The organism is Nocardiopsis halophila DSM 44494, assembly GCF_000341245.1.
Lineage (GTDB): Bacteria > Actinomycetota > Actinomycetes > Streptosporangiales > Streptosporangiaceae > Nocardiopsis_A > Nocardiopsis_A halophila.
The window spans coordinates 1-44,641 of sequence record NZ_ANAD01000182.1; the positions used below are offsets into that span (position 1 = coordinate 1).

The following is a 44,641-nucleotide window of genomic DNA, read 5'->3' on the forward strand; positions in this document are numbered from 1 at the left end:
GGATCCGCCGGGCCGACGCCCTCCACGGGCCCCTCCTACGACGCCGGGCCGCCCGCGCGCCCCGCGCCCGGCTCGCCCTACGACACCGGGGCCTACAGCCGCGCCGCGGCCCCCGGCGGCGGGTACGACTCCCCGTCGTCGCCCTACGACACCGGCAGCCACTCCCGCCCCGCCGCCTACGGCGACCCGCTCGCCGACCAGGGTCCCGGCCGCCGGGGCCTGGCGGCCGAGCCCGCCGCGCCGCTGTGGTCGGGCATGGACGCCGGAGCGCCGCAGCGCCCCGAGGCTCCGGCGTCCCCGCAGTCCGGCTACGGCACCGACTTCGGCTCCGGCTACGGTCCGGGCGCACCCGCGGCGCCCGCCCCGCCCGCGCAACCCGCCCCGCCCGCGCCGATGGGCGGCGCCGACGGCGCCGGATACGGCGCACCGGCCCCGCGCCAGGCCTACGGAGCCCCGCCCGAGCAGGCCACCGGCGGCCAGCCGTCGATGGCTCCGCAGACCGGCTTCGAGCCGGGCTACACGGGCCCCTCCTACGGGCAGGCGGCCTCCTACGGCACAGGCGGCTACGACGCCTCGTCGTTCGGCTCCCCCTACGGCGCCGCGGGCCAAGGCGGCGCCACCGGCGGCACCGGCGGCCCTGCGCCCTACGGCGGACCGGGCGCCCCCGCGGCACCGACCGGCGGGCAGGCCCCCTACGGCGGGGCCGCGGGCTACGGCGACGCACTGGGCGACTACGGGTACCCGGCCGAGGCCACGGGCGGCTACCCGGCCTACGGCGGCCCCTACCCGGGCCAGGGCGAGGCTCCCGACCCCGAGGGGCGCCAGTGGCGGCCGGGCGACTACGGCGGCTACGGCGACGCGCTCCGCTGACAGCCCACTGACACATCGACAGGGCGGGTGCCCCCACAGGGGCGCCCGCCCTCTGCCATCGGAGGGGTTCCACCGGGGGGCGCCTGCCGACCGCCCGGTGGCCCCCTCGCGGCGCAGAACCGCAGCGGTCCCGGGACCGCCCGCGAGCGCGTAGAATTCGGTCACGGGAGAGTCGGCCAGACGGTCGCGGCGCCCATTGCCGGCGTCGAGGAAAGTCCGGACTCCACAGGGCAGGGTGGTCGGTAACACCGACCCGGGGCGACCCGCGGGACAGTGCCACAGAGAACAGACCGCCACCGCTCGCGGTGGTAAGGGTGAAACGGTGGTGTAAGAGACCACCAGCGGCCGGAGTGATCCGGTCGGCTAGGTAAACCCCACCCGGAGCAAGGTCGAGAAGGGGGCGCAGGCCCCCGCGCGGACGTTCGAGGGCTGCCCGCCCGAGGTCCGCGGGTAGACCGCACCGAGGCCGTCGGCAACGGCGGCCCCAGATGGATGGCCGTCCGCCCCCGGGCGACCGGGGGCCGACAGAATCCGGCTTATCGGCCGACTCTCCCCTCCTCCGCCCCCTTGGCCGACAGAGGTCAGGCCACGCCCTCATGCAGGCGTCCTCTGCTAGGAAACGCCCATGCGCAAGGTGATCAGGCGGCCGCGTTTCGACTGGACCCGAGACTCGCCACGTCCGCTGCTGCGCCCATGGCTCGTGTTAGCAGCCGCCATCGCGTCTGTGCTCGCCATCCTGTGGGGAGTTCTCTTCCCGATCACCGAGTGGGCGGCCGACGACAGCCTCACCGGGCTGTCCGGCAAGGACCGTGCCGACGTCATCGATGCCACCCGCCGCACCCTGCTCCAGGCGGCAGGCGGTGCGGCGGCCCTGACAGCGCTGGTGTTCACCGCCCGGTCATACCTCCTGAACCGAAGGGGGCAGCAGACCCAGCGGTTCAAGGACGCGGTCGAACAGCTCGGCTCCGAGCAGATCGCAGTGCGCATCGGTGGTATCTACTCTCTTGAGCATGTCATGCGCGAATCCTCAGAGGACCACCGAACCGTGGTGGAGGTGCTGTCGGCCTTCGTCCGGGAATCGAGCGTCTCGGACCCGCCGATGAAGGAGACAGCGCCGGTACGACCCGCGACCGACGTACAAGCAGCGTTGACGGTCCTGGCGAGACGCCCGAAAAGGGAAGAGACGGCCCCGCTCGACCTTCACGCCACGGATCTGCGTGGGGCGGAGCTGACGAGCGCCGACTTTCGTCATGCGAACCTGAAATCCGTTCTCCTCGACGGGGCGAATCTGTCGGGCGCCCGCCTCCAAGCCGCGAGACTGCGGAAGGCTTCTCTGGAAGCCGCACGACTGCGGCATGCCCGACTCGAAGGTGCTGATCTGGCGAACGCCCAGATGAAGGGCGCAGACCTGCTCAACGCCCGTTTGACGTACGCCAGGCTGTGGGACGCCTGCCTCAAGGATGCAGACCTGGGCAGCGCCCATCTCGAGGGGGCGTATTTGAAGAACGCCTGCCTCGAAGGCGCGAACCTGTACGCCGCGAATCTGAGACTCGCGACCCTGACGGGCGCCGGACTCGAACTCGCCGATCTGAGGCGGGCCGACCTGGAAGCGGTCGAAGGCCTCACTGAGGAACAGGTGGCCCCAACGGTCACGGATGATTGAACGGCAAGTCGTGACCTGCCCGCCCGTCCCGGCCGCACGGGTCAGGGGGCTTCGCCCTCGACGATCTCCTGGATCTCGTCGGTGAAGCCGACATGGTCGGGGCCCGTGTAGACCTCGCTGATGTCGTCGATCGGCGAGTTGCCCATGATGGCGAACGGGCACTTTTCCAGCCCCGCCGCGATGTCGCCCGAGGCGGCCTCCTCGCCGCTGTGCAGCGAGTAGACCGTGTACTCGTAGGTCTGCTCGTACAGCGGATAATCGCTGATCTCCCCTCCGCCCTCGAACTCGCAGTCGTCGAGCTTCTCCTCCCCCTGAGAGGCCGGACGCAGGCACACCACGAGCTCCACCTCCTCAGGGGTGGAAGGCAGCCAGAAGTCGAAGCTCGGCCCCTCCTTGAGCCGGTACTTCGAACGTTCGGCGTTGTTCGTGGGGACGTCGGTGAACACGGCGGCGTGGTGGAGCCCTTCCCCCTCGTACTCGGGGGCCGCCGGGTACCCGGCGACGGCTTGGCCCTCGTCGGTGACGGCGAAGCCGTTATCGGAGGGGTCGGCCCTGCAGTAGATGTCCAGGTCCTCCATCTCCTCCGCGTTCGGCGTGAGGGGCGGAGGGGACGACGGGGACGGGGACGGCGCGGCGGCCTGCCCGGCCTGACCGGCGGCCGAGCAGCCGCCCAGGGCAACGGCGGCGATCAGTGCGGCGGGGACGGCGGTCCGCGCCGTTCGGGGGTGCCGCGGCTGGGGGATGGGCACGGGACGCTCCTCTCCTGAGAGATCGGGGCCACTCTGGCACACCCGCTCCGGGCACCCCCCGCAGGGGCTCTCCGGCCCGTCCGGGCCTCACTTCAGCGCCACATCCGTGATCGCGACGGGCTGGGAGGGCCGTGTCCCGTTAGATTGGTGCGGTGGGCCGTTCGGCGTCGGCGGACCGGCCCCGCCGAATCGTGACCTCTCCGGGAGATCGGGTACAGCGCACATGGACATGACCGTGGTCTGGGTGGTGCTCTTCGGACTGCCCGTTCTGGCGATCATCGTGATCGTCGGGTTCGCCCGCTATCAGGCCTCCGAAGTGCAGGAGGACGGCCGGGACGACCGGCCCGAGGCCGAGGCGGAATAGGGCGGGGAACGCGAAGGCCGCCCGGCCCGACGGCGCCCGCGCCCGTCGGTGGGCGGCCGCGGGCGGCGCCGGAGCCGAGGGCGGGGCAGGGCCACGGCGCCGGCCCCTTAGGGAACGCGAGGGGCAGCGGCCCCTGTCCCGTCCCCGAAGGCACCCGGCTGCTCCCGTCGTCCGCCCTCACCCGTCAAGCGCCCGCGCCCGGCGGCGCGTCGAGCACCGTGGGCACGTATTCGAGCAGCTGGAGCCGACCGTCGAACGTGCGGCTCTCCACCAGCTCGAGGGTGATGTCGGGGTAGGAGTCGAAGATGCGGTCCCTACCGGTGGCGCCGGTGATGACCGGGAAGACGACCACGCGGAAGCGGTCCACCACGCCGGCGCGCAGGAGCGAGCGGCACAGGCTGACACTGCCGATGGTGCGCAGCGGCCGCGGGTCGCTCCGCTTCATCTCCTTCACCGCCTCGACCGCGTCGCCGGAGACCAGCTCGGAGTTGTTCCACGACAGCGGTGCCTCAAGGGTCGAGGAGAACACGACCTTGGGCAGCGCGGTCAACGGGGCGAGGCCGGGGTCGTCCGGCATCTCGGCGGCGAACCCGGACATCAGCCGGTAGGTCGTCGCCCCCATGAGGGCGACGTGCTCGTGCTCGGATTCCTTCCCGATCTGGGCGAGGTACTCCGGCCCCTCCATGCCCCAGAAACCGGGCCAGCCCTCCGCGGCGCCGTAGCCGTCGAGGGAGATGATGAAGTCCACCATCAGGGTCGCCATGGGATTCTTCCTTCCGTCGGGCCGGAGGAGCGTTCCAACGCCCCTTTAAGGCCGCATCGGTCGATGGTCTCGACACTCAGACCGGCCGGAGTAGAAAAACTCATCGCCGTGTCCCTGAGCGGCTGTTCGACCGCCGCCGACGCGACGCCGGGCGGGACGCGGGCCGCCGTCCGGAGGAATCAGGGGGCGATCGAGAGTAGTGATTCCACCACTCTCGATTCACGGAGGGACGTCGGGCGCCTCGAGAGTGGAGCGTCCTTCACGGGCCCGACCGCCCTGGACCTCACGACGGGTGCGCCCCAGACACCCGCTCGCGGTGAGCGGCGGGCCCGGGACACGGCACGAGGGCCTCCCGGTGACCGGTACCGGACTCGTGGTCCGCACCGGGACCGGAAAGCCCTCGTGTTCATGCGGCCCCTGTTTCAGGCCCGCCTGGTCTCCGGCGTTTCAGTTCCATCGGCCGCCACCGACACGCTGGGCCGCCGGGGCGCCGCCCCTAAGCGTGCTCCCGCTCCGGGTGCGGCTCCTGTGGCTCCTCCGGCCCCTGCCCTGCGGAAGGGCCTCGGCCTCCGGTCGGGTCATCAGGTCCGCCCACCGTGCCGATGGGTCCGCGCGGGCCGGGGATCCTTCCCCCGGTCCCGTCCGCGACCGGGACGAACTCGCCCTGGGCCGGATCCAGCACCCGCACCTCGGCGGCGTCCAGATCGTAGAAGAGCCCGGTCAGCTCCAGCAGCCCCTGCTCGTGCCGCCGCCGCACCGCGGGGTAGGTGAGCAGGTTCTCCAGCTGCTGCTCCACGTTGGCCTGGGCCAGGGCCCGCAGCGCCTCCGCCCCGGGGGCCGACTCCAGCGCCTGCGGGGGCGTGCGCTCCAGCGCTGCACGCCCGTTGCCCAGCCACTGCCGCAGCCGCTCGGTGCGCACCGCCGCCGGGGCGGTGTGCACGCCGTCCATCAGCGCCTTCATCGCCCCGCAGTGCGAATGCCCGCACACCACGACCGAGGGGACCTCCAGCACCTCCACGGCGTACTCCACGGCCGCCCCCACCGAGGCGTCGCCCCGCTGGTCGTGCGCGGGCACCAGGTTGCCCAGGTTGCGCACGGTGAACAGGTCGCCCGGCCCGCTGGCGGTGATCAGGTTGGGCACCACCCGGGAGTCGGCGCAGGTGATGAAGAGCGCCGTGGGGTGCTGGCGGTGCGCCAGGCGGCCCATCATCGCGCGCATCCGCCCGGCGGTGCTGGAGTGGTACTCCTGGGCGCCGGCCACCAGCAGCCCGGTGGCCGGGGCCGAGCTGTCGTAGCCGCCGCGCATCCGCCACGGCGCCCACCAGCGGGCCAGCCCGCCCGGGGCGGTCTTGCCGACCGGCGGGGCGTGCCTGGTGCTGCGCTCGTACCAGTTCTCGTGCACCTCGTCGATGTCGACGCTGCCGCCGGTGCGCTCGTGGTCCACCCGCCAGGCGTGGATGGACTCGAAGGCGGCGTGGTCCATGAAGTCCACGTGCAGGTCCAGGTCGACGTGGCAGCCGGTGGGCAGGGTGCGCAGCATCCGGGCCACCCGAGGCACGCCCAGGAAGGTCAGCGACCCCTGCACCACCACGTGCCAGCGGCCGTCGCGCTCCTCGGTGAGCACGGTCAGCCGGGTCAGCCGGCGCAGCGAGACCGCCAGCGCCAGGGCGAAGCCGATGATCACCCCTTCCAGCAGCCCCAGCAGCACCACCGCGGCCAGGGTGACCAGGTAGACGCTGGCCTCGTGGTGGCGGCGCAGGTCCGACAGGTGCCGGGGGTCGACCATCTGCGCCCCGATCATCACCAGCAGGCCGGCCAGGGCCGCCATCGGGATGAGCTCCACCAGCGGGGCGAACAGCAGCACGAAGACGACCACCCAGACCCCGTGCAGGGCGGCGGCCGCCGGGGTGCGGGCGCCGGCGCGCGCGTTGGCGGTGCTGCGCACGATCGCCCCGGAGACCGGGAGCCCGCCCAGGGCCCCGCTGGCCGCGTTCGCGGCGCCCTGGCCCACCAGCTCGCGGTCGAGCCGGATGCGGGGGCCGTCGTGCAGCCGGTCGGTGGCCAGCCCGGACAGCAGCGACTCCACGCTGGCCACCAGGCACACGGTGACCACCCCGATGGCGACCCCGTGCACGTCGGGGCGGTCGGGCAGGACCGGGCCGGTCCACCCGCCGCCCATGGACGCCAGCAGCGAGACCCGTTCGACGTCGAGCCCGGCCGCGACCGCCGCCGCGGTGGCGGCGGTGACCGCCACCAGCGCGGCGGGGACGGCGCGCAGCCGGCGCAGTCCCGGCAGCCGCGGCCAGAGCAGGAGCAGGGCGATGGTGAGGACGCCCACGGCCACCGCCGGCGGGTGCGCGTCGGCCAGGCGGCCGGGCAGTTCCCGGATGGCGTCCACCGCGGAGCTGGGCGGGTCCCCGCCGAGGACGACGTGCACCTGGGCCAGGGCGATGGTGACGCCCACCCCGGCCAGCATGCCGTGGATGACGGCGGGCGAGACGGCCAGGGCGGCGCGCGCGATGCGCACGGCGCCCAGCAGGGCCTGCAGCACCCCGGCCAGCAGGGTGATCAGGCACATCACCTCCCAGCCGTAGCGCATCACCAGGTCGGCGATGATCACGGTCTGGGCGGCCGAGGGGCCGGTGACCTGGATCCGGGAGCCGCCGAGGAGGCCGGCGACGATGCCCCCGACGGCGGCGGCGATGATCCCGGCCATCAGCGGCGCGCCGGAGGCGGCGGCGATGCCCAGGGAGAGCGGGACGGCGACGAGGAAGACCACCAGCGAGGCGCTGACGTCGCCGACGGGGTTGGAGAGTAAGGGAAGCGAGCGGAGGCGGGCGGCGAGGCCCTGGTGTCCTGGATGGCCGGCGTGTGCTCCCGGGGCGTCGTGACGCATGTGTCCCCCGATCGGGTGTGACGAAATGGCGCTCTGGGGACAGCGGCCCACCGGTGGACGAGGACGCGGGGTGCACGGCGCGCGTGCGGGCACGGCACGCCGGGCGGCCACTCACCGGACGCTGTCAATCACTAAATGTAATCAAGCAGCGGTGGGAAAGTGCGGTCGCCAGCGTGATCTTGATAACCATTTTTCACGCCCAGGGGACATCAGGCGGATGATTCGTCCGGAATCATCCGCCCTTGCCACCGTTTCGTCGGGCCGGGGGGTGCCCCCGTCCGACCGCCGGGACAGGCATCGCTTATGGAACCGGGCCGCCCCGCCCGCGTCCTGCCCCGTCGGCGGGGAGGCGGGCGGGCGCCGCGGTCAGCCCCCGGCCCGGGCGGTGCGCGAACGCGCGGTCAGGAACGCCAGGGTGCCCATGACCAGCAGCACGGGAACCGTCAGCGCCGTCACCGGCAGCCGGTCGTACCAGGCCAGCCCGACGGCGCCGATGACGAGGAGCACGGCGGCGGCGACCAGCCGGGACCGGGCGACCCTGCTGAAGCGCGACCGCAGGAACATCAGGTTGCCCGCCAGGTAGACCAGTGGGCCTCCGACCGCCACCAGCACGATCGCCGGACTCAGCTCGTGGTGGGTGATCCGCAGCTCGATGGAGACGGCGACGAGGATCGCCCCGAAGACCATCAGCGCGTGCGCGTAGGCGAAGGCGAAGCGCAGCGCCCCCGTACCGCCCTGGCCGCCGGTGACGTCGTGCCCGGCCAGGGCGAAGTAGTTCCACCACAGCACCGTCAGCCCGATGAACCCCAGCACCAGGCTGAACAGGACGCTCGCGCCGGCGACCCCCTCGTCGGACAGGGCGCCGCCCATCAGCAGGATCGACTCGCCCAGGGCGATGATGAACACCAGCCGGTTGCGCTCGGCGAGGTGCTCGGGGTCGGTCTGCCAGCGCTCCATGGGGGCGCTCACCAGGCCGGGGATCGTGAAGTTCACCAGCGGCGCCGCGTAGTCGATGGCCACCGCCAGCAGCCACACCCACAGCCGCTCCTCGGGAGGCAGCAGCGCGCCCACGATCCACACGACCCCGGCCAGCGCGGACCAGGTCACCAGGGCCCGGTAGTTCGCGGCCAGCTGTTCGCCCTTGAACCCGAAGATCATGAAGAGCGGGCGCACGATCCCCATGAACACGAAGCAGCCGGCGAACAGCAGGCCCGAGTCGGAGAAGGCGTAGGGGATGGCCACGGCCATCCCCAGGGAGGCGAGCATGAGCACGGCGTTGAGCAGCTGGACCCGGGTGTTGTTGGGGTTCAGCCAGTTCATCGCCCAGGCGGTGTAGTTCCACCCCCACCAGATGGCGGCGAAGACGATGGCGGTCTCGGCGAAGCCCCTCCAGGTGAGGTGCTCGATGAGCAGGTGCGAGATCTGGATGATGGCGAAGACGTAGACCAGGTCGAAGTAGAGCTCGACGGGTCCGACCTCGGAACGGCGGTCCGCGCGGCGCCCGATGCCGCGCCACGGCGGCGGGGTGGTGTCAGTGGCCATGGACTCATGGTGGAACGCGTGGGAAGAGAAAGCACTGTCCAGGAGGCGTGTCGAGCGACCTCGGGCGGGACCGGGCCCCGGCGCGCGTCCTAACGGCCGCGCCTGCCGCGCAGGTCCTCGACGAGGCGGAAGCGCTGGGCGACCACGAGCGTTCCGTCGTCCACGGTGAACCCGGGCTTCCCGATCGCCTCCCGGTATTCCGCTCCGTGCCAGAACTCCTCGTGCCCCCGGCGCCACCCCTCGGCGTCCTCGTACCCTTCGCCCTCGTCCAGCGCGTGCTGCCGATCCACCCCGGCGAGCGGCAGCACCCGGACCCCGGTCGTCTCGACCACCGCGACGGGCCGGCCGTCGGAGTCGACCACCACCTCCCGGTCGCCGGCCTCCGGCGGCTCCTCCCCGGCCTGCTCGAACTCGACGTACAGGCAGCTCGTCGTGGTCTTGTGCCCGGCCAGCACCGCCGCGACCAGCCGGTCCCTCAGCTCACCGGGGAACGCGAACTCGGCGATGGGCAGTGCGGCATATTCGTCGGGCGCTTCATACCGGTCAGGATCGTCCGTCACGCCGACACCGTATCGGCCCCGCCCCGACAGGAACCGGGAGCGGGGACCCGGAGTGGTGGAACCGCCGCTCCCCACGAACACCGGGGAGCCGACCTCCGTGCGGGGCATCCCTTCACTCCCCCAGGGCTCTCACTGGTCCTTTCGGAAGTCGCGCGGGGGACGATCGCGCGGCCGTGGGCTCGCCGGCACGCATCGATAGTGGTGGAATCACCACTATCGGCGGCCTGGAGTGGTGATTCCACCACTATCGATCCCCGCAGGACGGCCCTCGCGGTTTCCGAAAACCTCGCTGAATGGCGCCTCAACGGGGGTGGGCAGTGCCGTGTCCAGGGGCCAGAAGAGAACATCTCTACTCGACCGGGTACCGGAGAATGCGATGCCGACCGCGCCTGACGCGCGGTCGGCAGGAATGCAGTCGCCCTCTACACCGTCTCCGCCAGATGGTGGGTGTCGTTGAACGACCGCAGCAGCATCGGGCCGTCGCTGAAGACGTCCACGTCCGTCAGGCTCGACACGTCCAAGTGCATCCGGTACAGCGCCTCCACCGGCGCCCCCAGGGCCTGGGCCACCAGCGCCTTGATCGGGGTCACGTGCGTGACCACCAGGACCGTCCGCCCCCGGTGGCGCGCCACCACCTTGTCCCGGGCCTCCCCCGCGCGGCGGACCGCCGCGGCCAGGCTCTCCCCGCCCGGCGGCGCCTGCTCGGGGTCGGCCAGCCAGCGGTCGAGCTCCTCCGGGCGCCGCTCGCGCACCTCGGCGAAGGTCAGGCCCTCCCACGCACCGAAGTCGGTCTCGCGCAGGCCCTCCTCGGTCTCGGGCTCCAGGCCCAGCTCCCGGGCGACGATGCGCGCGGTGTCCACGGTGCGCCGCAGCGGGGAGGACACCACCGCCTCGATGCCGGCCCCGGCCAGGCGCCGGGCGGCCAGGCGCGCCTGCTCCCGGCCGGCCCCGGTCAGTTCGATGTCGCTCGTCCCGGCGAAGCGCCGCTCCACCGACATCGGGGTCTCGCCGTGCCGCAGCAGCACCAGCCGCGTCGGCGCGGTGTCCGGCGCCGCCGACCAGCCGGCCGAGGACGCCGCCGACGGAGCGGCCCCGGCGGCCGCCCGNTCCCGCCCGGCGGGCTCGGCCGGCGGCTCCGGGGAGGGCTCCGCGTCCGCCCCCTCGCCCAGGTCCACCGCACGGCCCTCGGCCGCCGCGTCCATCGCCTCGTTGGCCAGGGCGTCCGCGTCGGCGTTCTCCGCGCGCGGCACCCACTCGTAGACCACCGAGCCCAGCTCCGCGGCCGCCTGGCGCGCCTGCTCGGCCAGCGGGCGCATCGCCGGGTGCTTGACCTTCCAGCGCCCCGACATCTGCTCCACCACGAGCTTGGAGTCCATCCGCGCCACCACCGACGCACCCGCGTCGATCCGCGCCGCCTCCTCCAGGCCCGCGATCAGCCCCCGGTACTCGGCCACGTTGTTGGTGGCCGTGCCCAGCGCCTGTGCCGCCCGGGCCAGGACCCGTCCCGACGCGGCGTCGCGCACCAGCGCCCCGTACCCGGCCGGGCCCGGGTTGCCGCGCGACCCGCCGTCGGCCTCGACGATGAGCGCGCGGCCCATCACAGCCCCGACTCGGTGGTGCGCACCAGGATCCGCCGGCACTCATCGCACCGCAGCACCTCATCGGCCGGGGCCTGGCGCAGCCGGCCCAGCTCGGCCGTGCTCAGCGCCAGCTTGCAGCCCTCGCACCGGCCGTAGCGCAGCGCCGCCGCCCCCACCCCGTACTGGTCGCGGAGCTTGGTGTAGAGCCCCAGCAGGTCCTCGGGCACCTCCGCGGCCACCCGCGCGCGCCGGTCGCCCTGGGAGGCCTTCTCGCCCTCGATGTCGATCATCGCCGCCGCCCGGCGGTCCTCGGCGGCCTCGCGCTCGCCCCGCGCGTCCTCCAGGTCCTTGCGCAGGCGCGACAGCTCGGCCTCGGCCGCCTCGCGGCGCTCCATCACGCCCAGCACGATCTCCTCCAGCTCCCCCTGGCGGCGCTGCAGCGAGGCGATCTCCGACTGCAGCGACTCCAGCTCCTTGGGGGAGGAGACCTGCCCGGCGTCCAGGCGCTTCTGGTCGCGCTCGCCGCGCGTGCGCACCTGGTCCACGTCCGACTCGGCCTTGCGCTGCTCCCGGTCCAGGTCCGACAGCGCCGTCTCGGCTGCCAGCACCCGGTCCCCGAGCTCGGCGATGCGCCCGTCGAGCGCCTTCACCTCCTCGGTCTCGGGCAGGGTGCGGGCCCGGTGCGCCAGCTGCGCCAGCGCGCTGTCGATCTCCTGCAGGTCCAGCAGGCGCATCTGGTGTTCGGGTTCGGCTTTCACGTGTGCTCAGGACTCCTCAGTACGCCTGCGACCAGGCGTCGGTGACGGTGGCGGATACGCGGGTCTCCACGGTAGCCCCCCGGGCGCCCAGTACGCCCCGCAAGCGCTCGGCGCCGTCGGCCAGCCAGGGCCACTCCCCGGCCCAGTGCGCGACGTCGACCAGGGCCGGGCCTTCGTGCTGGGCGAACTCCGAGGCCGGGTGGTGGCGCAGGTCCGAGGTGAGGTAGGCGTCCACCCCGGCGGCGCGGGCCGCGTCCAGCAGCGAGTCGCCCGACCCGCCGGAGACGGCGACCTCGTGCACGGTCCGGTCCGGGTCGCCGGCCACCCGCACCCCGCCCGCGGTGCGCGGCAGCCGCGCGGCCGCCCGCTCGGCGAACGCGCGCAGCGACACGGGCGCCTCCAGGCGGCCGATCCGGCCGATGCCGCGCCGCCCCTCCGGGTCCGTGGGGTCGGGGTCCAGCGGGCGCAGCTCCCCGGTCAGCCCGACCGCGGCCGCCAGCGCGTCCGAGACCCCCGGCCGCGCCGTGTCGGCGTTGGTGTGCGCGGTGAACAGCCCGATCCCCGACTCGATCAGCCGGTGCACCAGCCGCCCCTTGGGGGTGGTCGCGGCCACGCTCGTCACCCCGCGCAGCATCAGCGGGTGGTGGGTGACCACCAGCTGCGCGCCCCACGCGACCGCCTCGTCCACGACCTCGGCCACCGGGTCCACCGCGAACAGCACCCGCTCCACCGGCCGCGCCGGGTCGCCGGCCACCAGGCCCACCGCGTCCCAGGAGGCGGCCCACGAGGGCGGGTACAGCCCGTCCAGGGCACAGGTCACATCGTGCAGCGTCACAGGGGTGCTCGGAGTACTCACGGACCGCACATTAGCGCCTCCGCGCACCGGTCGGGCGGCGCCGGATCGGCGCACGGCCGGTGACCGGGAGCCCTCTCCCCCTGCGAGGGGCTCAGTAGGCTCAGGGCATGAAATTCCTCGTCCGCGAACGCATCTTCGACATCGGCGACGACTTCTGGGTGACCGACGAGAACGGCGAACGCGCCTTCTGGGTCGACGGCAAGGCGCTGCGCCTGCGCACCACCTTCGAGCTCAAGGACCCCGAGGGCGGGCTCCTGCTGACCATCCGGGAGAAGAAGCTCGCCATCCGCGACACCATGCGGATCGAACGCGACGGCGAGACCATCGCCACCGTCCGCAGCCACCTGTTCACCCCCTTCCGGGACCGGCTGACCGTCGAGTTCGAGAACGGCGCCGAGTGGGAGGTGAGGGGCGACCTCCTGGACAAGGAGTACACCATCGGCGACGACAACGGTCCGGTGGCCGCCATCTCCCGCAAGTGGTTCTCGCTGCGCGATACCTACGCCGTGGACGTCGACACCTACCGCATCGACGCCGGAGGCGACCCGGCGCTGGTGATCGCCGTCGCCGTGGCCGTCGACGCCATCGGCGAGGACCGGGAGGGGAAAGAGGAGGAGGACTGAGGCCCCCACCCGCCCGCACCGCCGCCGGCGCCCCGGTCCGGTCCGCGGCCCGCGGGGCAGGCCGCGCGGCCTCCCGCGGCGCCGCATGGCTGGTGCGCTTCGGCCTGGTGCAGGCCTCCTCCTGCGCCTTCGCCGGACTGCTGCTGACCGGGCTCGCCCTGTCCACGCTGCTGCCCGAGGCCGTTCCCCGCTACGACGCCCTGCTCGTCTACGGCATCGCCCTGACCGCCGCCTTCTGGGCGCTGCGGCTGGAGACCGGCCGCGAGGTCCTGGCCATCCTCGGCTTCCACGTCGTCGGCCTGGTCTTCGAGCTGTTCAAGGTGCGCATGGGCTCCTGGTCCTACCCCGAGCCCGCCCTGACCAAGATCGGCGGGGTCCCGCTGTACAGCGGGTTCATGTACGCCGCCGTGGGCAGCTACGTCGTGCGCGCCTGGCGGCTGTTCGACCTGCGCCTGACCGGCTACCGCCCGCTCGCCACCTCCGCGGTCGCCGCCCTGGTCTACGTCAACTTCCTCACCCACCACTGGCTGCCCGACGTCCGCCTGCCCCTGGCCGCCGCCATGATCGCCGCCACCTGGGGCGTATGGGTGCACTACACCGTCGGCGCCACCCGCCACCGCATGCCCCTGGCCCTGTCCTTCGTGCTCATCGGGTTCTTCCTGTGGGTCGCCGAGAACGCCTCCACCCTCATGGGCGCCTGGCAGTACCCCCACCAGGCCGACGCCTGGGCCATGGTGCACCCCGCCAAGTTCGGCGCCTGGGCGCTGCTGGTGACCGTCGCCTTCGCCCTGGTCGCCGCGTGGAAGGTCCGTTCGCCGCCCGCCCCCGGCACACCGTAGGCTGGTGACCAGCCATGACGAACACAAAGCACTCGCCCATCGGGGCGCACGTACCCGTGTCCGGAGGCCTGGCCACCAAGGGGCTGGCCTACGCGGCCCAGATCGAGGCCGAGACCGTGCAGGTCTTCGTCGGCAACCCCCGGGGCTGGGCGGTCACCGACGGCGACCCCGCCGAGGACGCCGCGCTGCGCGAACGCACGGACCTGCCGAACTTCATCCACGCGCCCTACCTGATCAACCTGGGCACGCCCGACGACGCCGTCGGCGACAAGTCGCTGTCGGCCCTGGAGCACGCCCTGCGGCGCGGCGCCGAGATCGGCGCCGGCGGCGTGGTCGTGCACACCGGCTCGGCCGTGCGCGGCGGACGCGACGAGGGCCTGGCCCGCGTGCGCGCACGGCTGCTGCCGCTGCTGGAGCGCCTCGGCGAGAGCGTGCCCCCGGTCCTGCTGGAGCCCATGGCCGGACAGGGGCAGGTGCTCTGCGCCACCGTCGACGACCTGGTCGACTACCTCAAGGCGCTGGACGACCACCCGCGCGCGCAGGTGTGCCTGGACACCGCGCACGCCTTCGCCGCCGGGCACGACATCTCCACGCGCGCGGGCATGCGCGCGATGCTCGACCGGTTCGGCGAGGTGGTCGGCGCCGAGCGGCTGCGCCTGATCCATGCCAACGACTCCAAGGCCGCGTGCGGCAGCAACAAGGACCGCCACGAGAACATTGGCGCGGGCCGGATCGGGGCCGAGGCGTTCGCCGAGCTTTTCGTCCACCCGGTCAGCGCGGGGGTTCCGCTCACCCTGGAGACCCCGGGCCCGGCCGAACCGCACGCCAAGGACGTCCAGACCCTCAAGCGGCTCCGCGCCGAGGTGACGGAGGGGTAGCCGCTCAGGCCACGGACACTCCCGGCCCGGTCGCGCCTTCGACGAACGCGACGAACCCGTCGAAGGCGCGGCCGGGCCGGACCCTTTCAACGCGCCCGCCACGGACCGCCGACCGGAACACCCGCAGGCCCAAAGCGGCGCACACTCTCCTCGATCGCCTCGTGCCGGAAGGGGGAGTCCTTCGTCCGGACCACCAGGAGCGACGCCGGGTCAACGACGCCCATCGCGCGGGCGAACAGGCGGCGCAACGGTGACAGGGCGGGCATCCGGAGGGACGGCGCCGTGCGCACCACCAGGAAGGCCGTCGGTCGCAGCCCCAGGAGATCAACCGCCGCGATCCGCGACCAGCCGGGGGAACGGGCCGAACAGAAACCGTGAACCGAGATGCCCTTGCAGGCCACGATGCTCCGCGGCCTCAGGAATTCACGTCCCCGTCCCTCGGAGTCGCGCATCCCGGAACGCTAACGCCCCGCCGGAGGCCTCCCCAGGTTCGCGAGCGACCAGAAGTGGCCGTATACCGACAAGCCGTTCCGGTGGGACCGTTCGGGACGCAAAAGCGCCGCCCCGGCCCCGAATCCCCGGTCGGAAACGGGGCCGGGGCGACGCGCTCTCCCCGGCGTGCCCGGTGGGCGGGCCGCCTACGCTCACGCGTGGCCCAGGGCCGCCTCCTCAGACTCCGAGGTGTCGGCGTCGTCACGCGGCTCGCCCACCCGCGCCTCGGCAGAGCCGCCCCGGCGCACCGTGACCGCCAGACCCGTGTCCCCGGCGTCCACCACCACCGTGTCGCCCTCGGCGGCCTCGCCGTCCAGCAGCATCCGCGACAGGCGGTTTCCCAGCTCGCGCTGGACCGTACGGCGCAGCGGGCGGGCACCGAACTCGGGCTTGTAGCCCATCTCCCCCAGCCGGTCCTTGGCCGCGTCGCTCACCTCCAGGGCGATGCCCTGCCCGCGCAGCCGCTCCCGCGTCTTCTCCAAAAGCAGGTCTACGATGCTGCGCAGCTGCTCCCGCGCCAGCCGGTGGAAGACGATCGTCTCATCGATCCGGTTCACCAGCTCCGGGCGCATCGACTGCAGGAGCAGGTCCATGACCTTGTCCCGAAGCTCCTCCTCGTCGCCCGACCAGTCCAGGATCATCTCCGCGCCCACGTTGCTGGTCATGATGACCACCGTGTTGCCGAAGTCGACCGTGTGCCCCTGCCCGTCGGTCAGCCGCCCGTCGTCCAACAGCTGCAGCAGGATGTTGACGACGTCCGAATGCGCCTTCTCCACCTCGTCCAAGAGCACCACCGAATGCGGGCGTCGGCGCACCGGCTCGGTCAGCTGCCCCGCCTCCTCATAGCCCACATAGCCGGGAGGGGCCCCGATCAGACGGCTGACCGTGTGCTTCTCGCCGTACTCGCTCATGTCGATGCGGACCATGTGGTCCTCACCGCCGAACAGCACCTCCGCCAGCGCGCGCGCCAACTCGGTCTTGCCCACGCCCGTAGGGCCCAGGAACAGGAAGCTGCCCTCGGGCCGGTCCGGGTCGGACAGCCCGGCCCGCGCGCGCCGTACCGCCTCCGCCACCGCCGAGACGGCCTCGTCCTGGCCGACCACCCGCTCGTGCATGTGCTCTTCCAGCCGCACCAGCCGGTGGCGCTCCTCCTCGGTCAGCTGCGCGACCGGGATCCCGGTCCGGCGCGAGACCACTTCGGCCACGTCGGTCGCCGTCACCAGCGGGACATCGTCCCGGTTCTGGCGCGCCGCCTCCAGCTCCGGGCGCAGCCGCTCGATCTCCTCGCGCAGCTCCTTGGCGCGGTCGAAGTCCTCGGCCGCCACCGCCTGGTCCTTGTCGCGGTGCAGCGCCTCCAGGCGCTCCTCCATCTCCTTGGTGTCCTCGGCCGGGGTCAGCGACCGCAGCCGCACCCGGGCCGCCGCCTGGTCCATCGCATCGATCGCCTTGTCCGGGAGGAACCGGTCGGAGATGTAGCGGTCCGACAGCCGCGCCGCCGCGTCCAAGGCGTCGTCGCCCAGGCGCACCTGGTGGTGGGCCTCGTAGGTGTCCCGCAGGCCCGACAGGATCGACACGGTGTCGTCCACGCTCGGCTCGGCCACGAACACCGGCTGGAAGCGCCGCTCCAGGGCGGCGTCCTTCTCGATGTTCTTGCGGTACTCATCGATGGTCGTCGCCGAGACCACATGCAGCTCGCCGCGGGCCAGCGCCGGCTTCAGGATGTTCGCCGCGTCCATTCCGCCCTCGGAGGACCCGGCGCCGATGAGGGTGTGCACCTCGTCGATGAAGACGATGATCTCCTCAGAGTGCGCACGGATCTCGTCGATGACCTTCTTGATGCGCTCCTCGAACTCGCCCCGGTACTTGGAGCCGGCGACCATGCCCGTCAGGTCCAGGGCCACCACCCGGCGGCCCTTGAGGGTCTCGGGGACGCTTCCGTTGACGATCCGCTGGGCGATTCCCTCCACGATCGCGGTCTTACCGACGCCCGGCTCACCGATCAGGCACGGGTTGTTCTTGGTCCTCCGCGACAGGACCTCGATCGCCTGCTCGATCTCCTCCTCACGGCCGACCACCGGGTCCAGGGAGCCTTCGGAGGCCTCGTCGGTCAGGTCGCGGCCGTACTCGTCGAGCGTGGGCGTCGAAGAGGACCCCCGTGCCTGCCCGCCGCCGCCCGATCCCGAGCCCGAACCCGCGCGCCCCGTGCGCGCGCCGGTCATCGCGTCCTGGAGCGCGCTCTGCAGGACGTTGGCGTCCACGCCCTGTTCCTGGAGGAGCCGGGCGGCCGACGACTGCGGGTTGGCGGCCAGAGCCAGCAGCAGGTGCTCGACGCCGATGTAGCTGGACTCCAGCGCGCGCGAGATGCGCAGCGCGTCCTGGAGTGTGCGCTTGGCGGCCGGCGACAGCGTCTCGGGGGTCTCCCCGGGCGTCCCGTCGCCCGTCAGGTCGGCGATGCGCAGCCCAAGGGCCGAGGTGTCGGCACCGGCGGCGGCCAGGATCTGCTTGGCCGGGTCGGTCTCGGCGGCGGCCNGTCGGGGGCGCCGCGGCGGCCCGCCCGCTCCAGGGCCTCGCCGACCAGCTCGCGGGCCGGCTCGCTGAGCAGCCGCCCGATGTCGACGCGCTGCACCCCGCCCGCGCGCGGCGGCCACACGTCGGACCCGGGGCCGCCCAGCATCCGCCCGCTCAGGTAGTCGAATCGGCGGAACGCGTCGTCGAACATGGAGCCGAAGGGCGATTCGCTCACGGCATTCTCCCCTGTCTGTCGGATTCACTCAGCCCGGTGACGCCTTGGACGAGGGAGGGCGGCGCCGCTGCCAACTGTTGCGAACGCCCTGGTCACGGGCAACAATCGCTGACCAAAGGTTCCCCCATCACGGGCGAAAGGGCCGCTGTGAGGAGCCGCCGAGCGGCGCGTTCGGGTCATTCCCGGTCGGCCGTGACCGGCCGCCCCCGCTCGGCGCTCCCGGCCTCCTCCGCACCGTCGGGCTGCGCCGTGTCCGCCCCGACCGGCTCCCCGTCCTCGGCAGCCTCGGACGCCACCGGCGCCTCCGCCGACTGCGTGCCGGCCCCGCCGGCCACCGGCCCGAACTGCTCGATCTGCTCGATCTCCAGCTCCATCGGCCGGTCCTGCGCCTGCTCCTGCGGCTCGGGACGCCTGCGCCACCACACCCACGCGCCCGCGGCGGCCGCGGCCGCCGCCGCACCACCGGCGATCCATCCGAGCGGTAGGGGCCGCTCGACGGGCATCGTGTGCGAGGCGCAGTCCACCAGGCCGGCGGTGGGCCGGGGGCGGATGCACGCGATGGTGGTCAGCCGCTCGAAGCCCTCCGCGGGCTCGCCGACGCGGCCGGTGACGCCGACGAAGGTCTCCTCCTCGGCGGGCAGAGGGCGCCTCCAGGACGCCTCCATGGGCCCGGCCTCCCCCTCGCTCGAGGCTTCGGGGTCCTCCAGGTCGGGCGGGAGCAGCTGGACGATGGCGGCCTCGGGGTAGTCGTGGGCCCCGGTGTTCTCCACGCGGACGGTGTACTCGATGCGGTCGCCCACGGCGGGCCCCTGCTCGACGGGGGTGATCCGGAGCTCGAAGTCGCCCGCGCCCGGCGCCTCGGCCCGGTCCTCGGCCAGAGCGGCCCGCCCCGGAAGCGGAGGGGTGTCCTCCGCCGCCCCCGGCGCCGCCGGGACCAGCGCGGCCGCCAGGACGGTGCCGACCGCCGCGATTCGCGGATGCTGCACGGGAAACGCCCCCTGCTCACTTTTCGCGTTCAAACGACTACTCACCGTTGGTGACGTTGATAACACGCGGAACCGGCGGCGGCGGTACGCCATGCCGAGAACGGGCGCCTTGACGACGTAGATCGGGAGGAAACCGACATTCCGCCTCGCTCCCCTTCCCCACGCCCCGGCGGACGACGGGCGGCCGTTTCCGGCCAGGGCCCCGGTGGCAGAACCACGGAAACCGCCTCGCTCCGCGCCACGGCACACCACGCTTGGGCGACAATGAGAGGCACGGCACGGGACGGTACGGGCCCGCCCCGCCGGGACGGAAAGGTGGTGCGCAACGTGGACCCGGTGACACTCGTGGTCGGAGCCGCGATCGGCCTCGCTGGGGTCTTCGTCGGCCGGATGCTGCCCCGCCGCGAGACCGACCGCCGACGCTCGCTCCCCGAACAGCACCCGCCCCCGCAGAGCCGGACCCCCCAGCCCGTCTGCGGCTGCGGCCACCATCTGGTCTTCCACGACCAGCAGAACAAGCTCTGCCAGGCCCAGGTCATCATCCCGGGCCGCTGGACGGGCCAGCACGCCGGCACCTACGCCCAATGCAAGTGCCAGGGCTACCGGGGGCCGGTCCCGGTCGACGAGTACTACGCCCCCGACCTCCTGGAGGGCAACGGCGGCTGAAGGCCGGTGCGCGCGGTCAGGTCCAGGCCATGCGTTGGGCGGCGGGGGCGGCGCCGTAAGGGTTCCAGTGCGCGGCCCACTGCTCCTGGATGGCGGTGTTGGGGGCGAAGACGACCGTGCGGCGCCCCAACCTGCGTACCGCCTCCAGGCCGACGAGGGTCTTGCCCGCTCCCGGCGGCAGCACGATCCAAGTCCGCCGCCGCCCTTCGGCCCACAGCTCGTCCACCTGTTTCAGCACCCCGCGCTGGTACGGTCGCAGCTCGCCGGGCCAGTGCGCCCGGCCGATCGCGGACGGGGGCGGAGGTGGAGCCATCGCCCCAGGATAGGGCGCCGGGGCCACGGCTCCCCTCCGGCGGTGCCGTCCGTTCACGGCCAGGACGCGACCGGCCCGGAGATGTACCCCGGACCGGGCCACGCGGAGAGCGGATACCGGGTGGTCAGGCGATGCGGTCCTTCACCCACGCCCCGGCCGGCTTGAGCGTGTCGCCGCCCCAGGGGCCGCCCGCGTCGCAGGTGCCCGGTTCGAACGCCGCGCCCGAGCGGTGGTCGTCGGAGAAGTTCCAGTTGGTCCAGCTGATGCCGCGCTCCTCCATCAGGTCGATGTAGCGCTGGGCGCTCGCGAAGTCGTTCGGACCGTCGCCGGTGTAGTCCTGGGTGCCGAACTCGCTGACGAAGATCGGCAGCTCCCGGGAGGCCCGGTCCAGCGCGGACAGGTACGGCTCGTGGTGCGAGCCCGCGTAGAAGTGGAAGGTGTACATGATCTGCTCGGCGTCGACGGGGTCCTGCAGGATCTCCTGCTCGTCGGAGCCCTCCGACACCCCCAGCGACGACCAGGCGCGGGTGCCGACCAGCACGACCGAGTCGGGGTCGCGCTCCCGGATCACCGGGACGACCTCCTCGGCGTAGCCCTTGATGGACGCCCAGGACACGCCGTTGGGCTCGTTGGCGATCTCGTACAGCACGTTGCCGTTCCCGCCGTGCCGGGCGGCGATCTCGGAGAAGAACTCCTTCGCGCCTTCGGTGTTGGCGTTGGGGTCGCCCGGGTTGAGGATGTGCCAGTCGACGATCGCGTACATGCCGCGGGCGGTGACCTCGTCGATGAGCGAGCTGACCTTCTCGGTGAACCCTTCGGGGTCGGTCTCGTAGCCGCCCTCCTGGACGTACATGGACAGCCGGACGACGTCGGCGCCCCAGTCCTGCGCGAGGGCGTCGAGGGAGCCGCCGGTCAGGCACTGGTCGAACCATTGCAGGCCGTGGCTGCTCATGCCTTTGAGCTGGACGGGTTCGCCGTCCTCGCCGCACAGCGTGGTGCCGCAGACGCTGAGCGCGCCGTAGTCGTCGGCCGGGCCGGCGCTCTGGACCGGGGCGGGGCCGTCACCGGCGGCCGGTGCGGTTCCGGACGCCGGGGCGCCATGGGCGGCGGGCGCGCACGCGGCGACGGCGGCGAGGGAGGCCGCTGCCGCGAGCGCGAGGACCGCGCGGGCGGTGCGGGGTCGGGGACGACGGGGAATGCGGGGATGGCAGGAGGATCTCAACGGTCGCTCCAGGGGTCGCGGGGACGGGTCTCCCGCCGGGCCTGTGGCCCCCCACCGCCCCCGAACGGTCCGGAAGGCCCCGCGGGCACGCCGGTGGCGGCGCGACACCGTCGTCGCTTCCTGCACGATGCGCCACCGGATCGCGCGTCGGAACATAACCCAATGGTCACACCATGGCAATACTCCTTTGCGCAGAGTTTCGTTAGCGCTCACATGTCCGCAGGGCACGGGCTCTTCCCGCCTCCGCTTTTACCGTCCGGACCGGCGCGCCCGTCCGCTTCACCGCCGCGCCCACTCCAGCGGGAGCAGGCCGCCGAGCACGGCCGCGATCAGGGCGAGAAGGCCGACCCGGACGGCGTCGACGGTCACCTCCACGGTCCCCGGCTCGGCACCGTGTTCCCCGTACCGGATGATCGTCTCCCGTGGGCCGGCCCCGACGATCCCGAAGTCCGTCGAGCAGGGGTAGCAGCCGCTGCTGCGCCAGTATCCGACGAGGGCGACGGCCGCGACCAGCCCGATGATGATCCCCGCCCCGACGACGGCCCCGGTGGTCGCCTGCACTGAACGTCGCATCGCTTCTCCCTGTTCTCCCCACCGGAATCCCGTGTCGTCGTCCCAAGGCCGCCTCACGGCCGTGACGACGCTACCGACAACGGCCCCCTCCCCCATCACTCCTCAATCCGCCCCCTACAGCCCGGCCCGGCGGACCGCCCCGACGATCGCCCACGAGAACAGCAACGGCATGGCCATGACGAGCGAACCCCCGACGACGAGAGGAAGCGCGAGGTCGATACGGCCCAGCAGCCCGCCGAGCAACGCCCCCACGGGAGCCAGCCCCCAGCCCAGCGTCCTGCGCGCCCCCTGGACCCTGCCGAGCAGGCGGTCGGGCGTGATGGTCTGCAGGACGCCGAGGGCGAGGACGTTCCCCACCGAGTTGGCGAACCCCATCAGCGCCCACAGGACGGCGGCCGCCGCGGCCGACGCGACCAGACCCATGCCTGCGACCGCCGCACCGACCAGGGCGAAACCGCCGCTGATCAGCACGGCCTTGGGGATTCGGCGGCCCAGCGGTGCGGCCGCGAGCGCCCCGGCGAGGGCCCCGAGGGCCGCCGACGCCAGGAAGAACCCGTACAGGTGGGCAGGGACCCCCAGGATCTGCTGCGCGTAGAGCACCAGGACCGCGCTCGCCGTCTGGAAACCGATGCTGCACCCGGTGCCGTAGACCGCCAGGCCCGCCTGGACGCGGTCCCCGAGGATGAACCGAAACCCCACGGCGGTGTCCGCGGCGACGGCTCTCACGAGGCCACGGCGGGGCGTTCCGGCACCGGGACCGGCGTCAGGGCCTACGTCGGCGCTGGGGACGGGGCCGCGGGCAGCCCCCGCCGGACGGGCTTCGGGCACCGCCCCGCCCCGGCCCGGAAGGTCCGCCCGCCGGGCCGTGGCGGGGATCCCGATCAGCAGGACCGCGCTGAGCAGGAAGGCGAGCCCGCCCGCCGCGATCGGGAGCAGAGCGGCAACGCCGAACAGGAGCCCGGCCGCCGGAGCGCCGGCGCAGTCCTCCGCGAGGACCCTGCCGCCTTCGAGTCGGCTGTTGGCCGCGTCGAGGCGCCCCCGGCCGACGAGGGCCGGCAGGTGGGCGCGTGCAGCGCTGTCGTACACGGTCTCGCAGGTCATGACGGTGAACATGGCCGCGTACAGCGCCCAGATGTTCGCGCTCCCGGTGGCGAGGAGAAGGGCGAGCACGCCCATGGTCCCCGCGCGCACGGCCCCGGACACGCGCATCGCCGCGACGCGGTCGACCCGGTCGACCACCGCCCCCGCGAGTGCACCCAGCAACAGCCACGGGAGGTAGCGAACCGCCATCAGCCCGGAGACGAGCAGCGGGTCGGTGGTCAAGAATGCGGCGACCAGGGGAAACGCGGTCAGCGCCATGCCGTCGGCGAGGTTCCCGGACGTGTACGCGCTCCAGAGGCGCCCGAAGCCGGGACCGAGGCCGCGGGACGGCCGCGCACGGGAGGTCGCGGTCGAAGCGGCCGCGACACGGGCGCCCTGCGCGCCGTCGCCATCCTGACGGCCGGAGTCGGCCGGGGGCGCCGGGCCGGTCGGAGGTGCCGAGCCGGTCGAACGCGGCGGGCCGGTCGGGCCTGGGCTTCCGGTCACGGGGTCGGCCCCCGTCTCTCCCTCCCGCCACCGGACACGCCGGGCGAAGGGGTCCGGCGGCCGCTCACGCTTCCGTTCCCAATCGGAGCACGCTCCTCGGACTCCGGGGCCGAGCCGCCCACAGGGGCCGAGCCTGGGGCTCTCAAGTGGGGAAAGGTGAAGATCTGCGTCTCCACCGGTACGGCATGCGGGTGGGAGCACCGGTCCCTCTCCAGGGTCCGGCGCCGCCACTCGTTCATCAGGGCGGCGAGGTCGGCGGTGAGCTCGGCTGTCTCGTCCCTGGTGAGGAGGAGGACGTAGTCGCTGTCGGTGGAGGCGTCGATCCAGGGCGCGGATTCCTCCGGGTGCTCTTCGGTGAAGGCGCGCCACCGCACCTGGCGTTCGTGCCGCCCCCGTTCGATCTCGTCCAGGACGACGCCGGCGGCCTCCCGGGTCGCCGGGTCGCGGCGCCGATCGAACCCGCGCATTCTCAGACCGCCAGGGATCCGTCGCCACCAGCGCTCGCGTCCGCCCGGTGCGTGGTCGGGGTCATCCTCCACGAGGCCGTACCGGGACAGCATGCGCAGGTGGTAGCTGGTGGAACCGCTGCTCTCACCGAGCCGGGCGCCGAGCGCGGTGGCGGTCGAGGGGCCGTGGATCGCGAGTTCTTCGAGGAGCTTCATGCGCAGCGGGTGCGCGAGCCCGCGAAGGGTCTCGACGTCGACCTCGCGCTGCTGCGGGGGTCCGACGTCGCCTCTGGAGGGGGCCGGGTCGTCATCACGGTCGTGCGTTTCCATGGCCGGGACGCTATTGCAGAGGCCTCTTTGCAGAGATTCGTTGGCAGCATTCGGCCACGCTTCACATCACCGCATGTGAAAGGGAAGTTCGGTCGACGCGTTCCGCCCGTCGGGAGCGCATGGCCGCAAAGCGAACGCCCGTGGAGGCGCCCTCTTTGCGGTCACGGCACACCGGCCGGCCCCGGCTCGGCGACGCGCACTCCTCCGCGCGGAGTCAGCGCGGCGGTTCCCCGCCGTCCCCCTCTTCGCGCTCTAGCTCAAGAAGTGGAGGACGGCCGCGGCCACCTCGGCGGGGCGTTCGCGTGGGGCCCAGTGGCCGCAGTCATCGATAATGCGGAGCCGGGAGTCCGAGACCAGTCCGGCGGCTCTGCGGGCGACGCCGACCGGGACGACGGCGTCGTCGGCGCCATGGACGAACAGCGTGGGCCGGGTGAGCTCGGGGAGACGGGCCGTGAAGTCCACTTTCATCTCCCGGGGGCCGATCTCGTCCAATTGCCAATCGCTGTAAGGGCCCGCTCCCTCTTTGGCACGCAGCTCCTCAAGGACGCCGTCGGTGATGTCGTCCAGTTCCCGAGCGTCCATGGGGGAGACGAACACGCTGTCGGCGAGCAGCCGACGCATTGCGCTCCGCGAGATTCCGAGCACGGCCCCTGTCACACGGGGCCAGGGCGGCCGCACCGCGACGTAGCTGACCCTGTGGGCGCGGACGCGCCGCTGCAGCCCTCCGGGATCGACCAGGACCAGGCGTTCCACGCGGTCGGGCCGGTCCAGTGTGACGCCCAGGGCTGCGCTGCCGCCCATGGACAGGCCGACCAGCGCGGCCGAGGGCAGTCCCCAGTGGTCGAGCAGCCCTTCGAGGCAGTCTTGTAGGCCGCGCTGGTCGGCGCGGCCCCGCCAGGTGCGGGACCGCCCGTGCCGGGGCCAATCGGGGGCGAACACGCGGTGCCGCTCCGCCAGCACGGGCAGCACGTGCTTCCAACTCAACCAGGCGTTGTCCAACCCGCCGCCGTGCAGCAGGACCAGCGGCGACCCGGAGTCGCCGGACTCCAGGTAGTGGACCGTCCCTCGGCCGAGCCCGGCCGTGCGGTACTGGATGGGGGCCGGGGACATGCGCCGCTCCTGTCGCCGTTGCCGGTGGCCCGTTCGCCCCTCTTCGTCCCCGCACGCGGCGTTGCGGAACACGATCCCGCGCCCCGGTCCGCGGCGGAGGCGGTCAGCAGGTCGGTGGAGGATCGTCGCCGGGGGCGGTTTCAGCTCCGTGGTCGTCGTAGAGGTGGACGCCGTCGGCGAGGTCGTGGGCGCGGCGGGTGAAGTGGTCGGTGTCGAGGAGGGACCGGTAGGGGCGGCCGGCGCGCGGGGGCGGGTCGTCGAGTTCGGTCAGGAAGCGGCCGATGTCGGGGTGGACGAGGGTGGGCGCGTGGTCGGCGTCGCGGTCGCGGGCGGTGGCGATCCAGAGGGTGTCGGTGCGGCGGATGGCCCAGCGGTGGCCGTAGTGGGCGCGCAGGAGGTCCAGGAGGGGGTCGCGCTCGCCGGTCACAGCAGGCCTCCTCGGAGGGCGGCCAGGACCCGGTGCAGGTCGCGGGCGCGGTGGACGGCGGTGATCGCGCGGGCGGCCTCGAAGGCCGGGACGTAGCGCCGCACACGGGGTGCGCGGGGACGGTCGCGGCGGATAGTGTCCATGCGTCGTCAGCTCCTGTGCAGCTGGTGGCCACGCCCCCGGACGGGTGCAACCGTCGCGGGGGTCTCTCTCTGCCCAGCTTGTGTGGCCGGAGAGTGACGACGCCATGCCGACTACAGCACGGTGGCTGTATCGTCCGAGACAGTAACCACAAGTAGACGAGGTACAGCACTCTGTAGACATGACAGAGAAGACCCTCTCCAATTGGACCGCCTTCGGGGCGGAGCTGCGGCGCCAGCGTCAACAAGCTGGCCTTACGGTTCGAGGACTGGCTGCTCAGATACCGTTCGCCGCATCGACTGTCGGTAAAGTCGAACGCGCCACGCGTGCACCGAAAAGGGACTTTGTGGACGCCACAGAATCCGTCTTGGGTACAAGAGGGACCCTCCTTCGCTATTGGACGGAGGCGAAGAAGGGTGAGGCGGACCCGGAGTGGTTCCGACGGGTGGTGACGTCGGAGCAAGAGGCCACGGACATCAGAACGTGGAACCCGCTCCTCGTTCCAGGAGCGTTCCAGACCGAGGCGTACGCTCGCACCGTCTTCTTGCACGGTCGCCCTGTCGCCTCTCAGAGCGAGATCGACCGTCTCGTAGACCTGAGGCTTAAGCGCTCGAAGGCCATCCTCTCCAAGGGCGGTCCCGCGATGTGGGCGATCATCGACGAGGCCGCGCTCCGCCGGGTCTTCGATTCTCCAGCTCCAATGAGCGAGCAGCTGACCCGGCTGGAAGAACTCGCGGACACCCGAACGGTGAAGCTCCAGGTGTTCCCCATGGCCAGTGCCTGCCACAGCGGCCTCGGCGGCGCCTTCCGCGTCATCAGCTTCAGCGATCGCCGTTCCCTCCTCTATGTCGACCACGGCTGGGGAGGGCAGTTGATGGACGACGCAGAGGAGGTCCGCCGGGCGATCGCCATCTGGAGTGAGTTGCAGGCCTGGGCGCTGCCCCCGCCCCAATCTCGCCAGCTGATAGCCGACATCAAGAAGGGACTGCAATGACAAAGTGGATCAAGTCGAGTTACAGCAGCGCGGCCAGCGAATGTGTAGAAGTCGCCCGATCCCCTAGGGATGTGAAGGTCCGGGACACCCAGAACCGGCCCGCCGGACACCTCGCCTTCTCCAGATCGGAGTGGGCGGCCTTCCTCGCCGGGACAAGATCCGGCCGGATCTGATGGGAACGGGCGGCGTCCTGCCTCCACTGCCCTTCAGCGTCTCGCTCTCCTCCACACGATCGCTCCGCGCAGGAGCAGGACCAGCAGGACGAGTCCCACCGCCCCGCCGATCAGTGACCAGCCGGTGCGGGACAGGTCCGGGAGGACCCCGGACGCCCCTGCGCCGGCGGCTCCCCCGCCGTCGGCGAGCACGCGGCGCTCGCCCAGTTCCTCCAGCAGGCCGTCCAGCGACTCCCGCACCGAATCGTCCGCCTTGCCGAAGAACACAGCGCTGTCCAGGGACTCCCAGTTCCCGCCGACGCCGTCCCCGCCGCGCACCGGGTACCCGGTGACCGCGCCGGAACCGTCCACCGTGTACACCGCGACCGGCCCCTCGACGCCCTGCGCCACCGAAGCGGCCAGCGCGTCCTCGCCCGGCCCCGTGGCCCCCGTCTCCAGGAACGCCCCCTGCGGCAGCACCGCCACCCGCACCGGCTCCTCCCGCTCGGCCAGCGCCTCCTCGACCTTCCCGGCGTCCCCCTCCTCAAGGTCGGTGGCGGCCAGCGGGTCCACGTACAGGTACCGGTCGGCCAGCGCTTCCCGTGCGGCCCGGACCACGCCCCCGTGCACCGCCCCCGCGAAGGTCCCCACCGCCGCGCCCAGCTCTCCCGGCAGGGCCTCCGGCAGCAGCGACGTGATCTCCTTCGGGGCCGGTCCCCCCTCCCCCGAGGCCGGGGTCAGCCGGAACGCGCCGCCCTCCCACTCGGCCAGCAGCGCGCTGCCCGCATCGCCGACCGGGGCGAGCATGGCCTCCGCCACCTCCTCGCGTCCCCCGGCGGCGCCCGCCGCCAGGGCCGGGACCACCGCGACGCGCACGTCCTGCACGCCCCCGAGCCGCTCGGCCAGCGCCTCGGCATCGGCCTGCGGGAAGCCCTCGGCGATGGAGGGGTCGACGTAGACCCGGTCGCCGGACCGGGCCGCCGCCTCCACGGCCGGCCGCAGGTCGCCGTCGATCAGGTCGACGATTCCGGCGATGCGCTGCAGCGGCCCGCCCGGGTAGGTGGCCAGGTGCGCGTCGATCTCCTCGTCGCCGACCGGGGCGGGGCCGACCCACGACCAGCCGAACTCGGCCTCCTCGCCCCCGCCGCGCTCCACCGCGGCGACGTACAGCCCGCGCATCCCGACCCGGTCCGCGATCTCCTGCGCGGCGGAGTCCGGATCGCCCTCGGCCAGGATCTCGGCCCGCACCGGAACCTCGGCGCTGCCCAGCCGTGCGCGTACGAACTCCCCTGCCTGTTCGGCCCGTCTGGCCTCCGCGGGCCCCGGGCTCGCGCCCGCCCCGCCCCCGTCGTCCGCGGCCCCCTCGCCGGTGTGGACGAGGGCGCCGGAGGCGAAGGCCTCGACCGCCGCATCGACCCCGCCGGGCGCCGCCTGCGCCGGCGGCGCCCCCACGACCGGCACCGCCACCGCGGCCAGGCACACGGCCGCTCCGGCCCGTACGGCCACACGCATCCCTGAACCTCTTCCCGAATCTCCGCATCCCCGCACCCGGGACCCAGGCTCGGCCAGGTTAGCCCACCCCCTTTGCCCGCCTTTCTCCGGGCCCGAAACCGCGCAGGCACATTGACGCAGTTCACAGCGGGTACAAGACCCCCATGGACACCGGAACCATGACACTGAACCTGGTAATGGCCTTGGTGATGCTCGTCGGGATCCTGGCTCTGATGGGAACCGTGGGCATGCTGATGAAGCACGAGAGCGACCGGGCCCACAGGTGAGGCCTGCGCCCCGGACGGGACAGGCGGGACGGGCAGGACGGACGCGGCGGCCAGGAAGCCGACACAGGGCACGCGCACACGAGGAGGGGGCGCCCCGAGACGGGGCGCCCCCTCCGACGTGTCCGGCACCGGGCCGGCACGGCGCCGGCGCGCGGCCGGGGACACGGCCGCGGCGCCGGGACCGGCATCGGTGCCCGAGGCACCCGCGCGACCGCTACCAGCGCAGCTGCGCGGCCACGCCCTCGTCCTCCTCCAGCACCTGCGCCGCCTTCTGCGGCAGCACCGTCACATCCGAGCCGTTGGCGAGCGCCATCTCGATCATCCGCTCGCCCAGGTCCTGCTCCGGCTCCATCCGGCCCCGGTCCACCCCGGGCGGCAGCTCGTCCTCCGGGAAGTAGCCCCCGTCCGGCGAGCGGTGCCCGGCCATGCGCACGGCCCCGTCCAGGAACACGTGCGCCACCCGGCCCTCACGGAAGGCGCCCAGCACGTCGCTGAGGCCGACGGCCCCCGCGTTCCCGGACAGCGCGGCGTCCCGCGCCCTGCGCACACCCTCCTCGGCCCGCCGCATGCGCACGGCCTCGATCTCCGGGCCGATCTGCGCCGCGATCTCCGGGGGCGTGCGGGTCTCCACCACCTGCCCCAGCACGATGATGTCCCGCTTGCTGTCCTGGGCGAACCGCCCCCGCAGCGGCTCGGTCAGCTGCGGCTCCCCGGTGATGGCCACCGACGTCCACCCGCACTCGTCGGCGATCCGCTTGAGCTGCGGGCGCATGTCGTTGAGCAGGCGCAGCATGTGGTCGGCGACCTTGCGGTCGTAGCGGTCGGTCTGCCCCGAGGCGCGGTTGAACGTCCTCGGGTGGCCGCCCGCGGGCCCGCGCATCCGCCGCCAGTCCTCCTCGTCGATCTCGATCGGGATCCAGGTGATGTCCTTGGCCACGCCGAAGCGCAGGTCCACCACGCGCACCCCGTCGGCCGAGACCGCCAGCACGCCGGCCGGGGCTCCGGTGGCCACCGCCGCCGCCAGCGGCCGCAGGTAGGCGCTGCGCTCCAGCACCGCGCAGTCCTCCAGCGGCATCTGCATCGTGTACAGGCGCACCTCGTCGCTGCTGACCGGTGCGAACAGGGCGCGGCCCATGCCCGACTCGGCGCCGCTGTCCAGGACATCGTCGAGCTGCGGCCGCAGCGCCTCCAGGCGCGCGAGCACCGCCTCCTTGCGCTGCTTGTCCCCGTTCGAGCTCACCCGGCTGCGCAAGGCGTTGATCTCGTTGGTGATCTGCAGGCGCCAGGCGGGGGAGGACGACCGGTCGCGCGGGTCGGCGGTGGCGTAGACGGACAGCACCCCCATGTCGTCCGTCATCGTCGCAAGGTCTCGGAGCGATGTCTGGTCAAGGAGCACGATCATCCCGCCAATCTTCGCGATGCGCTCCCCCCGGTGGGCCGGGGCGAGATCCCTTCCTGCATAACAGGAGATCAGGACGCATATCAACGGTCGGTCGGGATCGCACCATGGTGGTTCCAAGAAATCCGGGCGCCCGGTGTGACAAGGCGGCGGTGCCCAAGGAGAATGCAGCGTGGACAATCCGACGAAGATGGACAAGGCAACGTGACGACCTCTATCGAACAGCGGATCGCCGAGGAGCTCGGGGTCGCCGGGAAGCAGACGGCGGCCGCCATCGGGTTGCTCGACGAGGGCAGCACCGTCCCGTTCATCGCCCGGTACCGCAAGGAGGCCACCGGGGGCCTGGACGACGCCCAGCTGCGCACCTTGGAAGAGCGCCTGCGCTACCTGCGGGAGCTGGAGGAGCGCCGGACCAGCGTGCTGGAGTCGATCCGCTCCCAGGGCAAGCTCACCGACGAGCTCCAGGCGAGCATCATGGCCGCCGACTCCAAGGCCCGCCTGGAGGACATCTACCTGCCCTACAAGCCCAAGCGGCGCACCAAGGCGCAGATCGCGCGCGAGGCGGGGCTGGAGCCGCTGGCCGACCTGCTGCTGGGCGACCCGGGGCAGGACCCGCACGGCAGTGCCGAGGGCTTCATCGACGCCGACAAGGGGGTGGCCGACTCCCAGGCCGCGCTCGACGGCGCCCGCGCCATCCTCGTCGAGCGCTTCACCGAGGACGCCGACCTCGTCGGCGACCTGCGCGAGCGCATGTGGACGCGCGGCCGGGCGGTGTCCAAGGTCAAGGAGGGCAAGGAGCAGGAGGGCGAGAAGTTCGCCGACTACTTCGACTTCTCCGAGCCGCTGACCGCGCTGCCCTCGCACCGGGTGCTGGCGCTGTTCCGGGGCGAGAAGGAGGACGTGCTCTCCCTGACCCTGTCCCCCGAGCCGGAGGAGGACGGCGCGGAGGCCGAGCCGGGCCCCTCGGTGTACGAGCGGGCGATCGCCTCCCGGTACGACATCGCCGACCGGGGCCGCCCGGCCGACCGGTGGCTGCTGGACACGGTCCGCTGGGCCTGGCGGACCCGCGTGTTCGTGCGCCTGGACATCGACCTGCGGATGCGCCTGTGGCAGGCGGCCGAGGACGAGGGCGTTCGGGTGTTCGCCGCGAACCTGCGCGACCTGCTGCTGGCCGCCCCGGCCGGGCGGCGCCCCACCATCGGCCTGGACCCGGGGCTGCGCACCGGGGTGAAGGTGGCGGTGACCGACGGCACCGGCAAGGTGGTGGCCACCGACACGATCTACCCGCACGCGCCGCGCAACCGCTGGGACGAGTCGGTGGCCGCGCTCGCCCGGCTGGCCGCCGAGCACGGGGCCGAGCTGGTGGCGATCGGCAACGGCACCGCCTCGCGGGAGACCGACCGGCTGGCCGCCGACCTGATCAAGCGCCACCCGGAGCTGAAGCTGACCAAGGTGATGGTCTCCGAGGCGGGGGCGTCGGTCTACTCGGCCTCGGCCTACGCCTCCCAGGAGCTGCCGGAGCTGGACGTGTCGCTGCGCGGCGCCGTCTCCATCGCCCGGCGGCTCCAGGACCCGCTGGCCGAGCTGGTCAAGATCGACCCCAAGTCGATCGGTGTGGGCCAGTACCAGCACGACATCTCCGAGGCCAAGCTCTCGCGCACCCTGGACGGCGTGGTCGAGGACTGCGTGAACGCGGTCGGCGTGGACGTCAACACCGCCTCGGCGCCGCTGCTGACCCGGGTCTCGGGCATCGGGTCGACGCTGGCCGACAACATCGTGGCGCACCGGGACGGCAACGGGGCCTTCGGCACCCGTGAGGACCTGAAGAAGGTGGCGCGGCTGGGCCCGAAGGCCTTCGAGCAGTGCGCCGGCTTCCTGCGGGTGCCCGGCGGCGACGACCCGCTGGACGCCTCCAGCGTGCACCCGGAGGCCTACCCGGTGGTGCGGCGCATCCTGGACCGCACCGGGGCGGGGCTGAGCGACCTGATCGGCGACGGGAAGACGCTGCGCACGCTGCGCCCGGAAGACTTCACCGACGAGGCGTTCGGTGTGCCGACGGTCAGCGACATCCTCAAGGAGCTGGAGAAGCCGGGGCGCGACCCGCGTCCGGCGTTCGCCACGGCCGCCTTCAAGGAGGGCGTGGAGACGCTGTCCGACCTGGAGCCGGGGATGATCCTGGAGGGGACGGTCACCAACGTGGCCGCCTTCGGGGCGTTCGTGGACGTGGGGGTGCACCAGGACGGGCTGGTGCACGTGTCCGCGATGGCCAAGCGGTTCGTGGAGGACCCGCGCGAGGTCGTCAAGCCCGGCGACATCGTCCGGGTCAAGGTGATGGACGTCGACGTGCGGCGCAAGCGGATCTCGCTGACGATGCGCCTGGACGACGAGATCGACGGCACCGCCAAGGGAGACGGCCGCGCCGAGCGCGAGGACGGCGCCGGCGGCGGAGGCCGGGGCGGCCGCGGGGGCCAGGGAGGCCGACGCGGCGGTCAGGGCGGCCAAGGCGGTCAGGGCGGCCGCGGTGGAAAGGGCGGCAAGGGCCGGGGCGGCGACCGCGGCGGCTCCTCCGAGCCGAACGGCGCCATGGCCGAAGCCCTCCGCAAGGCGGGCCTGGACCGGTTGCGCTGACGCACGGGCACCGATAACTGAGCGGGCGGGGATCTACCCCGCCCGCTTCTTCGTGTGAAGGGCCCGGCGCACCGCCTCAGAGGACTTCGGTCCTCTCTTCCAGGGGACCAAAGGTCTCGAAACTCCGGGCCCACCCGTCTTTGCCGAGGATTGTCCACTTTTGCCCCGACATCCCACTAGGCTTGCCTCCTTCTTGCGAAGTGAATGCTGTGGCTTCAGCGAAACGGGTGACCATCATGGCCGCAGATGACATGCCTTTCACGAACCCGACCGCAGGGCGGAGAGCGCCTGCGGAGGCCCCTGAGGGGGATTCGAAGCCGGCCTCCCGCACCCCTGGAAGCGGGCTGGGACGCGCATCGCGGATGACGGCGGCGGTGGGCTGCGTCCTCGCCCTGGTGCTGTCGGGGTGCGCGACCGGCGACCCAGAGACGGTGGACACGGAGGACGGATACGGATCGTCCCAGGAGGCGACGGAGCCGGCGTCCCCGGAGCCCGCCGCGGCGCTTCCCGACGGGGTTCCTGAGGACGCCCAGACCGCCGAGGTCGAAGAGGTCCTCGACGCCGACACGCTGAAGGTCCTGGCACTCGGTGAAGGGGCGGACGGACCGCTCGCCGAGGGCGAGAGCGCAGAGGTGCTGCTCGCAGGCGTCGACGCTCCTTCGTCCGGAGAGTGTTTCACCGAGGAGGCCGCGGACCGAACCGAGCTTCTGCTCACTCCCGGGGACACCGTCTACGTCGGCGACGCCGACGACTCGGGAAGCGGCCTGCTCGCACAGGTGTGGAGCGCCGACGGCACCTGGGTCAACGAGGACCTCCTCACGAGCGGGCACGCCGAGTACGCCTCCGCGGACGACTCGGCCGACCGGGCCTCCGAGCTTCAGGAGGCGGCGGACGCGGCCGAAGAGGCGGGCGACGGGCTGTGGACCGAGTGCGCGCCCGAGCCGCCGCCCGAACCGGAATCGCCCCAGGAACCCGAGGAGCCGGCGGCCCCGGAGTTGGAGGAGCCTCAGCCTGCGGAACCCGCAGAGCCTGAGGAGCCGGCCGCCCCCGACGACGGGATCCTCATGGCCCCGTCCGGAAAGCACTACGCGGCCGGGCAGTTCTGCAAGCACGACCACCTGGGAAGGACCACCCTGGACGCGTCGGGCCACACCCTGTACTGCGACTTCCACGACGGCGAGGCCAACGCCCGCTGGAAGCGCGACTGACCCTCAGACGGCCCTGTGCCCCCGGAGAACGTGCCCCCGGAAGACATGGCGGCGCTCCGCAGGAGTGTCACCGCCCGGGGGCACACTGCTGAGGAGCGCTCCCGCTCGGGGCCTGGCGTGATCTCTCTTCCTTTCGGGGTTCTCCGTCCGGGGCGCAGCGGCCCCTCGTCGCCAGCCAGCGGGGTAACCCCTACAACCGCTCGTCCGGGTCCCTCGGATCGACCTTGGGGAGCCGGCGCGAGGAGCCGTCGCCCCCGTCTGGAGCGGGGCTCTCGACGGGGCCTTCAGCGTTCTCTCCGCCGCCTTGCCCACCGCCACCGCTGGACGGGTCCGACCGTCCCGACCGGTGCAGCCGGACGCCGGTCCCGCTCGCCGCGAGCAGGACGGCACCGGCGATGGCCAGGATCGCCGCCGCCGAGACCTCCCCGTCGGTCACCTCCCACACCACCTGCGGAACCGCGATGGTCGTGGCGATGATGCCGAAGACCAGCAGCGCCCCCGTCCGGCGCCAGGCGTAGAGGCCGAGGAGGGCGACCGCCAGCGCCGCCACGCCCACGTGGTGCCAGGGCGAGGGCAGGAACTCGGCCGCCGCCACGGCCGTCGCCGCCCCCAGGCCGATCGCCGTCCCGCGCTCGGCCACCGGCCCGGCCAGCGCGACGGCGACCCACACCGCGCCGAGCAGGATGTAGCCCGTGCCGTTGAGGACCATGGCGCCCGACCCGCCGTAGAAGATCCCGCCGCCGCCCGTGTCCAGCGCCTCGTGCACCCGGTTCAGCACCCCGCCGGCGGTGATCAGGCTCATCGCCCAGGCGGCCACCACGCCCGGTGCCGACCGCAGCAGCGCGTACCCGCCGAGCGCCACCGCCAGACCGACGGCCCCGGCGATGAGCAGATCGTCCTCCCAGAGCGCGAGCCCGTCGGTGACCAGCACCTGGACCGCGAACATGGCCGCCACCGACGCCAGCGCGAACAGCGTGCCGCCGATGCGGCGCCGGACCTTGGGCACCCGGTCCCGAGGCAGGGCCAGCGCCTTAGGGCCGCCCGCCATCACGACACCGGCCAGCGCGAGGACCGGAACGGCCGCCGCCAGCAGCCCCACACGCGCGACCACACCGAGGTCCTCCCACGATGTGGCGGCGAACGTGGCGACGGCGGCCANGTAGCCCACGACCTCGGCCCAGCGCACGCCCGAGCGCGCCTCCGCCCGGTCCAGCTCCCCGGTGACGGCCCGGGCCTGGTCCGCGGTGAGCGTCCCCTGCTCGACCAGCCGCCCCAGCGCCTCCTCACGGGCGCGCCGCGCATCCTCCGACACCGTGTCCCGCCTTCCGCCGGTTCGACTCTTCGGGAGCGGGCCGGGGCTCCGTCCTCGCCCCGGCGCCGCTCTGCGGCCATCCCATCACGCGTGTCCCGGCCGTGGGTGAGTACCGGTACCCATCCCGCCTGGGCCCAGAGGCCGAGACCGCTGCCCCGACGCATGGGCCTGAGTGCGCTCAGTGCCCCCGCGGCGCCGGTCGGCGCGAGTAGAGCACCTCTGCGGCGTGCAGGAGCGCGCGGTCGTGGCCGGGGGCCGCGAGCAGGCCCACGCCCACGGCCCGCCCTCCGGGAAACCCCTCGGTGTCGGCCGGGACGGTGAGCTGCGGCGCCCCGGCGAGGCTCGCGGGGGCCGACAGGCGCACCGTCGTCGCCCTGAAGCGCTTCCGCTCGGCGGGGTCGGCGCTGCGGCGCGGGGCACCGTCCACCACGACCGGCAGCACGACCACCGCCCCGGGCGGGCAGGCCTGCGCGAACGCTTCCCGGTAGCGGGCCCGGCCCTCCAGGTCGGCCCGGTGGTCGGCTTCGGGCATCGAGGCCAGGGAGGCGCAGCGCCTCAGCCGCTCCCGCACGTCCGGGGCGAGGGCGTCGGCGTTCGCCGTGACCCACGCGGCGTGCTCGCGCCAGATCTCGCCGGCCTGGAGGCGGGTGAAGAGTTCGGTGTGCCCGGCGCCGATCAGCGGAGTCGGGTCAGCGCGCAGCAGCGGCACACCGAGGTCGCCCGCGAGGAGGACGGCGAGTCCGCGCACGGCCGACACGGTGGCCTCCGAGGCCAGGGCCTGGAGGTCGTCCGGGAGGGAGACCGCGGTCAGGCCGTGGGCCTCCGAGCCGGAAGCATTCGGGCCCCCGTCCCGGGGCACGCCCGCGACCGCGTCGAAGGCGGCGCGCAGCAGCCCGGGCTCACGGGCGAACAGGCCGACCGTGTCGAACGAGGGGGCCAGCGGGAGCGCCCCGGTGGAGTCGAGGGCTCCGTGCGTCGGCCGCAGCCCGAGGACGCCGCAGCAGGCGGCGGGGACGCGCACCGAACCGGCGGTGTCCGTGCCCAGCGCGAGGTCCGCGGCGCCTCCGGCGACCGCCGAGGCGCTTCCCGAGGACGACCCTCCGGTGTGCCGGTCGGGGTGCGCCGGGTTCCGCGGGGCCGTCCCCTCCCCCACGTCCCCGACGACGGAGTAGGCGAGCTGATCGAGCTTGGCCATCCCGACGAGGCGCGAACCCTCGTGGCGCAGAGCGGTGACGGCGGGCGCCGTCGAAAGGGCGGGGCCGTGGGTCTCACGCCACCGGGGATGCCCGAAGGAGGAGGTGTGCCCGGCGACGGCGAAGAGGTCCTTGGCGGCAAAGGCGGTCCCGCTCAAAGCGCCATCAGAGAGCGCCTCTAGGGCGAAGGTGTCCGGCACCCAGCAGTGGAGGTCGTCGCCGGTCTCGGCCATCTACGGGACCCACCTCTCCGCCTGGAGCGCCATCGGCGCCCTGAGCATAGCCGCTGAGGGCGCAGGCAACCTGGAGAAACTGCGCTACGCCTCAGGATCCAGGCGGTCTTCACTCGCGCTCCGCTGACCTCGATCTTTCCTCACTGGCTCTCCCCCATGACGCCAAACTGTGTAGAGCACCGCCAGCGCAGACGAGAGGCTCACGATTTGATCGGGCGAAGCTCCGAGCGCGATCATAGCGACCGTTGATACAAGGACGGATACGAAGGCACACAGGTCAGTGACGCGATGGCGCATGAAGCCCCCTACTGGCGTTGTTCATCCAGGGACCAGCCTGATGCATGCACCAAACGACATCAGACTTGATCGATTGATCACCAAAATCAATGAGTGATTCCATTTGATCAATTAAAGGAACATAATGGGAAACCCCTCCCGGCGACGCGGACGCCCATGGTCGGACACGAGAACCCTGGACCCGGACACTGCCGCACTGGCGAATTTCCTCCGGCAACTCATTTCCGACTCCATGAGCTTGCGCACCTTCAGCAAGAAACTAACCGCCAAGCATTACGAAGCCAATCCCCCCAGCTACTCAACTCTTTCAGCGAGACTGGCAGGCAAAGGCCTGGCACGCGACGGACGCCTAGTTCACGCTGTCGTCACACTGTGCGCACCGCCAGAAAAGACTGAGATCCTACGCGAAGAAGCCCAGAGGCTCCTCCGAAACGCGCGAAGCACAAACGCATCAAAACCCCCCACAAGGAGCAGTGACGATCGAAATGAAAGCGACCTGAGAAATGAAATTATTGAACTCAAAAACACGTTGACAAGTATTCAGAAATCTCAGATCGACACTCAGAACACACTCCGAGCGATCCTTCGAGATTTAACACGGTTGCGAGACCCCTCACTCATTCCCAGCCAAGGCAAGACAATCGAAGTAACTACATCGGATTCTAGTGAAGCACAGGAATATGACAACCAACGCCTTCCCCTTTCCCGGAATCAGATAAACACAAGACGACACGATCGAGACGAGAAAATTCTTGAACACATAAAACACGACATTCTAAGATCCGACCCACACGGATATCGTGGCTCGCAAGCGATCCGTGATTCCATCGACCGCGTTCTCTACGGGGCCCGGACAGGCCGATTCGACATATTCGAACTCACGAAGAGCGAGCGCACCTACCTTGCCTCCCTCATTAAAATTGAGCTTACTCGCTACCTGTCCACCACCCTCTCAGAGGCAGGAAATGTGCGAACAAGAAGCAAGGATAACTACGTACAAGTAGGTGACATCGATATCGAAGTAATTTTTAGTTGGCGCATGAAATGGGTAATCTCGAGCGGACAGATCGGCAAGCCCACATTTCTGGTGACCGCCAACGACAAGAAATCGGTTTGGAGCCTCGGCACAGTACGGGCGGACCCAGAACACTTGAGTTCAGGCGCCAATCGCGACGGCAAGCGCTCCCTCACCCCCTCCGGAATGAAGCTCATCACATGGATCTTCCGAGATTCCCCTCTGCCACCAAACACCCTCCTAGCACTGCCAGACAAAACAATTAACGAAATCTTCTCCTTTTCCACCGCACAGAAGCGGATCGACGCACTGTTCCGCATCGTCAGACAGCGCCCGATCAGCTTGACCGCAGCAACAACTGTGTCGATGCAAGAAGACGCCACCAAGAGAATCAGGGCCTCGAGAATGACCTTAGCAAATGAGGGATTGACCATTCTTAGCGGAGGACGTCAAAAAGATATCGACACCGCCAAATTTCTGGGGCTGCCAAAAATACATCCAGGAGAATTTATGACCATCAACCTCATTTCCCCCGAATGACGATGCCGCCCCCGGAACTGTTCGGCCGGGGGCGGCGGTACGGGCGGATGCGGGACTACTGCTGTCAGCCGCCGTACTCGGCGCGGATGCGGTCGGCGAAGTGGGAGAACTCGGCGCCGTGCAGGAAGGCGGACGTCATGGTGGCCGGGTCGGCCTTGCCCGTGCCCGCGATGTCGAAGGCCGTGCCGTGGTCGACCGAGGTGCGCAGGATCGGCAGTCCCACGGTCACCGAGATGGTGCCGTCGAAGTCGAAGGTCTTGGCCGCGATGTGCCCCTGGTCGTGGTACTGGGACAGGACGCCGTCGTAGCGGCCCTGCAGCAGCTGGTGGAAGACCGAGTCGGCGGGGACCGGCCCGGCCACGTCGGCTCCGCGTCCCCGCATCCGTTCCACCGCCGGTGCCAGGTGCTCGATCTCCTCGTCGCCGAACGCCCCGTTCTCCCCGCCGTGCGGGTTGATCGCGGCCACCGCCAGGCGCGGCTCGTCGTGGCCGAAGACCCGCAGCGCCGTCAGCGCCTCCTCGATCGCGGCCGTCTGCTGGTCCACGCTCACCTGGTCCAGCGCCTTGCGCAGGGACACATGCCGGGTGGCGAAGAAGACCTTCTTGCCGCGCACCACGAACATGGTGTTCTGGCGGGTGGTGCCGGTCAGGGCGCCGAGCATCTCGGTGTGGCCCAGGTGCTCGCTGCCGGCCGCCCAGATGGCCTCCTTGTTGATGGGGCCGGTGACGATCCCCGAGACCTCGCGGTCCATGGCCGCCTGGGTCGCCGCCTCGATGGCGCGCACCGCGGCCCGGCCCGCGCGCTCGTCGACCTCGCCCCAGGGCAGCTCGGTGTCGCCGAGGGAGGCGATGTCGTAGCAGTCGATGACCCCGTCCCGCTCCTCGGGCAGGCCGGTCCAGGAGTCCAGGGCCCGGACCTCCACGTCCAGGCCGCACACCCGCGCGGCGCGGCGCAGCACGGCCGGGTCGGCGGCCACGACACCGCGCGCCGGGGCGCCGGATCCCACCTGTGCCAGGGTGCGCACGGTGATCTCCGGGCCGATGCCGACCGGGTCGCCGACGGTCACGGCAAGGGTCGGTCGTTCAGTCATAGCGGGTTTCCCTCCCTGTTCGATGGCCGGGGCGCCTCCTCCGCGCCCCGGCCGAGTGCATCCGAGTGGCGTCATGCATGCGTGCGGCGGCCGCGGCCTCTCACGCGTTCTCCTGCGGCTCCCCGCGCCGGAGCTCGGCCGGCACGGTCCGGGCGCGGGCACGGGCGGAGGTGCGCAGCCGGGACAGGCATTCGATGAGCGTTCCCTCGTCGCCGACCATGCCGCCCTTGGTGACCACGGGGATCCCGTCGAAAGGCCCTCCGGCCAGGGACCCGTGCACGGCCAAGGGCACGACCTCCCCGCCGACTTCGAAGGCATGGGCGCCCAGGGCGTCCAGCACCGACGAGGTGACGTCTCCGCCGCTGGTGTAGAGCCCCGAGGGGGCGGGGACGCGCCCCAGAACGTCGGCGACCAGGGCGGACAGCCGACCGGGCAGCGCGCGCTTCGCCTCATGGGACAGTTCCACCACGTCGCGCGCGCTGGAGGCGGTGCGCACCACGACCGCCTCGGGGAAGGCGGCGTCGCGCAGCTGGGCCTCAAGGCGGCGCGCGACCGCGGCGGTGTGCCCGCCGTCCCCGGAGGCCAGGGCGCGCGCATCGACGTCGACGAAGCGCACGCCGCCGGCCCGGGCGGCGGCCTCCAGCTGGCGGCGGGTCAGCTCGGTGGCGCTGCCCACCACCGCCAGCAGCGGCCCCAGCGCACCGCCGCCCCCGCTCAGGCCGAGGGCCTCGGCGAGCAGCGCCCCGCACGGGCCGGGGTCGACCGCCAGCCATACGGTGCCGTCGCGCCGGTGCACCTCGGCGGCCGCGGCGGCGACGGCGGCCAGGTGCCGCTCGGTCAGGGCGTCGCACAGCACCACCGGCTCCCCGCCCTCGGCCAGCCGGTCGGCCAGCCCGGGGCCGGTCACATCGCGCAGCGGCACGTGCCGCACCGGCAGGTCGCTCTGGCGGGCCACGATGTCGGTGACGACGCTGCCGGTGACCGGGCTGAGCGGGTCCATGGCCAGCTCGGTCTCCTCCAGCGGGACGCCGTCGAGCAGCTGGACGCCGTCGGCGGTGACCCGGCCGGAGGCCGGGAAGGCGGGGGCGAGCAGCGCCCGCACCCGCGCCCGGCCGCCGGTGCGGGCGCGCACCGCCCGCCAGGCCGCCTCCAGCTCGGCGCCGACGTTGCCGCGCAGGGTGGTGTCGGTGCGCTTGACCACCAGCGGCACGGGGCCGCCCCGCCACACCGCGTCGATGACCTCCTCCACCAGGCCGGCCGCCTCCGCGGCCGGCAGGTGGCGGCTGTCCAGGTCGGCGACGACCGCGTCGAACTCGGCGGCGGCGCGCGGCGCGTGCGCGGGCGCCACGGCGGCCACCCGCATCCCGGCGCGGGCGAACCGCGCACCGGTGGCGTTCGCGCCGGTCAGGTCGTCGGCCACGACCAGTACCTGGGCCATGTCCCTCTCCTAACCCAGCACCAGGGCCGCCACGCCGAGCAGCGGCAGGCTGGCCAGCCACAGCACGGTGGTCATGCCGCTCCACATCTTCATCGCCGCGCCGCCGGACAGGCCGGTGAAGCGGGTGACGACCCAGAAGTAGGAGTCGCTGACGTAGGAGAAGACCATCGAGCCGGAGCAGGCGGCGAGCACGGCCACCGCGGGGTCGAGCCCGGAGGACTGCACCAGGGGCGCGCTGAGGGTGGCCGCGGTGATGATGGCGACCGTGCCCGACCCCTGGGCCAGCCGGACGAAGGTGGCGATCAGGAACGGCACCAGCACCAGCGGGACCGGCCAGGCGGCGACGGCCTCGGCCAGCGCGTCGCCCACGCCGGAGGCGCGCAGGACCTCGCCGAAGGCGCCGCCGGCGCCGGTGACGAAGACGATCATCCCGGCCGAGGCGGCCGCGGCGGTCAGCCAGCCCACGACGGTGGTGCGCGGCGTGCCCTTGGGCGGCAGCAGGTAGACGGCGGCCACCAGACCCACGAGTAGGGCGATGGCGGGCTCACCGGCGAAGGAGAAGAAGGGGGCGAAGCGGGCGAGGAACGAGTCCGGGACGGCGGCGCCGGTGACGGTGTTGCCGATGATCAGGACCAGGGGCAGCAGCAGCGGGACCATCGCGAGCAGGGCGCTGACCGGCGGGTCGGGCGGCTCCTCGGAGATGTCCCGCCCGTCGGCGCCGAGCACCGCGCCCGAGCCGGCTCCCGGGGCGCCCGCGCCGTCGCCGCCGGCGGCCCCGGCGTGCACCGCGTCGCGCTCGGCCGCCAGGGCGGGGTCGAGGCGGGGCTCCAGGCGCGGGCCCATCACCCGGGAGTAGACGACCACGACCGGCATCAGCACCACGGCCATGGCCAGCGCGGCGACGATCACCGTGCCCAGGTCGGCGCCGAGCAGCCCGACGGCGGCCAGCGGTCCGGGGGTGGGCGGCACCAGGTGGTGGGTGATGGCCAGGCCGCCGGCCAGCGCCAGGGACAGGCCCACCAGCGGCTTGCCGTAGCGGCGGGCCAGGGAGCGCGCCAGCGGGTGGAGGATGACGAAGCCGGAGTCGCAGAAGACCGGGACCGAGACCACCGCGCCGGTGGCGGTCATCGCGACGTCCTCGCGGCCCTTGCCGGCCAGCCGGACGAACATCTTGGCCAGGGCGTCGGCGCCGCCGCTCTCCTCCAGGACCTTGCCGATCATCACCCCCAGGCCGATGACGATGCCGATCCCGGCCAGTGTGCTGCCGAAGCCGCCGGTGACGGTCTCCAGCAGGTCGGCCGGGGACATGCCGGCCACCGCGCCGGTGACCAGGGCGCCGGCGAGCAGCCCGACGAAGGCGTCCAGGCGCGTCCACAGGATGATCGCCACGACCGCGGCCACGCCCAGCAGCAGCGCCGCGAGCAGGAGCGGATCCATGTTCTCCCCCTTTCTCGGGGTCAGTCGCCCCGGGCAGGGGTACGGGGTGCGCCCGGGGCGGGGACTGTGAGGAGGGTGCAGTGGGGGTCGCCCTCCAGTGCGCGGCGGGCGCGGGTGTCCAGCCCGTCGTCGGTGATGAGGGTGTAGGGGCCGGCGAGCGGCGCCCAGTAGGGCTCGGCGTCGGAGCCGGCCTTGGTGGAGTCGGCCACCACGACGGTGCGGCGGGCGGCGCGCATCTGCTGCTCCTTGACGGCGGCCAGCTCGGGGCTGGGGCAGTTGATCCCGCGGCCGGGGACCAGCCCGTCGGCGCCGACGAAGGCCAGGTCGGCGGCGACGCGGTCGAGCACGCCGCGGGTGAACTCGCCGACCATGGCGCCGCGGCGGCGGCGCACCCGGCCGCCGACCAGGACCAGTTCGATGCCCTCGGCGTCGAGCAGCGCGGTCATCGGGCCCATGCCGGTGGTGAGCACGGTGGGGCCCGAGCGCCCGGCGAGCCGCTCGGCGATGAGGGTGGTGGTGCTGCCGGCGTCGAGGACCACCATGTGGTCGTCGGCGACCAGCTCGGCGGCGCGCTCGGCGATGCGGCGCTTGGCAGGGGCGTTGCGCAGGCCCTTCTGCACCCAGGTGAGCTCGCCGCCGGCGGGGGCGGGCACGGCGCCGCCGTGCGTGCGCACCACGCGGCCGGCCTGCTCCAGCTCGGTCAGCCCGCGGCGGACCGTGGAGGGGCTGATGCCCAGTTCGCGCGCGAGGTCCTCGACCCGCTGGACGCCGTCGGCGACCGCGTCCAGGAGCTTCTGGTGGCGCACCGCAATCCTCCCCGTCTGCTCATTTCGATCATGTTGACCCGCATAGAATGACCGAAACACGCAGAATACACAACCCTTCCCCGTCTTCTCCGACCATTACGCGCAGTCGCGCCCTCGGGCCGCGCGGTCGGGGTGCACTGCGGTGAGCACGGCGCAGACGGCGGGTGCCAGGGCGGCGGTCCCGGCGGCGGCGAGGAGGACCGCCGCCGTGCCGTGCTCGGCCAGGGCGCCGGCGAGCGCCGCGCCGGCCGCCAGGCCGCCGATCTTCACCCCGGCGCCGATGGTGAAGACGCGGGCCCGCACCGGCGCGGGCGCGTCCCGGTGCCGGGCCGCGAAGACGGCGGCGAGCTGGGGGCCTTCGGCCGCTCCGCAGACCAGGGCGGCCAGGACCAGCAGCCCGGCGGAGGCCGCGGCGGGCACGCCCGGCGCGGTGGCGGCGAGCGCGGCGAGCGGGGAGGCGCACAGCAGCGCCCCCGCCGCCCAGAGCACGGTGTCGGGGGCGGGCCGGCCAGGGCGGCGGGCGAGCAGGGCGGTGGCGGTGATCGCGGCCGCGGCCGCAGGGGCCGCCAACAGGGTCCCGCGCTCGGGAGCGCCGAGCACGTCGGCCCCGAGCAGGGGCCAGCACACGGCGAGCATCCCTCCGGCGGCCATCGACAGGGCGGAGACCGCGGTGGCGCGGGCCAGGCCGGGAACGCCCGCCACGGTGCGCACCCCTTCGGCGAGTTCGGCGGCCGGCCGCGCGCGTCGCCGCGGCGGGGGCGGCCCGTCCGTCCCCGCACGCCCCGGCGGCAGCCCCCGGGCCACGGCCGCGGCCGCCCCGATGAGCGCCACGGCGGCCGCGGCGGCGCCCCAGGGCCCGGCGCCCCAGGCGACGGCGGCGGCGAGCACGGGGCCGAGCAGCGCGGCGGCGCTGTAGCTGATCGCGTCCAACGCGCTCACCCGGGCGAGGGCGGAGGGGGCGACGATGCGGGGCAGCTGCGAGCTCCACCCGCTGGAGACGGCGGGGGCCAGGAGCCCGGCTCCCGCGGCGACGGCCAGGACGGCGCCCAGCGGGGCGCGCCCGATCCCCGCGGCGGCCAGCCCGAGTCCGCCGGCGTAGACGGCGAGGGCGGCCGCGAGGAGCGCACCGGGGCGGGCGGGGCGG

General features: G+C 72.8%; 37 protein-coding genes, 1 other RNA gene and 2 pseudogenes. 13 read left to right on the forward strand and 27 right to left on the reverse strand.

Annotated elements, in window-relative coordinates; translation table 11 throughout:
• From D450_RS33740 to D450_RS0120865, 3 genes and pseudogenes are all read left to right on the forward strand, one after another.
• Window positions 1-870: pseudogene (locus D450_RS33740) on the forward strand (hypothetical protein); the annotation flags it as partial.
• Window positions 871-1,038: 168 nt separating this feature from the next.
• Window positions 1,039-1,425: RNase P RNA component class A (rnpB, locus tag D450_RS31925), an RNA gene on the forward strand.
• Between the two features lie 70 nt (window positions 1,426-1,495).
• Complete coding sequence (locus D450_RS0120865) at window positions 1,496-2,533, forward strand: pentapeptide repeat-containing protein (protein WP_017540593.1); 1,038 nt, start codon at window positions 1,496-1,498, stop codon at window positions 2,531-2,533.
• A gap of 41 nt (window positions 2,534-2,574) precedes the next feature.
• Here D450_RS0120865 and D450_RS0120870 read toward each other — a convergent pair whose 3' ends face one another.
• Window positions 2,575-3,282: a hypothetical protein gene (locus D450_RS0120870; protein ID WP_017540594.1), complete on the reverse strand. Its 708-nt coding sequence runs from the start codon at window positions 3,280-3,282 to the stop codon at window positions 2,575-2,577.
• A gap of 229 nt (window positions 3,283-3,511) precedes the next feature.
• Between D450_RS0120870 and D450_RS35270 the strand changes: the two genes are divergently transcribed.
• A complete protein-coding gene (locus D450_RS35270; protein ID WP_275041907.1) occupies window positions 3,512-3,646 on the forward strand; it encodes a hypothetical protein in 135 nt (44 codons plus the stop codon).
• A gap of 184 nt (window positions 3,647-3,830) precedes the next feature.
• Here D450_RS35270 and D450_RS0120880 read toward each other — a convergent pair whose 3' ends face one another.
• The 7 genes from D450_RS0120880 to D450_RS0120910 all read right to left on the reverse strand — a co-directional run bounded on the left by D450_RS0120880 (window position 3,831) and on the right by D450_RS0120910 (window position 12,580).
• Complete coding sequence (locus tag D450_RS0120880; protein ID WP_017540596.1) at window positions 3,831-4,409, reverse strand: dihydrofolate reductase family protein; 579 nt, start codon at window positions 4,407-4,409, stop codon at window positions 3,831-3,833.
• Window positions 4,410-4,905: 496 nt separating this feature from the next.
• A complete protein-coding gene (locus D450_RS0120885; protein WP_193789685.1) occupies window positions 4,906-7,305 on the reverse strand; it encodes a SulP family inorganic anion transporter in 2,400 nt (799 codons plus the stop codon).
• Between the two features lie 366 nt (window positions 7,306-7,671).
• Window positions 7,672-8,847, reverse strand: a complete 1,176-nt coding sequence (locus tag D450_RS0120890) for a low temperature requirement protein A (RefSeq protein ID WP_017540598.1) — start codon at window positions 8,845-8,847, stop codon at window positions 7,672-7,674.
• Window positions 8,848-8,936: 89 nt separating this feature from the next.
• A complete protein-coding gene (locus tag D450_RS0120895; RefSeq protein ID WP_239647380.1) occupies window positions 8,937-9,407 on the reverse strand; it encodes an ASCH domain-containing protein in 471 nt (156 codons plus the stop codon).
• 422 nt (window positions 9,408-9,829) lie between these two features.
• A complete protein-coding gene (locus D450_RS0120900; protein ID WP_017540600.1) occupies window positions 9,830-11,005 on the reverse strand; it encodes a bifunctional RNase H/acid phosphatase in 1,176 nt (391 codons plus the stop codon).
• Window positions 11,005-11,745, reverse strand: coding sequence for a zinc ribbon domain-containing protein (locus D450_RS0120905; RefSeq protein ID WP_017540601.1), 741 nt, complete (start codon window positions 11,743-11,745; stop codon window positions 11,005-11,007). The genes D450_RS0120900 and D450_RS0120905 overlap by 1 nt, the downstream gene beginning before the upstream one ends.
• Window positions 11,746-11,761: 16 nt before the next feature.
• Window positions 11,762-12,580, reverse strand: a complete 819-nt coding sequence (locus D450_RS0120910; RefSeq protein WP_017540602.1) for a Nif3-like dinuclear metal center hexameric protein — start codon at window positions 12,578-12,580, stop codon at window positions 11,762-11,764.
• Window positions 12,581-12,708: 128 nt separating this feature from the next.
• Between D450_RS0120910 and D450_RS0120915 the strand changes: the two genes are divergently transcribed.
• The 3 genes from D450_RS0120915 (at window position 12,709) to D450_RS0120925 (ending at window position 14,941) form a co-directional block, all read left to right on the forward strand.
• Window positions 12,709-13,224 (forward strand): LURP-one-related/scramblase family protein, encoded by a 516-nt coding sequence (locus D450_RS0120915; protein WP_017540603.1) that lies wholly within the window; start codon window positions 12,709-12,711, stop codon window positions 13,222-13,224.
• A gap of 92 nt (window positions 13,225-13,316) precedes the next feature.
• A complete protein-coding gene (locus D450_RS0120920) occupies window positions 13,317-14,063 on the forward strand; it encodes a DUF817 domain-containing protein (RefSeq protein ID WP_017540604.1) in 747 nt (248 codons plus the stop codon).
• A gap of 14 nt (window positions 14,064-14,077) precedes the next feature.
• Window positions 14,078-14,941 (forward strand): deoxyribonuclease IV, encoded by an 864-nt coding sequence (locus D450_RS0120925; protein ID WP_026128677.1) that lies wholly within the window; start codon window positions 14,078-14,080, stop codon window positions 14,939-14,941.
• A gap of 86 nt (window positions 14,942-15,027) precedes the next feature.
• On the opposite strand, the gene D450_RS0120930 is transcribed toward D450_RS0120925, so the two are convergent.
• The 3 genes and pseudogenes from D450_RS0120930 to D450_RS0120940 form a co-directional block, all read right to left on the reverse strand.
• Window positions 15,028-15,393, reverse strand: a complete 366-nt coding sequence (locus tag D450_RS0120930; protein ID WP_017540606.1) for a hypothetical protein — start codon at window positions 15,391-15,393, stop codon at window positions 15,028-15,030.
• A 192-nt stretch (window positions 15,394-15,585) separates the two neighbouring features.
• Window positions 15,586-18,176: pseudogene (locus tag D450_RS30800) on the reverse strand (ATP-dependent Clp protease ATP-binding subunit).
• Window positions 18,177-18,352: 176 nt separating this feature from the next.
• On the reverse strand, window positions 18,353-19,162 hold the full coding sequence (locus D450_RS0120940; protein WP_017540609.1) for a hypothetical protein: 810 nt from the start codon (window positions 19,160-19,162) through the stop codon (window positions 18,353-18,355).
• Between the two features lie 327 nt (window positions 19,163-19,489).
• Here D450_RS0120940 and D450_RS0120945 point away from each other — a divergent pair, with 327 nt between their 5' ends.
• Window positions 19,490-19,828 (forward strand): hypothetical protein, encoded by a 339-nt coding sequence (locus tag D450_RS0120945; RefSeq protein ID WP_026124325.1) that lies wholly within the window; start codon window positions 19,490-19,492, stop codon window positions 19,826-19,828.
• Between the two features lie 16 nt (window positions 19,829-19,844).
• Here D450_RS0120945 and D450_RS0120950 read toward each other — a convergent pair whose 3' ends face one another.
• The 8 genes from D450_RS0120950 to D450_RS34050 form a co-directional block, all read right to left on the reverse strand.
• Window positions 19,845-20,141, reverse strand: a complete 297-nt coding sequence (locus D450_RS0120950) for a DEAD/DEAH box helicase (RefSeq protein WP_017540611.1) — start codon at window positions 20,139-20,141, stop codon at window positions 19,845-19,847.
• Between the two features lie 124 nt (window positions 20,142-20,265).
• On the reverse strand, window positions 20,266-21,363 hold the full coding sequence (locus D450_RS0120955; protein ID WP_017540612.1) for a glycoside hydrolase family 5 protein: 1,098 nt from the start codon (window positions 21,361-21,363) through the stop codon (window positions 20,266-20,268).
• A gap of 279 nt (window positions 21,364-21,642) precedes the next feature.
• On the reverse strand, window positions 21,643-21,936 hold the full coding sequence (locus D450_RS0120960) for a hypothetical protein (protein WP_241483232.1): 294 nt from the start codon (window positions 21,934-21,936) through the stop codon (window positions 21,643-21,645).
• A gap of 114 nt (window positions 21,937-22,050) precedes the next feature.
• On the reverse strand, window positions 22,051-23,523 hold the full coding sequence (locus D450_RS0120965) for an MFS transporter (protein ID WP_152520880.1): 1,473 nt from the start codon (window positions 23,521-23,523) through the stop codon (window positions 22,051-22,053).
• Window positions 23,520-24,299 (reverse strand): ArsR/SmtB family transcription factor, encoded by a 780-nt coding sequence (locus D450_RS30805; protein ID WP_017540615.1) that lies wholly within the window; start codon window positions 24,297-24,299, stop codon window positions 23,520-23,522. The genes D450_RS0120965 and D450_RS30805 overlap by 4 nt, the downstream gene beginning before the upstream one ends.
• Window positions 24,300-24,551: 252 nt before the next feature.
• Window positions 24,552-25,409 (reverse strand): alpha/beta fold hydrolase, encoded by an 858-nt coding sequence (locus tag D450_RS0120975; RefSeq protein ID WP_017540616.1) that lies wholly within the window; start codon window positions 25,407-25,409, stop codon window positions 24,552-24,554.
• A gap of 103 nt (window positions 25,410-25,512) precedes the next feature.
• On the reverse strand, window positions 25,513-25,836 hold the full coding sequence (locus tag D450_RS0120980; protein WP_017540617.1) for a hypothetical protein: 324 nt from the start codon (window positions 25,834-25,836) through the stop codon (window positions 25,513-25,515).
• A complete protein-coding gene (locus D450_RS34050; protein ID WP_169541694.1) occupies window positions 25,833-25,979 on the reverse strand; it encodes a hypothetical protein in 147 nt (48 codons plus the stop codon). The genes D450_RS0120980 and D450_RS34050 overlap by 4 nt, the downstream gene beginning before the upstream one ends.
• Window positions 25,980-26,158: 179 nt before the next feature.
• Here D450_RS34050 and D450_RS0120990 point away from each other — a divergent pair, with 179 nt between their 5' ends.
• Window positions 26,159-26,971 (forward strand): helix-turn-helix domain-containing protein, encoded by an 813-nt coding sequence (locus D450_RS0120990; RefSeq protein ID WP_026128680.1) that lies wholly within the window; start codon window positions 26,159-26,161, stop codon window positions 26,969-26,971.
• Window positions 26,968-27,144, forward strand: coding sequence for a DUF397 domain-containing protein (locus D450_RS32690; RefSeq protein ID WP_083932727.1), 177 nt, complete (start codon window positions 26,968-26,970; stop codon window positions 27,142-27,144). The genes D450_RS0120990 and D450_RS32690 overlap by 4 nt, the downstream gene beginning before the upstream one ends.
• Before the next feature lie 33 nt (window positions 27,145-27,177).
• On the opposite strand, the gene D450_RS0120995 is transcribed toward D450_RS32690, so the two are convergent.
• Window positions 27,178-28,635 carry a hypothetical protein gene (locus D450_RS0120995; RefSeq protein ID WP_026128681.1) on the reverse strand — a complete coding sequence of 486 codons (1,458 nt, stop codon included), beginning with the start codon at window positions 28,633-28,635 and terminating at the stop codon, window positions 27,178-27,180.
• Window positions 28,636-29,115: 480 nt separating this feature from the next.
• Entirely contained in the window at window positions 29,116-30,258 is a 1,143-nt protein-coding gene (locus D450_RS0121005; RefSeq protein WP_017540621.1) for a VLRF1 family aeRF1-type release factor, read from the reverse strand.
• A gap of 246 nt (window positions 30,259-30,504) precedes the next feature.
• Here D450_RS0121005 and D450_RS0121010 point away from each other — a divergent pair, with 246 nt between their 5' ends.
• Together D450_RS0121010 and D450_RS0121020 are read left to right on the forward strand one after the other, a co-directional pair.
• Window positions 30,505-32,928: a Tex family protein gene (locus D450_RS0121010; RefSeq protein ID WP_017540622.1), complete on the forward strand. Its 2,424-nt coding sequence runs from the start codon at window positions 30,505-30,507 to the stop codon at window positions 32,926-32,928.
• A 362-nt stretch (window positions 32,929-33,290) separates the two neighbouring features.
• On the forward strand, window positions 33,291-34,136 hold the full coding sequence (locus D450_RS0121020; protein WP_017540624.1) for a thermonuclease family protein: 846 nt from the start codon (window positions 33,291-33,293) through the stop codon (window positions 34,134-34,136).
• A gap of 1,490 nt (window positions 34,137-35,626) precedes the next feature.
• Here the strand turns inward: D450_RS0121020 and D450_RS0121030 are convergent.
• Window positions 35,627-36,874 (reverse strand): amidase family protein, encoded by a 1,248-nt coding sequence (locus tag D450_RS0121030; RefSeq protein ID WP_017540626.1) that lies wholly within the window; start codon window positions 36,872-36,874, stop codon window positions 35,627-35,629.
• A 529-nt stretch (window positions 36,875-37,403) separates the two neighbouring features.
• Here D450_RS0121030 and D450_RS32695 point away from each other — a divergent pair.
• Window positions 37,404-38,726 carry a NaeI family type II restriction endonuclease gene (locus D450_RS32695; protein WP_161631156.1) on the forward strand — a complete coding sequence of 441 codons (1,323 nt, stop codon included), beginning with the start codon at window positions 37,404-37,406 and terminating at the stop codon, window positions 38,724-38,726.
• A 64-nt stretch (window positions 38,727-38,790) separates the two neighbouring features.
• Here D450_RS32695 and pdxA read toward each other — a convergent pair whose 3' ends face one another.
• The 5 genes from pdxA to D450_RS33745 form a co-directional block, all read right to left on the reverse strand.
• Window positions 38,791-39,816 (reverse strand): 4-hydroxythreonine-4-phosphate dehydrogenase PdxA, encoded by a 1,026-nt coding sequence (pdxA, locus tag D450_RS0121035; protein WP_026128682.1) that lies wholly within the window; start codon window positions 39,814-39,816, stop codon window positions 38,791-38,793.
• A gap of 100 nt (window positions 39,817-39,916) precedes the next feature.
• Window positions 39,917-41,254, reverse strand: a complete 1,338-nt coding sequence (locus D450_RS0121040; RefSeq protein WP_017540628.1) for a four-carbon acid sugar kinase family protein — start codon at window positions 41,252-41,254, stop codon at window positions 39,917-39,919.
• Between the two features lie 9 nt (window positions 41,255-41,263).
• Window positions 41,264-42,691 (reverse strand): GntP family permease, encoded by a 1,428-nt coding sequence (locus D450_RS0121045; RefSeq protein WP_017540629.1) that lies wholly within the window; start codon window positions 42,689-42,691, stop codon window positions 41,264-41,266.
• A gap of 20 nt (window positions 42,692-42,711) precedes the next feature.
• On the reverse strand, window positions 42,712-43,497 hold the full coding sequence (locus D450_RS0121050) for a DeoR/GlpR family DNA-binding transcription regulator (protein ID WP_017540630.1): 786 nt from the start codon (window positions 43,495-43,497) through the stop codon (window positions 42,712-42,714).
• Window positions 43,498-43,593: 96 nt separating this feature from the next.
• Window positions 43,594-44,641, reverse strand: a 1,048-nt coding sequence (locus tag D450_RS33745) for an MFS transporter (RefSeq protein ID WP_017540631.1), incomplete at its 5' end; no start/stop codon positions are given.

Excerpts from the sequence above, each read along its gene's own strand:
- D450_RS0120865 (WP_017540593.1), top strand. The coding sequence starts at position 1,496 with ATGCGCAAGGTGATCAGGCGGCCGCGTTTCGACTGGACCCGAGACTCG.
- D450_RS35270 (WP_275041907.1), top strand. The coding sequence starts at position 3,512 with ATGACCGTGGTCTGGGTGGTGCTCTTCGGACTGCCCGTTCTGGCGATC.
- D450_RS0120880 (WP_017540596.1), bottom strand. The coding sequence starts at position 4,409 with ATGGCGACCCTGATGGTGGACTTCATCATCTCCCTCGACGGCTACGGC.
- D450_RS0120885 (WP_193789685.1), bottom strand. The coding sequence starts at position 7,305 with ATGCGTCACGACGCCCCGGGAGCACACGCCGGCCATCCAGGACACCAG.
- D450_RS0120890 (WP_017540598.1), bottom strand. The coding sequence starts at position 8,847 with ATGGCCACTGACACCACCCCGCCGCCGTGGCGCGGCATCGGGCGCCGC.
- D450_RS0120915 (WP_017540603.1), top strand. The coding sequence starts at position 12,709 with ATGAAATTCCTCGTCCGCGAACGCATCTTCGACATCGGCGACGACTTC.
- D450_RS0120925 (WP_026128677.1), top strand. The coding sequence starts at position 14,078 with ATGACGAACACAAAGCACTCGCCCATCGGGGCGCACGTACCCGTGTCC.
- D450_RS0120930 (WP_017540606.1), bottom strand. The coding sequence starts at position 15,393 with ATGCGCGACTCCGAGGGACGGGGACGTGAATTCCTGAGGCCGCGGAGC.
- D450_RS0120950 (WP_017540611.1), bottom strand. The coding sequence starts at position 20,141 with ATGGCTCCACCTCCGCCCCCGTCCGCGATCGGCCGGGCGCACTGGCCC.
- D450_RS0120960 (WP_241483232.1), bottom strand. The coding sequence starts at position 21,936 with ATGCGACGTTCAGTGCAGGCGACCACCGGGGCCGTCGTCGGGGCGGGG.
- D450_RS30805 (WP_017540615.1), bottom strand. The coding sequence starts at position 24,299 with ATGGAAACGCACGACCGTGATGACGACCCGGCCCCCTCCAGAGGCGAC.
- D450_RS0120975 (WP_017540616.1), bottom strand. The coding sequence starts at position 25,409 with ATGTCCCCGGCCCCCATCCAGTACCGCACGGCCGGGCTCGGCCGAGGG.
- D450_RS34050 (WP_169541694.1), bottom strand. The coding sequence starts at position 25,979 with ATGGACACTATCCGCCGCGACCGTCCCCGCGCACCCCGTGTGCGGCGC.
- D450_RS0120990 (WP_026128680.1), top strand. The coding sequence starts at position 26,159 with ATGACAGAGAAGACCCTCTCCAATTGGACCGCCTTCGGGGCGGAGCTG.
- D450_RS32690 (WP_083932727.1), top strand. The coding sequence starts at position 26,968 with ATGACAAAGTGGATCAAGTCGAGTTACAGCAGCGCGGCCAGCGAATGT.
- D450_RS0120995 (WP_026128681.1), bottom strand. The coding sequence starts at position 28,635 with ATGCGTGTGGCCGTACGGGCCGGAGCGGCCGTGTGCCTGGCCGCGGTG.
- D450_RS0121005 (WP_017540621.1), bottom strand. The coding sequence starts at position 30,258 with ATGACGGACGACATGGGGGTGCTGTCCGTCTACGCCACCGCCGACCCG.
- D450_RS0121020 (WP_017540624.1), top strand. The coding sequence starts at position 33,291 with ATGACGGCGGCGGTGGGCTGCGTCCTCGCCCTGGTGCTGTCGGGGTGC.
- D450_RS0121030 (WP_017540626.1), bottom strand. The coding sequence starts at position 36,874 with ATGGCCGAGACCGGCGACGACCTCCACTGCTGGGTGCCGGACACCTTC.
- D450_RS32695 (WP_161631156.1), top strand. The coding sequence starts at position 37,404 with ATGAGCTTGCGCACCTTCAGCAAGAAACTAACCGCCAAGCATTACGAA.
- pdxA (WP_026128682.1), bottom strand. The coding sequence starts at position 39,816 with ATGACTGAACGACCGACCCTTGCCGTGACCGTCGGCGACCCGGTCGGC.
- D450_RS0121040 (WP_017540628.1), bottom strand. The coding sequence starts at position 41,254 with ATGGCCCAGGTACTGGTCGTGGCCGACGACCTGACCGGCGCGAACGCC.
- D450_RS0121045 (WP_017540629.1), bottom strand. The coding sequence starts at position 42,691 with ATGGATCCGCTCCTGCTCGCGGCGCTGCTGCTGGGCGTGGCCGCGGTC.